Genomic DNA, 57671 nt, shown 5'->3' with positions numbered 1-57671 from the left:
GGGGCAGCATGGCCGAGGAGGTGGAGGAGACGCTGCGGCACCTGAGCGAGGACGACGCCCGCGCGATCGCGCGCTACCTCAAGAGCCTGCCGCCGCAGCGCGTCGCCGGCCGCTACGATCCGGCGCGCGCCGGCGGCCGCGGGCCGGCGGACGGGCGCTACGACGCCGCGACGAACACCGCCGGCCGCGCGGCCTACCACGGCTTCTGCATGGCCTGCCACGGGGAGGACGGCCGCGGCCAGCCGCCGCAGGTGCCGGCGCTGGCCGGCAACCCGTCGCTGCTGGGCCGCGAGCCGCAGTCGCTGGTGCGCATCGTGGTCGAGGGCGGGCGCGGCCCGGCCGTGGACGGCGCGCCCGCGCCGCTGGCGATGCCGGGCTTCGGCGGCACGCTGACCGACCTGCAGATCGCCCAGGCGCTGAGCTACGTGCGGCAGAGCTGGGGCAACGACGGCGCGCCGGTCACGGCGTCCGACGTGAGCCAGGTCCGCCAGCGCATCGGACGCTGAAAACCATCCATTTACCATCCATATGGATGGTGATAGGATGGCGAAATGACCTCGCGCATTTCCACGCCCCCTGCCGACGCGCCTCGGCCGGTCCGGACGGCCGACTCCGAGAAGATCACGATCAACCTCGGCTTCGTCGACCTCGGCCACATCGACCTGCTGGTCGCCGAGAGCTTCTATGCCAACCGGACGGACTTCATCCGCACGGCCATCCGCAACCAGCTCGCCGCGCATGCCGACGCGCTCAGGCAGGCCGTCGCGCGCAAGCTGCTGGTGCTCGGGCTCCAGCGTTTCTCGGCAGCCGATCTCGAGGCGGCGCGCGCGGCCGGAGAGAAGCTGCAGATCCGCGTGCTGGGCCTGGCGAGCATCGACTTCGACGTGACGCCGGAGCTCGCGCTGGCGGTCATCGACTCGATCACCGTCCTCGGATCGCTGCAGGCCAGCAGCGCGGTCAAGGCCGCGCTGGCCGGGCGCATCCGCTAACCCCCATGACGAAAGAACCCCCTGCAATGAACGAACTGTTCCAACGCCTGATGGGCGAGGCCACGCGGCTCACCCGCAACGGCCGGCTGCACGAGGCGACCGAAGCGATCCGGCGCGCCCTGCGCGGCCGTGAAACCGGCACGAAGCCTTCCGCCGCCCCGCCGCCGCCGCCCCCGCATGCCCATGAGGCCGAGGCCGATGCGCTGGTCCTCGACGGCCTGACCCGCATCGTCGTCGATAACGACACCGAAGAAACGTCGCCGGCCGCCTTCGCACCGAGCGACGAGCGCTGGATCGACGGCCGCTTCGCCCACCAGGGCCGCACGCTCGCCTACAAGCTCTACCTGCCGCCGGTGCCGGCCGGCGCCGTGCCCAGCCCCCGGCCGCTGGTCGTCATGCTGCACGGCTGCACCCAGGATGCGGCCGACTTCGCGGCCGGCACGCAGATGCACGCACTGGCCCGCGACCTCGGCGTGGTCGTGCTCTACCCCGAGCAGTCGCGGCCTGCGAACCCGCAGAAGTGCTGGAACTGGTTCAAGCCGCAGCACCAGCAGCGCGGCCGCGGCGAGCCGGCCGCCCTGGCGGCCCTGGCGCAGTCGGTCGCGATCGAGCACGGGGTGGACGGCGCACGCATCTTCGTGGCGGGCCTGTCGGCCGGCGGCGCGATGGCGCACATCCTCGGCCGCTGCTACCCCGACGTGTTCGCGGCGGTCGGCGTGCATTCCGGCCTGCCGAGCGGCTGCGCCAGCGACGTCCCGTCGGCGCTCGCCGCCATGCGGCGCGGCGCAGCCACGCCAGAGGCCAGCGCCGCGCCGCCGACCATCGTCTTCCACGGCGACGCCGACACCACGGTGCACGCGGCCAACGGCGCCGCGGTCATCGCAGCGGACGCCGGGCTGCAGCGGTCGTCGGCCCGCACGGTCGAGGGCCGCTCGGCCCGGGGGCAGCGCTACACCCGCACGGTCTATGGCGATGCGGACGGCCGCAGCGCGGCCGAATACTGGCAGCTGCACGGTGCCGGACACGCCTGGTCCGGCGGCAGCGCAGAGGGCAGCTACACGGACGCCGCAGGCGCCGACGCCAGCGCGGAGATGCTGCGGTTCTTTCTGGCGCATCTGCGCAGGGCGTGAGGCGTCCCATGGGGTACGCTGGAGATTTCTTGCATACTCCCGAGAGGGAGCATGCTGTAGCGCACGTAAATCAAGGGCTATGATGATATACCCCAGGGGTGTATCTTTCAGATGGGCGGCGGCGGATCGATCGGGCGGCGGGGAATCAGCGGCTCGCCGGGGGGCCGGCGCGTGCCGGCCGGCGCCGGCGTGTCGTCCTGGTGCGGCACCTCGGTCTCCGGCGTGAACGGCTGGGCCGCCGGCGGCGCGATGGGGGCTGGCGGATCGGCGGCGGCGGCAGGGTCCGGCGCCGCGGCGGCCGGCAGCGGCGGCGCCGGCTCGGCGGCCGGCCCGTCGCGCGGCAGCCATTCGTCGATGCGGCGCGCCGCCCAGTCCCGGCCGGCCAGGCCGAAGGCCAGCGCCAGCGCGAACACGAAGCCGGCCAGGATCACGATGAAGCTCTGGCGCACGATGTCGCCGCCGATCCTGACCTGGTCCAGCGCGATCAGCACCACGAAGACCAGGATGGCGTACTGCGCCACGCGCGAGAAGAAGCGCGCGTCGCGCAGGCCGGCGTTGCTGGAATAGGTGTAGACCGCGTCGCCGACGAAGCGCGCGAAGTAGGCGCCGAAGGCCAGGATCAGCAGCGCCACGAAGATGTTCGGCACGAACCACACCACCTTGCCCAGCAGGTCGGTGATGTAGTTCAGGCCCAGGCCGTTGAAGGCGATGATCAGCGCCGCCAGGATGACCACCCAGTACACCAGGGCGCCGACCACGCCCGTGGTGTCGGCCTGCACGCCGCCCTGGCGCAGGAAGCCGTCGAGCCCGGCGCGCCCGGTGAGCACCGGGAAGTTGACGGCGCGCAGGGCGCGCGTGACGGCGAAGCGCGCCACCTTGGCGACCAGCCAGCCCACCAGCACCACCAGCGCCGCCATCAGCAGCCGGGGGATGAAGGCGCCGGTCTGGTAGAGGATCGCGCGCAGCGGCTCCAGCCGGAATCCGAACTCGTTCATGCGGAAGGTCCTCCTTGCGGGGCGCCGCCGGCCGGCTGCGCGGGCACGGCGGCCAGGGCCAGCAGCCCCTGCAGCGGCACCTGCACCCAGTCGACGCGGTTGTTCAACTCGTAGCGCAGTTCGTACAGGGCCTTGTCGATCTCGAACAACGCGAGCAGCGACGCGTCGAAGTTGCCGCTGCCGGCGCGCGCCAGGGTGTCGGCATAGCCGCCCATGAAGGCGGTGCGCACCTGGGCCTCCCACTGTGCGGCGGTGATGTCCAGCCGCAGCAGTTCCTCGGCATTCTGCGCCACGCGGCGCAGCGCCGACCAGCGCGCGTAGTTGAAGGAGCGCAGCATGCCCGCCACGTCGCGCAGCGGCGAAGCCTTGGCGCGGCGCTCGTCGAACGGCCGCGCCGGCTCGCCCTCGAAGTCGATGATGACGAAGTCGTTGCGCGAGACCAGCACCTGGCCCAGGTGGTAGTCGCCGTGCAGCCGCGTCTTGCGCTGGCCGGCCGGCGCGTCCTCGCCGCCGAAGGCCTCGATGCGCGCGCGCAGCGCGCCGGCGCGCTCCAGCAGGCGCGCGGCGGTCTCGCGCCCGCCCTCGGCCAGCGCCCCGGTGCGCTCGCGCAGCAGGGCCACGGTGGCGTCCAGCGCGGCGAGCGACGTTGCGCGCAGCGCCTCGCGGTCGGCGGCGGCCAGCGGCTCGGGCGCGAAGGCCGGGTCGTCGGCCGGCGCCTGGTCGAAGGCGACGTGCATCTCGGCGGTGCGCTGGCCCAGCAGGCGCATCAGCGCGAGGAAGGCACCGTGGTCGGGCGCCTGCGTGTCCTCGACCGTGTGCTGGCGCTCGGACAGCACGCGCCCCAGGTAGTCCAGCGTGTATTCCCAGGCGTCGCCCTGGTTGAGCACGAAGGCCTGCAGCAGGCCCAGCGTCAGCACCTGCCCGTCGGCGCCGTGGTATTCGATGGCGCCGGCCACCGGCACGCAGTTGGCGAAGCGCACCGTCTCGGTCAGGAAGCGGCCGATCTCCAGCTCGGGATTGATGCCGCCCTGCACCTGCCGGTAGCACTTGAGGAAGAGCTGGTCGCCCAGCGTCACCGCGGTGTTGCTGCTGGCCGCGCTGGGGCGGCTGGCGTCGAGCGCGAGGATGTCGGCCGGATCGACGCGCGACAGGTCCGCCGAGCCGGTGAAGCGGATTTCTCCCTGCGCGGCCGGCAGCACCGTGCCCTGCGCCATCGCCACCGCCACGGCGCGGCAGAAGTCGGGGTCGAACAGCGCGTCGCCCAGTATGCCGACCTGGGCCTGCTGCCGCACCTTGGCGACCACGGCCGGCGCGAACAGCTGGAGGCGCTCGTCCTCGATGTCTTCCCACACGATGACGAGCGGCATAAAGTAGCGCGCCTGCAGCGTGTCGCCCGGCACGTCCAGCAGCGGCAGCACCCACTGCCGGTCGCCGCGGGCCCACACCGCCTGCTCGGCCAGCGCGGCTCGGCGGATGGGCTCGCCCTTGGCCGCGTACCAGCGCTGCGCCTGCAAATGCTCGGGCAGCACTTGCACCTCGAACTGCTCGCGCAGCCGCTCGGCCATGCCGATGCGCCAGGGCATCACCTTGTCGCGGAACAGGCTGTCCCAGCCGTCGAACAGCACCAGCGTGTGCAGGTCGCGCAGCGGCCGGCCCTCCTGGTGCCAGGCGGGCAGCGGCGCCTCGGCCGAGAGGCGGAACCAGAAGAAGCCGTACGAGGGCAGCGTGAGCAGGTAGGGCAGCTCGCCGATCGGAGGGAAGACGGAGCGGCCCAGCAGCTCCACCGGCACACGGCCCTTCCAGGCCGAGAGGTCCAGCTCCACCGGCTGCGCGGCGCGCGAGAGGTTGAAGACGGTGAGGATGACGTCGCCCTCGTACTCGCTGAGGTAGGCCAGGATCTTGCGGTTGCCGGGCTTGAGGAAGGTCTTTTTTCCGCGGCCGAAGGCGCTGCTGGTCTTGCGCACGGCCAGCATGCGGCGCGTCCAGTGCAGCAGCGAGCTGCTGTCGCGCGCCTGCGACTCGACGTTGACCGCCTCGTAGCCGTAGATGGCGTCCATGATCGGCTGGAGGTACAGCCGCTGCGGGTCGGCGCGCGAGAAGCCGGCGTTGCGGTCGGGGCTCCACTGCATCGGCGTGCGCACGCCGTTGCGGTCGCCGACGAACACGTTGCCGCCCATGCCGAGTTCGTCGCCGTAGTAGATGATGGGCGAGCCGGGCATGGACAGCAGCATGCCGTTCATGAGCTTGATGCGGTCCTTGTCGTTGTCCATCAGCGGCGCCAGGCGCCGGCGGATGCCCAGGTTGATGCGTGCGCGCAGGTCGGCCGCATAGGTGGTGTACATGTAGTCCCGCTCGCGGTGGGTCACCATCTCCAGCGTCAGCTCGTCGTGGTTGCGCAGGAAGATGGCCCACTGGCAGCCGTCGGGGATGTCGGGCGTCTGCTGGAGGATCTCGACGATCGGGTCGCGGTCCTCCTGCGCGATGGCCATGTACATGCGCGGCATCAGCGGGAAGTGGTAGCACATGTGGCATTCGTCGCCGTCGCCGAAGTACTCGCGCACGTCCTCGGGCCACATGTTGGCCTCGGCCAGCAGGAAGCGGTTCTCGTAGTTGGCGTCGATGGCGGCGCGCAGCCGCTTGATGACGGCATGCGTCTCGGGCAGGTTCTCGTTGCTGGTGCCGTCGCGCTCCACGAGGTAGGGGATCGCGTCGAGCCGGAAGCCGTCCACGCCCATGTCGAGCCAGAAGCGCATGATGTCGAACACCGCCTCCAGCACCGCCGGGTTGTCGAAGTTCAGGTCGGGCTGGTGGCTGAAGAAGCGGTGCCAGTAGTACTGCTGGGCCACCGGATCCCAGGCCCAGTTCGAGGTCTCGGTGTCGGTGAAGATGATGCGCGTGCCCTGGTAGATCTGGTCGGTGTCGCTCCAGACGTAGAAGTCGCGCTCGGGCGAGCCCTTGGGAGCGCTGCGGACGCGCTGGAACCAGGGGTGGTCGACGGAGGTGTGGTTGATGACCAGCTCGGTGATCACGCGCAGGCCGCGCGCGTGGGCGGCGTCGAGCATTTCGCGGAAGTCCGCGAGCGTGCCGTACTCGGCCTTGACGTCCTTGTACTCGGCGATGTCGTAGCCGTCGTCGCGCAGCGGCGAGGGGTAGAAGGGCATCAGCCAGATCGTGTTGACGCCCAGCTCCTTGACGTAGTCGAGCTTGGCCGTCACGCCCTTGAAGTCGCCGATGCCGTCGCCGTTGGTGTCGTAGAACGCCTTGACGTTGAGCTGGTAGATGACGGCATCGCGAAACCACTGCGGGTCCTGCGAGGTGTCGACCTCGGCGGTCTCCAGCGCCAGCTGCGGCACGGATGCGTTCATCGGCTGTGGTTCCTACTGGTAGTAGTCGAAGTCCCGCTCGCTGCGCGTGCGCCGCCGCACGTGCAGGACGTGGGCCGGCGCCTCGCGTGGGTCGAGCCGGATGTAGTGGTGGCCGCCGCGCCAGGTGAAGCGCGCGCCGCCGAGCAGGTCGTGCACCTGGAATTCCTGGTCGCCCGGCACGCCGACGAGTGCCGGGTCGAGCTGGAGCCAGCCCGTCTGGACGTTCCAGGGGTCGAGGTTGACCACGGTGACGACGGCGTCGCGCCCGTCGCTGCTCGTCTTCAGGTAGGCGATGAGCTGGTCGTTGTCGATTGCCAGAAAGCGCAGCGTGTCGTTGCGCTGCAAGGCTGCGTGCTCGCGCCGGATCGCATTGACGTGGGCGATGAAGCCGGCGAGGCTGTCGGGCCGGGCGCGGTCCCAGTGGCGGATCTGGTACTTCTCGGAGTCGAGGTATTCCTCGCTGCCGGGCTCGCGCGGCAGGTGCTCCTTGAGCTCGTAGGCCGGGCCGTAGATGCCGTAGCTCGCGCTCAGCGTGGCAGCCAGCACGAGCCGCAGCTTGAACACCGCGTCGTGGCCGCCTTGCAGCTGTTCGTGCAGGATGTCGGGCGTGTTGGGCCAGACGTTGGGGCGGAAGTAGTCCAGGCCCGGCGGGGTGGACAGCTCGGTGAAGTACGCGGTCAGCTCCTCCTTGGAGTTGCGCCAGGTGAAGTAGGTGTACGACTGCGAATAGCCCAGCTTGGCCAGCCGGTGCATCACCTTGGGCCGGGTGAGGGCCTCGGCCAGGAAGATCACCTCGGGGTGCTCGCGCTGGATCTCGGCGATCGCCCATTCCCAGAACGGGAACGCCTTGGTGTGCGGGTTGTCGACGCGGAAGACGGCCACGCCCTGCGCGATCCAGTGGTCGAACACGCCCTTGAGCGCGGCCCACAGGCCTTGCCAGTCCTCGCTCTCGAAGTTGAAGGGATAGATGTCCTGGTACTTCTTGGGCGGGTTCTCGGCGTACTGCACGGTGCCGTCGGGCCGCCACTTGAACCACTGCGGATGCTCGGCAACCCAGGGATGGTCGGGCGCGCACTGGAAGGCGATGTCCAGCGCGATCTCCAGGCCGTGGCCGCGCGCGGCCCGCACGAGCCGGCGGAAGTCCTCGGGCGTGCCCAGCGCCGGCAGGATGGCGTCGTGCCCGCCCTCGGCGGCGCCGATGGCCCAGGGGCTGCCGACGTCGTCCGGCGCGGCCGCGAGCGCGTTGTTCTTTCCCTTGCGCTGCTGCCGGCCGATCGGATGGACCGGCGGGAAGTACAGCACGTCGAAGCCCATCTGCGCGATCCCGGGCAGCAGCTTCTCGACGTCGGCGAACGTGCCATGGCGGCCGGGCACCGGCGAGGCCGAGCGCGGGAACAGCTCGTACCAGGTGCTGTAGCGCGCACGCTCGCGGTCGGCCACCAGCGGCAGGGCGGGCGAGGACACGGCATGCCTGCGGCCGGGCCAGCGGCGCGCGAGTTCCGCCTTCGCCTCGTCGAGCGCCAGCGCCTTGAGCACCGACGCATCGCCTGCGGGGTCGGCGGCGGCCTGCTCCAGCGCGGCGGCCCAGGCGCGCAGGGCCTTCGCGTCGGCCGCGGCCGTGGCGCGCTGCGCGGCGGCCGCGATCCCGGCAGCGCCCACGCGCGCGGCGATGCGGATGTCGGCCGGGTCGACGCGGCGCTCCAGCTCGTGGTGCCAGGATTCGAAGGCGTCCACCCACGCCAGCACGGCATAGCGGTAGCGGCCCGGCGCGGGCGGCGTGAAGTGCGCATGCCACTCGTCGTTCCACTTTAGCACCATCGGCACCTCGGCGAAGGCCGCATCGCCCTCGCGCTGCCACCGCAGCACCACGCGCAGCATGTCGTGGCCCTCGCAGAAGGCATGCGCCGCGACGTGGAAGGGCTCGCCGGCCACGGACTTGGCGGCGAAGCGGCCGTGGTCCACGCTGGGCAGCACGGCATCGACCACCGCGCGCTGGCGGCCGTCGGCCACGCCGATCGGCGCCGACAGGCGCGACGGTGCCGATGGGGGCGGCCGGGTCGACCGGGGCGGCTGGGCAGTCCGGGCCATCAGTGCGGTCCTTTCAGGTAGAGCGTGGCAAGCGGCGGCAGCGTCAGCACCAGCGACTGCGGCCGCCCCTGCGCGGGCACCGGCACCGTTTCCACAGCGCCGAGGTTGCCCCAGTTGGCGCCGCCGAACTGCGCCGCGTCGCTGTTGGCGATCTCCCGCCAGGTGCCGGGCAGCGGCACGCCGACGCGGTAGCCCTCGCGCGGCACCGGCGTGAAGTTGGAGACCACGAGCACCGGCGCCGCGCCCTCGGCCTTGCGCAGGAAGGCGTAGACGCTGCGGTCGCCGTCGTCGGCCTCGACCCATTCGAAGCCGGCGCCGCTGAAGTCCACGCGGTGCAGCGCAGGCTCGTCGCGCAGGCGGCGGTTGAGGTCGCGCACCCAGCGCTGCACGCCGCCGTGGCCCGGCAGGCCGGTGACCCACCATTCGAGCTCGCCCTCGTGCGTCCATTCGCGCCGCTGGCCAAACTCGCCGCCCATGAACAGCAGCTTCTTGCCCGGGTGCGCCCACATGTAGCCGAGCAGGGCCCGCAGGCTGGCGAACTGCTGCCAGTCGTCGCCCGGCATCTTGCCCAGCAGCGAGCCCTTGCCGTGCACCACCTCGTCGTGCGAGAGCGGCAGCACGAAGTTCTCGCTGAAGGCATAGACCAGCGAGAAGGTCAGGCGGTGGTGGTGCCACCTGCGGTGCACCGGCTGCTCGGCCAGGTAGGCGAGCGTGTCGTGCATCCAGCCCATGTTCCACTTCATGCCGAAGCCCAGGCCGCCGGTCTCGACGGGGCGCGAGACGCCGGGCCAGGCGGTGGATTCCTCGGCCACGGTGAAGGCGTCGGGATGCTCGCGGTAGACGGCGGTGTTGAGCTCGCGCAGGAAGTGCACCGCCTCCAGGTTCTCGCGCCCGCCGTGCACGTTGGGGATCCAGCCGCCGGGGCCGCGCGCATAGTCCAGGTAGAGCATGGAGGCCACCGCGTCGACGCGCAGGCCGTCGATGTGGAAGCGGTCGAGCCAGTACAGCGCCGAGGACAGCAGGAAGCTGCGCACCTCGTTGCGGCCGTAGTTGAAGATGGCCGAGTTCCACTCGGGATGGAAGCCCTGGCGCGGGTCGGCATGCTCGTAGAGGTGGGTGCCGTCGAAGCGCGCGAGCCCGTGCGCGTCGGTCGGGAAGTGGCTCGGCACCCAGTCGAGGATGACGCCGATGCCGCGCTGGTGCAGGTGGTCGACGAAGGCCATGAAGTCCTCCGGCGTGCCGTAGCGCGCGGTCGGCGCGAAGTAGCCGGTGGTCTGGTAGCCCCAGGAGCCGTAGAACGGGTGCTCGGTCACCGGCAGCAGCTCGACGTGGGTGAAGCCGAGGTCGCTCACGTAGTCGGCCAGCAGCGGCGCGAGTTCGCGCCAGTTCAGGAAGCGCCCGTCCTCGCCGCGCCGCCAGGAGCCGGCATGGACTTCGTAGGTGGCAATCGGCGCGTCCAGCGCGTTGCGCCGCGCGCGGCTGGCCATCCAGGCGGCGTCGTCCCAGTCGTGCGTGCCCGCCCAGATGCGCGAGGCGGTGGCCGGCGGCAGTTCGGCCTGGAAGGCGAACGGGTCGGCCTTCTCCAGCACCTCGCCGCCGGGCGTGAGGATGCGGTACTTGTAGGCCTGGCCCGGGCGGGCTGCGGCGGCCGTGCCTTCCCAGACGCCGCTGCCGTCGTCGCGCGGCGCCAGGGCGTCGGCGTCGCTCCAGTGGTTCCAGTCGCCTATCGCCCACACGCGCGCGGCGTTGGGCGCCCAGACGGCGAAGTGCACGCCTTGCGCGGCGGCCGGGTGCGCGCCCAGCTTCTCGTACAGGCGGGCGTGGGTGCCTTCGCGCAGGAAGTACAGGTCGGTGGGGGACAGGAGGGAGAAGGAGGACATGGCGGCGGGAAGGGTTCCTTCCAGCCGCTTATACGCAGGTGCCGTGGCAATGCAGGGAAGGCGCGGCCCTGACACGGCTGTAGGAGGCCGCCGCCTGCCTGGCGGAAGGCAGCCGGAGTCGAACCGACCAGGGAGCGGCTGGCGCCCCCTACCGGGTTTGAAGCCCGGGCGCACCACCGGGTGCGTGTGCCTTCCTGGAGAGAGAACAACCCCCCGAGCCGCTGCGCGGCTCCCCCCTTCTCTACTCGCTGCGCGAGGGAAGGGGGGCGACGCCAGCGCGGCGGGGTGGCCCTTGCGCGGCGTCCGCTGGCCTGGGTCCGCACCTGGACGTGGGCCGGGGGTGGTGCGATTCTACGGGGCGGCGCCGGTGGCTGGCCCCTCGTCGGTCCAGCGCGTGTGCGGGCGCACGAGGTGCGCGTCGCCCACGCGGCGCGTGTAGCCGACGCGGTCGAAGAATTCGAGGATCTGGATCGCGCGCTTGCGGCCGAGCTGCACCGCGTCGCGGAAGGCGCGGGCCTCGACCGTGCCATCGCCGGCGGCCGCGAGGTCGGCGACGGTCTGCGCCAGCGCAGCGATGCGCGCGGCCGGGTAGAACAGGTCCTTCACCACTTGGTGGAGCGCTCCGGCGCGGGCCTGCTTGCGCAGCAGCTCGCGCACCGCGTCCTCGCGGGCGCCGGTGGCCCGGGCGAGGTTGCGCACCCAGGGCGGGTCGTTGCCACCGGCCGCGAGCAGCGGGTGCAGGCGCGCGTACAGGGCCTGCTCGGCAGCGCCGAGCGTGACGCGGTGGTCCGGCAGGTGCAGCCAGGCGCCGGTGCGCGCGAGCGTTCCGTCGGCCACGAGCCGGTCGAGCCAGGCCTGCCAGCCCCTGGGTTGTACGGCGCCGGCCTCGGCGGGGAAGGCCATGCGCTGGAGGCGCGCGCTGCCGAGGCCGGGCTCGTCGGGCGCGCGGGCATGGTGGCGCTCCAGCGTCTGCACGATGCGTTCGCGCACGGCGGCCCAGGCGGCCGGCGCGAGCCAGAGCGTGTCGTCGCCGAGGTCGAACGCGGGCACGTCGCCGGCCCCTTTCCACTGCGCCGCGGGCCAGCGGCCGAGCAGGCGGGCCAGCGCGCTGCGCGTGAGGCCGGCCGGCGCGGCGGCGAGCAGGGCCTGCGCGTCGCCGGTGTCGACGAGCGTGTCCAGCGCGTCCAGCCAGCGCATGCGCTCGGCGCTGCGGCGGCGGCGTTCGGGCGCGAGCGGGTCCAGCACGGTGCCGCCGCCGAGGGTGCGCGTACCCTGCGCGTTGCGCAGGATCAGCCGGTCGCCGGCCACGACGAAGACGGGCGCCTCGCCCTCGACGACGATCTGGGCGCGCGCCTCGCCGCCCGGCGCGAGGTGGTCGCCCTGGAGCGGCACCACGTGGGCCTGGCGGTGGGCCGCGCCGAGGTGCAGGTGCACCGGTGTCCAGGCGCCGAGCGCGGGCGCGTCGGCGAGCAGGCGCAGGCGCGCGTCGATGCGGTGCGCGGGCTGGAGCACGCGCGCGTCGGCGATCCAGTCGCCGCGCGTGATGGCGTCCCGGTCGATGCCGGCGAGATTGAGCGCGACGCGCTCGCCGGCCGCGCCGCTGTCGGCCGGGCGGTTGCCCGCATGCAGGCTGCGCACGCGCACCGCACGGCCGCTGGCCGAATGCAGCGGCGCGTCGCCCACGGCCACGCGGCCGCCGAAGACGGTGCCGGTGACGACGGTGCCGTGGCCCGCGAGGGTGAACACCCGGTCCACCGCGAGGCGGAACAGGCCGTCGGCGCGGCGCTGGCGCCAGCGCCGTGCGGCGGCGAACAGGTGCTCGCGCAGGGCGTCCACGCCGCGGGCCGTGCCGTCGGGGGCGACGGCCGTTTCGAAGACCGGCGCGCCTTCGAGCGCGGTGCCGGCGAGCAGGGCGGCGACTTCGGCGCGCGCCGCGGCGATGCGCGCGGCGTCGGCCCGGTCGGCCTTGGTCAGCGCGACGGTCCCCGCGGCGATGCCGAACAGCAGCGCGATGGCGAGGTGCTCGCGCGTCTGCGGCATCACGCCGTCGTCGGCGGCGACGACCAGCAGCACGTGGTCGATGCCCGAGGCGCCCGCGGCCATCGTATGCACGAAGCGCTCATGGCCCGGCACGTCGATGATGCCGAGCACGCCGGCTTCCGCGCCGCCCTGGCCGTCTTCGGCGGGCAGGGGCGCGTAGGCGTAGCCGAGCTCGATGGAGATGCCGCGCGCCTTTGCTTCCTTGAGCCGGTCGGTGTCCACGCCGGTGAGCGCGCGCACCAGCGTGGTCTTGCCGTGGTCGATGTGGCCGGCGGTGCCGATGATCATGGGGTGCGGGCGGGCGCGCAGGCTCCCTCTCCCGCGCACGGGAGGGGGTTGTGGCGAGGGTATGGGCCCATGCTGCGCGAATTGAAGGCGCCATGGGGTGGTACAGGCCAGGGTATGCCCATCGTTCCTCCCTCTCGCCACAGGGGCCAGGGTGATCGGCCGCGTTCTGTGTTGCGCACGGTGGGTATCAGGCAGCGCGCAGGCGGTCCGCAAGACCGTGCAACTGCGCCACGAACGCCGCCTCGTCGTCGGCCGCGTCCAGGCAGCGCAGGTCCAGCCAGAACGCACTGTGCGCGATGCGGCCGATCACCGGCCGCGGCAGCGTGCGCAGAGCCTGCTCCAGCCGCTGCAACGGGGGTATACCTTCATAGCGCCCGGTTGTTGCGCACTTCAGGCCATAGCTGGGGAGGGTATCTACAGGCAGCGCACCGCTGCCGATCTGGCTGGCGAGCGGCTCGGCGCTCGCGGCCCAGCCGGGGCCGAGGGCGGCGCTCCAGGCGGGCAGCAGGCGCTCGGCCTGCGCGCGGATGTCGGACTGCGCCCGGGTGAAGAGGCGCAGCGTCGGCAGGCGCTCGGCCAGCCGGTCGGGCGCCTGGTAGAGCCGCAGCACCGGCTCCAATGCAGCGAGCGTGAGCTTTCCCACGCGCAGTGCGCGCTTGAGCGGGTTCTTCTTGATCCGGGCGACCAGCTCCCTGCGGCCTACGATCAGGCCGGCCTGCGGGCCGCCGAGCAGCTTGTCGCCGCTGAAGGTGACGATGTCGGCGCCGGCCGCGACGGTCTCGCGCATCGTGGCCTCGCGCGGCAGGCCCCAGCGGGCCAGGTCCACCAGCGTGCCCGAGCCCAGGTCCACCACCAGCGGCAGGTCGCGCGCGTGGGCCAGTGCCGCGGCCTCGGCTTCGCTCACCGACGTGGTGAAGCCGGTGACCGCGTAGTTGCTGGTGTGCACCTTCATCAGCGCGGCGGTGCGCTCGCCGATGGCGCCTTCGTAGTCGCGCGCATGGGTGCGGTTGGTGGTGCCGACTTCGACCAGCCGCGCGCCGGCGCGCGTCATCACGTCGGGGATGCGGAAGGCGCCGCCGATCTCGATCAGCTCGCCGCGCGAGACGATGACCTCCCGGCCGTCGCCCGCGAGCGTGCCCAGCACCAGCAGCACGGCCGCAGCGTTGTTGTTGACCACGGTCGCGGCCTCGGCGCCGGTCAGCTCGCGCAGGATGTCCTCGACGAGGTCGTCGCGGTCGCCGCGGCCGCCGGTGGCCAGGTCGTATTCGAGGTTGACCGGCGCGGTCAGCGCGCGCACGACGGCGGCCACGGCTTCGTCGGGCAGCACCGCGCGGCCCAGGTTGGTGTGCAGCACCGTGCCGGTCAGGTTGAAGACGCTGCGCAGGCGCGGCGCGAAGCGGGCGCCGATCTGCGCGGCGGCGTCGTCGGCGATGCGCCCGGGCGCGAGGCGCTCGGCGTCGAGCGTGCCGGCCAGGGCCTGCGGGCGCAGCGCGTCGATGGCCGCGCGCACGGCCTGCGTGGCGGCGGCGGCGCCATACTGGGCAATGAGGGACTGCGCTGCGGGCGTGGCCAGCACGCGGTCGACCGCAGGCGGGCGTTGCGCGCTCATGCGGTGCTGCCCGCCAGGGCCAGCAGCGGATTGCCGCTGGCGCGGGCGAATTCCGTGTCGCCCATCAGCAGGTCGAGCAGCAGCGTGGCCAGGTCGTCGGCCAGCGGCTCGCCGAGCGGGTCCTTCTCCTGGTTCACCAGCTTGCGGTAGGTGTGGCAGTGGCCGCAGGTCTCGGCCAGCACCGCGTCGCCCGCGCCTTCGACGCCCTGGTAGCGCACCGACTCGGTCGATTCGCAGTGGCTGCACTTGACGCGCACCATGTTCCATTCGGTCGCGCAGGCGCCGCAGTGCAGGTAGCGGTGGCCGCCGGCCGCGCCGCCGATGCGCAGCACGCTGGCCACGGGCGCGCTGCCGCAGACGGGGCAGACGGTGGCGGGGTCGGTGTAGGGAACGTCGGCCACGGCGAGGCGGCTGGCGCGGTCGGCCAGCACCACTTGCAGGGCGGCCATGACGAACGGACCGGCGGCCAGGTCGGCCGGCGGCAGTGATTCGGCCAGCGCCTGGCGCGCGAGGCGGTCGCGCTCGGCGGCCGGCGCGGCCCGCAGCGCGGCAGCCACGGCGGCCAGCGGCGCGGGCAGCTCGGGGGCGTCGGCCACGTCGTCGAGCAGCCGGTCGAGCACGCCGTGCCAGGCGGGGTCGAGGTGGTCGGCCGCGGGCAGCAGCGGCATCGCATGGGCCTGGGCGCGGGCGATCGTTTCGGGATCGGGCGCGGTGGTCTGCACGGCGGGCGCCGCGCGCTGCTGGGCCCGCACCAGCCGCGCAGCGAAGCGCAGGTAGTCGCCGATCGGGTTGCCCTCGGCCAGCTGGGCCAGGCGCGCGGCGCGGTCGGCGAACAGGCTCGCGGGCTCGGGCAGGCGTATGCGGGGGAAGTTGACGTGGTCGAGAGCTTCGATCTCGCCGGGCTGGAGGATGCGCTGCATGGGGATAGCTTAGCCGCTCGGGCGGCGATGGCGCGGCTGTTCCCGCGGGAGGGCGGCACACAGGAAAAAAAAGCGGGCCGCAGCCCGCCCCTGGTTCGCTGGTCACCCGTCAGTTCGCGCTGCCGTACTCGCTCAGCTTTCTGCTGAACCGCAAGGTCCACAGGCGCTGCGCGCGGTCGTTGACGTCGTTGGTCGTGAAGCGCAGGCCCGCGGCGCCCTTGGCGCACTTGCCGTCGTTCACGATCCTGCCGGCGGCGTCCACCGTGCACCTGGTCACGTCGGAGCCTTCGATCTCCTTGCCGCCGGCGTCGAGCACGGCGAGCGAGACGCCGAAGTCCGTGTCGTTGGTCAGCGCCAGCGTGTAGTCATCGACCAGCGCCAGGCCCTCGGCCTTCTCGGCATCCCAGCCGGCGGCGTTCAGGTTGAAGAGGCGCGTCTTCCGAAGCGGCACCACCCTGGAATAGTCCGCGCCGTTGACCGCCGAACCGGTCAGGCTGCTTTTCTCCAGGTCGGAGCCGAGCGCGGTGATGTCGGTGGCGCCGGCCGGCAACTCGATCAGCACCAGATCGTTGAACGCCTTGCCGTCCTGCCCCGTGCCCTGCTCGATGGCGATGAACTTTCCGCCGCCCAGCGCCACCAGGTCGCCGAGCTTGGCGTTGCCTGTCTTGCCCTGGCCGTACCCGCTGGCGTCGATGGGCAGCGCGAAGAGCCGGGTCTTCTCGGTGTCCGGGTCGAACTCGATCCAGCGCACGAAGCGCGCGTAGTCGCGCACGTTCTCCGGCCTGCCGGTGGCGCCGGGGACGGCGGTGGTGGTATAGCCGGCCTTGCCGTCGTCCAGCGGGCTTTGCAGGAAGCCGTGCAGCCTGCCGCTGGCCACGTCGCGCGCCAGGCCCTCCATGCCGCGGTTGGCGCGGCGCTTGGCGAGGACGGCCGGCAGGTCGGCCGCGCCGGTGCCGGGCCGGTACTTCTTCTGGATGATGCCGGTGGCCGGGTCGATCTTCAGGATGAAGGGTCCGTATTCGTCGGACACCCACAGCGCGTTGCGCGCGGCGTCGACCACCACGGATTCGGTGTCGAGGCCGAACTCGCTGTAGCCCCGCGCGGCGCCGGGATACCGGAAGGTGTCGTCGAGCAACTGCTCCCCCGTGTTGCCGGCGACGCCGCGCGGCGGCACGCGGCCGTTGGCGTTCTGCGCGGCGCTGAACCGGATCGGCAGGGTGGAGGCGAGCCGGGCGCCGTCCTTGCCGAGCGTGATCACGCCGATGGAGGGCGTGAAGCCGGGCGAGGGGAATACCGTGGAACTGGCGGCGCCGCCGGCGCCGGAGCCGTCGGTGACCGATGTCTTCGGGCCGGTGGTGGCGTTGGGGCCGCGGTCGGTGATGCCGTAGAACTCCAGCGTGCCGTCGGCGCGCCGGCCCTTGAAGGCCAGGCCCGAGCCGTAGGCCGGCAGAAAGCCCTTGGGGAAGTCGGCCCGGGTGGCCGCGTTGCTGCCTTCGTAGGGGAAGTAGAACCTGTCGTCGAACTGGACGTCCTGGCGCGTCACGCGGGCGCTGATGCTGCCGACACCGGTGGTCTGCGTGACCGTCGCGGTGTCGGCGGCCGGGGCCGGGCGGGTATCGGCGCAGGCGCTCAGCAAGGCGGCCGCGACGGCGGCGGTCGCCGCCGTCAGGGCGGAGAGGGAAACGGGGTGGCGCATGGTCGTTCAGAACGAATGGCTGATGCCCAGGTCCAGGCCGGTCGCTCCGGCATTGGCCGCGCCCGAGGGGCCGCCGATCAGTCCGATGTTGGCGTTTCTCTTGTTGCTGACATGCGCCAGCGCGGTGTACAGCGAGGTGCGCTTGGACAAATCGTAGACGTAGCCGACGGAGTACTTGTCGGCCTTGGCGCCGCTTCGGACGAGGCCGGCGGCGGTGCCATCGTTGCCGCTGAACTTGACGCTGCCGTACTTGACCCGGAAGTTGCCGGGGCCCACGGGCAGCGATCCGCTCAGGTAGAACCCGGCCGCCTTGCCGGAGGTCGCGCCGCCGACCGGCTTCCATTTCAGGCTGTTGTATCCGCCGTTGAGCAGAAAGCCGCCGAAGTCGTAGGAAGCGCCGAGCACGAGGTCTTCCAGATTGCTGGCAGCGGCGATGGCGGCGGGGTAGGGCGGCGCGGTCACGGCGGGGTTGCCCTGTGTCCTGCCATAGCCGACGCCCAGGTTCAACGGACCGTAGCGGTAGCCCAGGTTGCCGCCGGCGTACCTGCGGGCGTTGGCAGCGCCGGAGTCCGAGCGGTTCTCGTCGCCGAAGGAATACTGCAGCTGGCCGTAGACGCCGCCCAGGTCGCGCGGCAGGAAGTAGCCCACGGCGTTGCTGATGCGCGTGCGGTCCACGGTGCCGCTCTGGCCGGCGCCGGTGCCGGTGGTGGCGCCGCCATAGGCCAGGGCGCGGATGTCCTGAAACAGGTTGGCCTGCACGCCGGTGGTGGCATCGGGACCGCCGAAGGCGGTGAAGATGTTGTAGCTGGCGGTGTAGTCCCGGCCCAGGCGGATTTCGCCCCACGGGCTGACCAGGCCGACGGTGGAGCGGCGCTCGAAGCCCAGGGCGCCGCTGCTGCCGCCGGCGCCGGTGTCGGGGTTGCTGCCGCCTGCGAGCCAGAACTCGGCCCGGGTGCCGCCGCCGAGGTCCTCCGCACCGCGGAAACCGATGTTGCTGGTCTTGCCCTGGCTGGGATTCACGGCAGTGCGCCGCACGCTGCCGGTCTTGGCCGTGGTGACGCCGACATCGACGACACCGAAGAGGGTGACGGAGGACTGCGCCAGGGCCAGGCTGGAAGCCGCGAGCGCGCCGAGTGCGAGGAGAGTTTTCTGGGTTTTCATGGCTGGAAACGTGAACCGGAAGGGGTATGAAGAACGGCAGCGGACTTCCGTTGCCGCTGCTCCAGCCATTGTTGTTACCGTCTCTGCAACGTTCGTGACAGAGGCGTGTACTGGGCGTGGAAACAACGCCCGCGCCGGATCCCCCCGGCGGGGCGTTGGTTTCGCGGTGCGGTGATATGGGGCCCCGCAGGGCCCGGCGCGCGCGACGGGCCGGCGTTCAGGCCGCGTCGGCAGGCGCCTTGCGCTGGCGGCGGACGCGGGCTTCCTCGTCGGCCACGATCTCGCGGTACCAGGCCGGATGGTGGCGGCGCGCCCAGCCGTAGGTGACGAAGCCGCGCAGCATCGCGCCCATCGTGCCCTTGACCCAGATGGCCGCGTAGATGTGCACGATGATGGCGCAGATGATCACGAAGCCGAAGAACGCATGCGCCAGCGAGGCCAGGCGGATCACGCCGATCGGGAACCAGTGCGCGAAGTACGCGCGCCAGATCACGATGCCCGTGGTCAGCAGGCAGAGAAGGCATCCGACGAGCACGAAGAACAGCAGCTTCTGGCCGGCGTTGTAGCGCCCGACCGGCGGCAGCTTCTCCTCGCGGTTGTTGACCACGTCGTCGATCTGCCGCAGCCACTGCACGTCATTGCGGTCGATCAGGTTGTGGTGCCAGAAGCGCGCGGCCAGCACCGCGAACGCGATCACCATCGCCACGCCGATGAACGGATGCAGGACCCGCGTCCACGGCCCGCCGCCGAACAGCGCGGTGAGCCAGAACATCGCCGGATGGAACAGCGCCAGCCCCGACAGCGCCAGCAGGACGAAGGTGATGGCGACAAACCAGTGGTTGGAGCGCTCGTTGGGCGTGTAGCGCTCGATCACCGGGCGGCCGCGCTGGTCGAGGTGGTCCGACGCGGCGGCCTTGTCGGCGGCCGCCTGCGCGTGCACCGCGCGGGCCTCATGCGGAGTGGTCATGCGTCATCTCCTCCTCGGGGGTGGGCGGCAGGTCGGTCGGCAGGCCGGCCTCCTCGCGGCGGTCCAGCGCCTCGTCGGCGGCCTCGCGCTCCTCGTCCTCGGGCACCTCGTTGGGGCCCACGCGGGTGTAGTGGAAGAACCCGACCAGCGCCGTGAGCGCGATGCCCGCGAGCGCGAGCGGCTTGGTCACGCCTTTCCACAGGCTCACCATCGGGCTGATCCGCGGCTTGTCGGGCAGGCCGGCGTAGAGCGACGGCTTGTCGGCATGGTGCAGCACGTACATCACGTGCGTGCCGCCCACGCCCGCGGGGTCGTAGAGGCCGGCCTCGGCGAAGCCGCGCTCCTTCAAGTCCTCGATGCGCTCGGCGGCCTGGTCCTTCATGGCCTGCTTGGTGCCGAACATGATGGCGCCGGTCGGGCAGGTCTTGACGCAGGCGGGCTCCATGCCCACGCCCACGCGGTCGGAGCACAGCGTGCACTTGTAGGCCTTCTTGTCCTTCTCCGATATGCGCGGGATGTTGAAGGGGCAGCCGGTCACGCAGTAGCCGCAGCCGATGCAGTTCTCCTCATGGAAGTCGACGATGCCGTTGGTGTACTGCACGATCGCGCCAGGCGACGGGCAGGCCTTGAGGCAGCCCGGGTCCTCGCAGTGCATGCAGCCGTCCTTGCGGATCAGCCATTCGAGGTTGCCGCTGGCCTCGTTTTCGTACTCGGTGAAGCGCATGACCGTCCAGGAATTGGCGGTCAGGTCCATCGGGTTGTCGTAGACGCCGGCGTTGACGCCCACGTCGTCGCGCAGGTCGTTCCACTCCATGCACGCCGTCTGGCAGGCCTTGCAGCCGATGCATTTGGAGACGTCGATGAGCTTGGCCACCTCGCCCGAATGCGGCGAGCGCACGGCGGGCGAGGGCAGGGTGGTGGCGGAGCGCCGCTGGATGTCGAGTGACTGCAATGCCATCGCGTGCTCCTAGACCTTCTCGACCTTCACGAGGAAGGTCTTGAACTCGGGCGTGTTCGAGTTGCCGTCGCCCACGAACGGGGTCAGGTTGTTGGCGATGAAGCCCGGCTTGGTCACCCCCTTGAAGCCCCAGTGGATCGGAATGCCGACGTGGTGCACCGTGCGGCCCTCGATCTGCATCGGCTTGATGCGCTTGGTGACCACGGCCACCGCCTTCACGTAGCCGCGCTTGGAGCTCACCTTGACGCGGTCGCCCGCGCGGATGCCCAGGCTCTCGGCCAGCGCCTCGCCGATCTCCACGAACTGCTCGGGCTGCACGATGGCGTTGAGCAGCGCATGGCGCGTCCAGTAGTGGAAGTGCTCGGTGATGCGGTAGGTGGTGCCCACGTGGGGATAGTCCGCCGCCTTGCCGAAGGTCTCCCACACCGGCTTGAACACGCGGGCGACCGGCGAACTGGTCACCTTCGGGTTCTTCGGGTGCAGCGGGTTGTAGCCCAGTGGCGTGTCGAACGGCTCGTAGTGCTCGGGGAACGGGCCTTCGTTCAACGCATTGCGGGAGAAGAACCGGGCCACGCCCTCGGGGTTCATGATGAACGGGCCGGCACCGGCCTCGGGCGCCGAGGTGGCGACGAAGTCGGGCACGTCGGCGCCGCCCCAGCTCTTGCCGTTCCAGCTCACGAGCTGGCGGCGCTTGTCCCAGGGCTTGCCGCTCGGGTCGCACGAGGCGCGGTTGTAGAGCACGCGGCGGTTGGCCGGCCAGGCCCAGGCCCAGTTGACCGTGTTGCCGATGCCGGTCGGGTCGCTGTTGTCGCGCCGGGCCATCTGGTTGCCGGCCTGCGTCCACGAGCCGGCGAAGATCCAGCAGCCGCTGGCCGTGGTGCCGTCGTCGCGCAGTTCGCCGAAGCCCGCGACCTGCTCGCCGGCCTTGCGCAGCACCGTGCCCGGGTTGGCCGGATCGGGCAGGTCGGCCAGCGCCTTGCCGTTCATCTCCATCGCCAACTCGCGCGGCGTGGCCTCATGCTCGTTGGCATAGGGCCACGACAGCTTGAGCATCGGGTCGGGGAACGTGCCGCCTTCCTTCTGGTAGAGCGAGCGCATGCGCAGGAAGAGGGCCGACATGATCTCGACGTCGGTCTTGGCTTCGCCCGGCGGCTCGGCCGCCTTCCAGTGCCACTGGAGCACGCGCGCGGAACTGACGACTTCGCCCTCCTCCTCGGCGAAGCAGGTGGTCGGCAGACGGAACACTTCGGTCTGGATCGCCTTCTCGTCGACGTCGTTGAACTCGCCGTGGTTCTTCCAGAACTCCGACGTATCGGTCGCGAGCGGATCCATGACGACCAAAAACTTCAGCTTCGCGAGGCCGTTCCTCACCCGGTTCTTGTCGGAGAGCGCGGCCAGCGGATTGAAGCCCTGGGCGATGTAGCCGTTGACCTTGCCCTGGTTCATCAACTCGAAGATCTGGAGCATGTCGTACTCCTTGTCGAGCTTGGGCAGCAGGTCGTAGGCCCAGTCGTTCTCGGCCGTCGCGTTGGCGCCGAACCAGGACTTCATCAGGCTGACGTGGAACTTGGGATAGTTCTGCCAGTAGCTGGTCTGGCCGGCGCGCAGCGGCTTCTGGGTTCGCTTGTCGATGTACTTGCGGTAGTCCTGCTCGGTCTCGCGCGGCATCGTCAGGTAGCCCGGCAGGCTGCCCGAGAGCAGGCCCAGGTCGGTCAGGCCCTGGATGTTCGAATGCCCGCGCAGCGCGTTCATGCCGCCGCCCGGGATGCCGATGTTGCCGAGCAGCAGCTGCACCATGGCGCCGGTGCGCAGGATCTGCGCGCCGATCGAATGCTGCGTCCAGCCGAGTGCGTAGAGGATGGTCGCGGCGCGGCCGGCCTGCGCGGTGCTCGCGAGCTTCTCGGCCACGTGCAGGAATTTCTTCGCCGGCGTGCCGCAGACGCTCTCGACCACCTCGGGCGTGTAGCGCGAATAGTGCTTCTTGAGCAACTGGTAGACGCAGCGCGGGTGCTGCAGCGTCGGGTCGGTCACGACGAAGCCGTCGGGGCCGAGTTCGTAGTCCCACGTCGTCTTGTCGTAGGTGCGCTTTTCCTCGTCGTAGCCGGAGTACAAACCGTCCACGAACGTGAAATCCTCGCGCACGACGAAGGCGAAGTCGGTGTAGTTCCGGACATAGTCGTGGTGGATCTTGTCGTTGGTCAGCAGGTAGTTGATGACCCCACCCAGGAAGGCGATGTCCGAGCCCGAACGGATCGGTGCATAGAAGTCGGCGACCGACGCCGAGCGGTTGAACCGCGGGTCGACCACCATGAAGTACGCCTTGTTGTGCGCCTTCGCTTCCGTCACCCACTTGAATCCGCACGGGTGCGCCTCGGCGGCATTGCCGCCCATCACCAGAATCACATCCGCATTCTTGATGTCGACCCAATGGTTCGTCATCGCTCCACGGCCAAACGTCGGGGCAAGACCTGCCACCGTCGGGCCGTGTCAGACACGGGCTTGGTTGTCGAATGCGAGCAGGCCCCAGGAGCGGGCGACCTTGTGGGTGATGTAGCCGGCTTCGCTGCTGGAGGCCGAGGCGGCCAGCATGCCGGTGGTGGTCCAGCGGTTGACGGTCAGGCCGGCTTCGGTCTTCTCTACGAAGTTGGCGTCGCGGTCGTCCTTGAGCTTGCGGGCGATGCGCTCGAGCGCGTCCTCCCACGAGATCCGCTGCCATTCGCTTGAACCGGGCGCGCGGTACTCGGGATGGAGCAGGCGGTTCGGGCTGTTGATGAAGTCCAGCAGGCTCGCGCCCTTCGGGCAGAGCGTGCCGCGGTTGACCGGATGGTCCGGGTCGCCCTCGACGTGGATGACCGAGCGCTTGGCGTTCTTGGCGCCGTCGCCCAGCGAATACATGAGGATGCCGCAGCCGACCGAGCAGTAGGTGCAGGTCTGGCGGGTGACGGTCGTGGCGGCGAGCTTGTACTGGCGGACTTCCGCCAGCGCGGCCGTGGGCGAGCAGCCCATCAGCGCAAGGCTCGAACCTGCCAGCGTGATGCCAGTCACTTTCATGAACTGGCGTCTGGAGATTTGCACCATGGGGTACCTTTTCGTGAGGCAGGTGCTCTGCGGCACCTGGACGGATTCTAGGCCCCGCGCTCCACGCGGCTGTACGGGATTGCCACAAGTCCGATGGCTGCGCTCGCCTACATGCCGGGCTGGCGCCCGATCTCCTCGGCCAGCGCATCGAGCAGCGCCCGCACGCCCGGCATCAGGCCGCGACGCGATGCAAAGGCAGCATGCACCAGACTGCGGGGGAAGGAGTATGCTGACAGAACGCGCTCCAGTCGGCCGCTGGAGATATCGTCCTGGGCGGTGTATGCGGGTAGCACCCCGACGGCCAGGCCGGCCAGTGCGGTCGCGCGCAGGGTGGTGAAGTCGTCCACGGCCAGCCGCGGCTCATAGCCGTGGACGGCGGTTTTGCCGTCCGGGCCGATGAAGTTCCAGGCGTTGCGGCCGCGATCCCAGGCCGGGCCCATCGTCGGCAGCGCGTCCAGGTCGGCCAGCTGCTGCGGCCGGCCGCAGCGCTCCAGCAGGGCGGGGCTGGCCACGAGCACCGTCTCGCTCACGCCCAGCACCCGCACCGCGAGGCCCGAGTCCTCCAGGGGCTCGTTGCGCACGCGCAACGCGAGGTCGATGCCTTCTTCGATCACGTCCACGCGGCGGTTGGTCGCCTCCACGCGCAGCTTCACGCGCGGATGCGCGGCCAGGAAGCGCACGAGGACCGGGCCCACGCTCTGCTGCAGCAGCGCCGACGGGCAGGACAGGCGTACCAGCCCGCAGGGCTCGCTGCGGATGTGGTCCATCGCGTCATGCGCCGCCTGCGCCTCGGCCACCACGGCGCAGCAGTGCTGGTAGTAGCGCTGGCCCACTTCGGTGACCACCATGCGCCGGGTGCTGCGATGCAGCAGACGCACGCCCAGGCGCGATTCCAGTTCGGCCACGCGCCGGCTGATCAGCGAAGTCTGCACGCCCAGGGCCCGGGCTGCGGCGCCGAAGCCGCCATGCTCCACCACCTTGGCGAAGTACAGCATGTCGTTGAGGTCGTGGCGCATGAGGATATTCCTGTTTTTGGAACAATGAATTGCGTCGAAGCCGGTTTTTCTGATGATTATTGCGAAATACCATTCATCCACCCTTTCCACTGTCTTCCTTCCTTCACGAAAGCAAACAAATGGCCCAACTCCTGCACATCGACTCCAGCCCTCAGGGCGGCGCTTCCGTTTTCCGCCGGCTCTCGGCCGCCGCGGCCCAGGCGCTGGCCGGCCCCGGTGTGAGGACGGTCTACCGCGACTTGGCGGCCCACCCGATCCCCCACCTGGGCGGTGAATTGATCGCCGCGCTGCGCCCGGCGCCCGGCAGCACGCCGCCGGATACGCCCGCCGTACGCGCCGAACTGGCGCTGACCGAAGAGGTGCTGGGCGAATTCCTCGCGTCCGACGTCGTCGTGGTCGGCGCGCCGTTCTACAACTTCGGCATCCCGTCGCAGCTCAAGGCCTGGATCGACCGCCTGGCCCAGGCCGGACGCACCTTCCGCTACACGGCCGAAGGCCCGCAGGGCCTGGCCGGCGGCAAGCGCGTGGTGATCGTGTCCTCGCGCGGCGGCAAGTACGCCGGCACGCCGTACGAAGCGGCGCTCGACCACCAGGAGGCCTACCTCAAGGCCGTGTTCGGCTTCTTCGGCATCACGGACGTGGCGATCGTGCGCGCCGAAGGCATCACCCTGGGCCCGGACGCCCGCGCCGCAGCGATCGAGGCCGCGTTGGCCGACGTGCGGCGCCTGGCGGCCTGACCGCCGCGGGCCGCGCCCGTCAGGTGTGGCCGGCGCCGCGGCGGGCCTCGGCCGCGATCAGCGCATCGAGCGAGGCGAACGACTGCCGCGCCCGTTCCAGCAGCGCCGGACCCGCCGGGTCCGCCCGCCAAGCCTCCACGGCCAGGCGGAAGGCGCCTACCGCCACCATCGCCGCCGTCCGCAGCTCCGGCTCGCGCGACGGGTCGGGCCACAGCGCTGCCAGCGCCGCGTGCACCGTGCGCTCGCGCTCCACGAGCGCCGCGTGGTGCCGTGATTTCAAACCCTCGTTGGACTGCAACAGCTGCAGCACGGCCACCGCCTCGTCGTTGGTGCGCGTGGCCACCAGCGTGAGCAACGCGTCGCGCGCCGCAGCCAGCGGCGTGCGGCCCGCCGGCGTACAGGCGATCTCGTCGGCCACCCGCAGCCAGCTTTCCTCCGACCAGGCCGCGAGGATGTCCTGCTTGCTCTCGAAGTACGAAAAAAAGGTCCGCCGCGAGATGCCGGCCTCGGCGGCGACCTGGTCGAGCGTCGTGGCCTCGTAGCCGTGCGCCAGAAACAGCCGGATACCGGCCTGGGCGATCAGCCGCTTAGTTTCGCGCTTCTTGCGCTCCCGCAGGCCTGGCTCCGCCGCCACCGGCGGCGTGCCATCGTCTTCGCTTGCGTGATTTGCACTGAGTGCAATATTATCGGCAGCCATTTTTCCGAAGCGTTGTTCCATGTCCGCCAACGAGACCGATCCCTCTCGCCAACCCGATGCGAGCCGCGATGACCCTGACCGCACGGCGGACCCCGCAGACGCCAACCCCGCCGCGCCGCGCAAGGCATCGCCGCTGCTGAAGCGGCCCGGCGTCCGCATCGGCCTGATCGTAGCCGGCGCGGCCATTGTCGTGGGCGGCGGCCTCTATCTCTACCGCTACGAGACGAGCGGCAAGTACCTGGAATCGACCGACGATGCCTTCATCCAGGCCGATGCGGTCACCGTGGCGCCCAAGATCTCGGGCTATGTGGAAGAAGTCCTGGTGCAGGACAACCAGGACGTGCGCGCCGGCCAGCCGCTGGTGCGCATCGACGCGCGCGACTACGGCGCCCAGGCCGCCCAGGCGCAGGCGCAGATCGACGTGTCCCGGGCCAACGCCGATGCGATGCGCGCGCAGTTGCGCGAGCAGGAGGCGGCGATCGCCCAGGCCCGCGCGCAGCTGACGTCGGTGCAGGCCAATGCCGAATTCGCCGCGTCGGAGGTACAGCGCTACGCGCCGCTGGTGACGACGGGCGCGGAGCCGTCGGAGCAGCTCGCGGCCAAGCGCAACCAGGAGCGCCAGGCCGCGGGCCAGCTGGCGGCCCAGCGGGCCACGCTGGCCGGCGCCGAGCGGCGCGTGGCCTCGATGAACGCCCAGGTGCGCCAGGCCGAGGCGCAGGGCGAGTCGGCGCAGGCGCAGCTCGCGGCGGCCCAGGTCAACGTCGAGTCGGCCGTGGTGGCCGCCAGCGTCGACGGCCGCGTCGGCGACCGCACGGTGCGCGCGGGCCAGTTCGTGCAGCAGGGCACGCGGCTCATGCCGGTGGTGCCGCTGGCGAGCCTCTACGTGTCGGCCAACTTCAAGGAAACGCAGATCGGCCGCATGCGCCCGGGCCAGCCGGTGCGCATCAAGATCGACGCGCTACCCGACATACGGCTGTCGGGCCACGTCGAGAGCATCGCGCCGGGCACCGGCGCCCAGTTCTCGCTGCTGCCGCCGCAGAACGCCACCGGCAACTTCACCAAGATCGTGCAGCGCGTGCCGGTGCGCATCGCGCTCGACGCGGGGCCCGAGGCGCGCAAGGTGCTGGTGCCGGGGCTGTCGGCGGTCGTGCAGGTGGACACCATCTCGGCGCGGCAGGACAGCGAGCGCATCCGCGACAGCGAGCGGGTGCGGCAGAAGGACGGCAAGTGAGCGCCGCCGTGACGGCCGCGCCCGCACCCGCGCAGCCGGCGCCGCGCGCCGACGCCGCCGCCTGGCTGGCCGTGGCCGCCGGCACGCTCGGCGCGCTGATGGCCACGCTCGACATCTCCATCGTGAACTCGGCGCTGCCGCGCATCCAGGGCGAGATCGGCGCGACCGGCACCGAGGGCACCTGGATCGCCACCGGCTACCTCGTGGCCGAGATCATCATGATTCCGCTGGCCGGCTGGCTGGAGCGGCTGCTGGGCCTGCGCACCTTCCTGCTCATCGTCGCCGCGCTGTTCACGTTCTTCTCGGTGCAGTCTGCGGCGTGGCTTCCTCGCTGGGCATGATGATCGCGGGCCGCGTGGGGCAGGGGCTGACCGGCGGCGCGATGATCCCCACGGCGCAGACGATCATCGCCACGCGGCTGCCGCGCCGGCAGCAGCCGATCGGCACGGCGATGTTCGGCGCCACGGCCATCCTCGGCCCGGTGGTCGGCCCGTTCCTCGGCGGCTGGCTGACCGAGAACTTCAGCTGGCACTACGCGTTCTTCCTCAACATCCCCATCTGCCTGGCGCTCGTGGCGCTGCTGGTCATCGGCCTGCCCCACCAGAAGGCACGGCTGGACCTGCTGGGCCAGGCCGACTGGATCGGCATCCTGGGCCTGGCGGCCTTCCTCGGTGCGATCACGATCGCGCTGGAGGAGGGCCAGCGCGAGCAGTGGCTGTCCTCGCCCTTCATCGTCTGGCTGTTCGTCATCTCGGCCGTCGGACTGGTGCTGCTGCTGCTCGGCCAGTGGACGGCCGAGCGGCCGGTCATCCGGCTCGCGATCCTGCTGGACCGGCAGTTCGGCAGCGTCGTGGTCATGGGCGTCGTGGTCGGCATGGTGATCTACGGCACCTCGTACATGATTCCGCAGTTCCTGGCCGGCATCGCGGGCTACAACGCGCTGCAGTCGGGCACCATCGTGACGCTGGCAGGCGTTCCCTCGCTGATGCTCATGCCCTTCGTGCCGCTGCTCATCCGCGGCATTGACATCCGCGTGGCCGTCGCGTTCGGGCTCGGGCTGCTCGCGCTGAGCGCCCACATGGAGACCGGCCTGACCGCGCTGTCCTCGGGCGGCTCGTTCATCGATTCGCAGCTGCTGCGCGGCGTGGGCACCATCTTCGCAATGCTGTTCCTCAACCAGGCGGCCATCCAGTCGGTGTCGCGCGAATTCGCGAGCGACGCGGCGGGCCTCTTCAACGCGGCGCGCAACCTGGGCGGCTCGCTCGTGCTGGCGGCCATCTCGATCCTGCAGGACCAGCGCTACTGGTTCCATTCGCGCCGGCTCGAAGAAGCACTGGCGGCCAACGGCGATCGGGTGCAGGAATACCTGCACCAGAACGGCGCCTCCGCGCTGCACAGCCTGGCATCGATGATCCAGACCCAGGCGTTGACGATGACCTACGTCGATCTCTTCCGGGTGCTGAGCGTGGGCATCGTCTGCGTGATTCCCCTGGTCCTGTTCCTGCGCCCGCTGGCCCGCAACGCGCCGCTGGCCGCCCACTGAGCCCTCTTTTCCGCCGATGCCGCGTCTTCCTTCGATTTCTTCCTCCCTGGCGCTGGCCGTGCTCGCGGCGCTGGCCGGCTGCACCGCCGTCGGCCCCGACTATGCCGGCCCGCCGGCCGCGCCCGTCGGCGCCGCCTTCACGCGGGCGCAGCCGTCGAACGACGGCGCGCCGCTGGCCAGGTGGTGGACGTCGCTCGGCGACCGCACGCTCGACGGCCTGGTGGAGCGCACGCTGGCAGCCAACCCCGACATCGCCTCCGCCCAGGCGCGGCTGCGCCGGGCGCGCGCGGCGCTGTCGCTGGAGCAGTCCAACCGCCGTCCCACTGCGAGCGCCAGCGCCCTGACGGCGCGTGCGCGCATCCCGCCGATCGACCTCGCTGGGCAGTCCATCGAATCGCAGTGGATCAGCCTGCATGCGGTCAGCCTCAATGCGTCCTGGGAGGCGGACCTGTTCGGCCTGCATGCGCGCACCGTCGAGGCCTCGGCCGCGACGGCCGGCGCCGCCGAGGCGAACCTGGCGGACGCGCAGCTGAGCCTGACCGCCGAGGCCGCCCAGGCCTATGTGCGCCTGCGCGACGCACAGACGCGCCTGCGGCTGAGCCGCGAGGCGCAGCAGCGCCAGGAGCGCATGCTCGCACTCACGCGCCAGCGCTTTGCCGCCGGCACCGCGTCGCGGCTGGACGTGGTCCGGCTGGCCGGCCAGCTCGATGCCACCCGCGCCGAGCTTGCGCCGCTGCAGGCCGACATCGACGGCAGCCTCGACGCACTGGCGGTGCTGACCAGGCAGCCGCCCGGCGCGCTGGATGCCGAACTCTCGGGCGCCGCGGCGGTGCCGCTGCCGCCGGCCGAGGTGCCGGTCGGCGACCCCGCGAGCCTGCTGCGCCGCCGGCCCGACGTGCGCGCCGCCGAGCGCACGCTGGCCGCGCGCACCGCCCAGGTCGGCGTGGCCGAGGCGGCAAAGTTCCCGCAGCTCAAGTTCACCGGCATTCTGGGGCTCGGCGGCACCGAACTGTCCGATCTGGGCCGGCTCGGCAACTACAGCGCGGTGCTGCTGCCGCAGCTCAGCTGGAACTTCCTCGACTTCGGTCGCAACCGCGCACGGGTGTCGCAGGCCGGGGCCGACCGCGACGAGGCCGAGGCGCAGTACCGCGGCAAGGTGCTGGCCGCGCTGCAGGACGCCGAGGATGCGCTGTCGCGCTACGGGCGCCAGCGCGCCGCGGTGGCCGACTATGCGCGGGCCAAGGCGTCCGCCGACGAGGCCGCGACGCTCATGCGGCAGCGCCAGGGCGCGGGCACCGTCGGCACGATCGACCTGCTCGATGCCGAGCGCCAGCAGATCGCCGCCGAGCAGAACCTGGCCGCGGCGGTCGCGGCGCTGACCGGCGACTTCATCACCCTGCACAAGGCGCTGGGCCTGGGCTGGTCGGAGCCCTGAGAGCGTCCCAGAGGCACTCGATAGAATCCACGTCCCCGCAGGTGTCCCGGCCTGCGGGGATTTTGTTTTCCGGGGCCATGTAGAGGAACACCATGTACAAAAACCTCGCTGCCGCGCTCGCGGCCGCCTGCGCGTTTTTTTCGCTTTCCCCCGCCCATGCCGAGTCGCCGCCCGTGAAGGCGGCGTTCGTCTATGTCGCGCCGGTCACCGCAGCCGGCTGGGTGCGGCAGCACGAGAACGCGCGCCGTGCGGTGCAGGCCGCGCTGGGCAGGCAGGTGGAGACGACCTACGTCGAGAACGTGGCCGAGGGGCCGGACGCCGAGCGCGTGATCCGCGACCTCGCGCGGCAGGGCAACCGCATCGTCTTCACGCCGAGCTTCGGCTACATGGAGCCCACGCTCAAGGTGGCGCGCGACTTTCCCGACGTAAAGTTCGAGTCGGTCACTGGCTACAAGACCGCGCCCAATGTCGCCACGGTGAATGCGCGCTACTACGAAGGCCGCTACCGCGCCGGCATCGCCGCGGGCCGCATGACGAGGACGCACACAGCCGGCTACGTCGCCGGCTTTCCGATCCCCGAGGTGCTGCAGGGCATCAACGCGTTCGCGCTCGGCATGCGCTCGGTCGATCCGAAGGCGGTGGTCAAGGTGGTCTGGCTCGACGTCTGGTTCGACCCGCCGAAGGAGCGCGATGCGGCCATGGCGCTGTTCGACCAGGGCGCCGACGTGGTCGCCTTCCACACCGGCTCGACCGCGGTGATGGCCGCCGCCCAGGAACGCGGCAAGCTCGCCGTGGCCTACCACTCCGACATGCGCAGCGTCGCCCCCGATGCGCAGCTCGTCGCCGTCACCCACGAATGGGGCGACTACTACACCCGCCGCGTGCGCGCGGTGCGCGACGGCACCTGGACCAGCGGCAACCTCTGGGGCGGCGTGAAGGAGGGCATGGTGCGCGTCGGCGACTTCGGCCCGAAGGTGCCGCAGGCGGTGCGCGACGAGGTGCTGTCGCGTCAGCAGGACATCGCGGCCGGCCGGCTGCATCCGTGCCATGCGGCGGCCGCGGTGCGCGACAACACCGGCCGCACGGTCATCCCGGCCGGCGCCACGCTGACCGACGCGCAGATCCTGCGCATGGACTGGCTGGCCGAGGGTGTGCAGGGCCGGGCCAGATAGGCAGCGCTATGCGCTCGAGCGGAGGCGCGCGGGAACACCGCCGTGCGCTCGCGCTGCCGATGGCGCCAAGGCCGGCCTCTTGCGATTGTCAGCCGGCGTCGAGGCGGCGGCCGCCCCGGCGCAGCGGCAGGCATGCGGGGCGTGTCATCGGAGTGCGCTGCGACAATCCCCACTGCTTTGCAGGACGAAACACCGTGGCCCTCCGCACCCATCTCCTCGTCATCGACCCGCAGAACGACTTCATGGACATCGCCGGCGCCGCGCTGCCGGTCGCCGGCGCCCGGCCCGACATGGCGCGGCTGGCCGCGCTGATCGTCATCGCCGGCGAGGCCAGCAGCCACTGCGTGCGCGCCACGGCCGGGGACCTGGCCGACCACCTGCCATCCGGCCGCGTCGACAAACTCGTGCTGCTGGCCGACTGCATGAGCCCGGTGCCGGGCTTCGAGGCCGAGGCGCGGGCCTTCCTCGACCGGCTGGCGGCCCGTGGCGCCACGGTCTGCACCCAGGCCGACTGGCTGCGCAGCGCCGGCCTGGCCTGATTTCTGCAAGACAACCGCATGACCCTGAAAGCCTTCCGCGCGGCCCTGCTGCGCTTCGCCGACGACGGCGCCCCGCTGTACGACGAAGACGGCCTGCTGGTCACCGGAGCCGGCCCGCAGGGCTGGCGCTCCGTGCTGGCCAGCGGCCCGGCCGCGGGCCTGCTGCCGCAGTGGAACCACGTGCCGGCCGAGCATCTGCCGGGCCGCATCCTGGCGCCGGGCTTCGTGGACATGCATATCCACTATCCGCAGACCGACATCATCGGCGCGCCGGCCGAAGGGCTGCTGCCGTGGCTGGAGAAATACACCTTCCCGCACGAGTCGCGCTTGTCCGACCGCGCGGTGGCCGACGAGGTGGCCGGCTGCTTCCTCGACGAGCTGGCGCGCAACGGCGTGACCACGGCGCTGGCCTGCGCCACCTCGCATCCTGCGTCGGTCGATGCGCTGTTCACCGCGGCGCAGCAGCGCGGCCTGCGGCTCATGACCGGCAAGGTCCTGCAGGACCGCCATTCGCCCGACGGCGTGCGCGACGGGACCGAGCAGTCGCTGATCGACACCGAGGCGCTGATCGCCCGCTGGCACGGCGTGGGCCGGCTCGGCTATGCGATCACGCCGCGCTTCGCGCCCACCAGCACGCCCGCGCAGCTGCATGGCGCCGGCGAGATTGCGGCCCGCCATCCGGGCGTCTGGATCCAGTCCCACGTGGCCGAGAACCGCGGCGAGATCGCCTGGGTGCGCGAGCTGTTCCCGCAGGCGCGCAGCTACCTGTCGGTCTACGGAGACGCCGGCCTGCTGCGCGAGCGCGCGGTCTATGCCCACTGCATCCACCTCGACGACGCCGACCGCGCGCTGATGCGCGACACCGGCACCGTCGCCGCGGTCAGCCCGACCAGCAACCTGTTCCTCGGCAGCGGCTTCTTCGACTACGAGGCCGCGGACCGCATCGGCTTTCGCTACGGACTGGCCAGCGACGTGGGCGGCGGCACCAGCTTCAGCCCGTTCCTCACCATGCGCGCGGCCTACTGGGTGGGCCGCGAGGGCGCGACCAAGCCGGGCCTGTCGCTCGCGCCCGGCGCGCTCTGGTGGCAGCACACGGCCGGCGCGGGCCGGGCGCTGGGCCTGGGCGGCACGGCCGGCAACCTCCAGCCGGGCAGCGATGCGGACTTCATCGTGCTCGATCCGCAGGCCACGCCGCTGCTGGCGCGGCGCACGGCGCAGGCTGACAGCCTCGACGAACTGCTGTTCGCCTTCATCGTGCTGGCCGACGACCGGGCGGTGGCGCGAACGGTCATCGCCTGAATGCCTCCCATCTGCGTCCGTACAATCCCGGCTCCCGAGGAACACCGCAATGACCATCAAGAGCGACAACTGGATCCGGCGCATGGCCAAGCAGCACGGGATGATCGAGCCGTTCGAGCCCGGCCAGGTCCGCGAGGCCGAGGGCCGCAAGATCATCAGCTATGGCACCAGCAGCTACGGCTACGACATCCGCTGCGCGCCCGAGTTCAAGGTGTTCACCAACATCCACAGCACCGTGGTGGACCCGAAGAACTTCGACGAAAAGAGCTTCGTCGACTTCCACGGCGACAGCTGCATCATCCCGCCCAACAGTTTCGCGCTGGCGCGCACCGTCGAGTACTTTCGCATTCCGCGCAACGTGCTCACGATCTGCCTCGGCAAGAGCACCTATGCGCGCTGCGGCATCATCGTCAACGTGACCCCGTTCGAGCCCGAGTGGGAAGGCTATGTGACGCTCGAATTCAGCAACACCACGCCGCTGCCCGCGCGCATCTATGCCGGCGAGGGCTGTGCCCAGGTGCTGTTCTTCGAGAGCGACGAGCCCTGCGAGGTCAGCTACAAGGACCGCGGCGGCAAGTACCAGGGCCAGCACGGCGTGACCCTGCCGCGCGCCTGAGGCGCTTTCGGAGCCGGCGCTGTCGGTGTTGTCCTACAAACACAAACGAAGTCCCCCGAACATCCGCACTTCCTACGCTTCGTAGCATTTGTTGCAGATACAGCCGGGAGCTTTTTGCATGTCTTTCAAACAACTCGCCAAGTTTTTCGACGGGTCCTTCGCCATCGTCGTCGGAGCCGTCCTCGCCGTGCTGCTGGTGCAACAGCTCTTCGCTCTCGGCTGGGGCACGCAGTCCCGCGCCGCCGCCATCGCGCCGGAGCAGGCCCAGGCCCGCCACGTGCCGCCCTGCCTCGATACCGCCCGCATCGCGGCGCAGGCCGACTGTCTGGCCGAGGCCGCCCGCTCCGGCCCCATCCTGCGCTGAAACCGTCCCGGCCCCGGTCCCGCGCCTTGCCCGCAGCGCGTAGGATGCGGAGCGTGCAGGCAGCCAAGGATGGCGAGGTGACGCAATGAAATGGGAAGGCAACCGTGAATCCGACAACGTCGAGGACCGGCGCGACGAAGGCTATGGCGGAGGAGGCGGCGGCGGATTCGGCGTCGGCGGCCGCTCCATCGGCATCGGCGCCATCGTGGTGGCGCTGCTGGGAGGCTGGGTCCTCGGCGTCAATCCGCTGACGAGCCTGGGCCTGCTGAGCGGCGGGCAGCCCGCCCAGGTGCAGCAGCAGGCGCCGGCCCACCGGCCGCCGGCCGACGACCCCATGGCCAAGTTCGTCTCCACCGTGCTGGCCGATACCGAGGACGTGTGGACCGACATCTTCCGCCAGGGCGGCGCCACCTACCGCGACCCCAAGCTCGTGCTGTTCCACGGCACCACCCAGACCTCCTGTGGTCAGGGCCAGGCGGCCATGGGGCCGTTCTACTGCCCGGGCGACCAGAAGGTCTACATCGACCTCGACTTCTACCAGACGCTGCGGGACCGCCTCGGCGCGCCCGGTGAATTCGCCCAGGCGTACGTGATCGCCCACGAGGTCGGCCACCACGTGCAGAACCTGATGGGCATCAGCCAGAAGATGGACGAGATGCGCAGCCGCGTCAGCCAGCGCGAATACAACGCCCTGAGCGTGCGGCTCGAACTGCAGGCCGACTGCTTCGCCGGCGTCTGGGCCAACCATGCGCAGGCCGCCCGCCACATCCTGGAGCAGGGCGACGTGGAGTCGGCCATGAACGCCGCCGCCAAGATCGGCGACGATGCGCTCCAGCGTTCGGCCGGCCGCGCCGTCGTGCCCGACAGCTTCACCCACGGCACCAGCGCGCAGCGGCAGCGCTGGTTCTCCACCGGCCTGCAGACCGGCAGTGTGAAGGCCTGCGACACCTTCTCTGCCAAGGGAGTATAGGTCTGAAGCGGGCGGCTGACGCCCGCTTGAAAGGATATGCAGGAGGAGTATGCTCCGCTGCTATGTCCGGCGGCCCTTGGATGCCATCCGCGCCGTCGCATGGCCGCGGGGCGTGATCGCGGTGATGCGGGCCGGGACGTTCGGCGCGGCATGCAGAGCCTCGCGCTGCGACGGCGGCAACTGCGCGACGACGAGGCCTGCCGCGACATAGGTGCGCACCAAGTCCACGTCGCTTTGCTCCAGCGCCAGTGGAAGCTGCATGCGGCACGCGTGGATCAGCAGGTCGTACTGGGCGGAGATGCGGTAGGGGGCGTATCGCAGATGCATGGCGGCAGGACGCGCTGGCGCTCGTCGGTCAATGTTCGAAGAACGAATCGCACTGCTCGACGGTCCGGGTCGCGCGCCTGCCGTGCCACCAGGCGGACAACTGCGGTTCGAAGCGGTGGCGGGCCAGGCAGAAGAGCAGCGCGCCGCCCGCGGCGCCGAGGGTGGCCATGGCCCAGAGCGATCCCGCGGCGAGACCGGGGTGCGACACGTCGATGCGCAGCCGCCAGCACAGGATGCTCGCGGTCGCCGGGGCCGCCAGCGCGCCGACGATGGCTTCGCAGTAGACCTGCTGGCCGGGCCGGGCCCGGGCCACCCAGCCGGCGACGGCGCCTGTTGCGGCACCGGATACCGACCACAGGAAGAAATACAACACGCTGTCTCCCTCACCGCCGGAAAGCGGTTGTCGAGCGGCGTGATTGCAATTCGCGTGCCGGACCGTGGCGCCGCCCGGTCAGCCGGCCGCCGGCGGCTCGGCCAGCACCGGCTGCGGGGCCGTCTCCTCGTATTCCTTGAGCCGGTTGTAGAGCGTCTTGAGGCTGATGCCGAGCGCAGCGGCCGTCCGCTCCTTGTGGTTGCGGAAGTGCGCGAGCGTGGCCAGGATGAGCTGGCGTTCCGCCTGCGCGAGCGGGATGCCGATCGGCAGCGTCACCACGGCCGCATCGCTGTCGGACACCGGCGGGGCGCCAGGGATGTCGCGTGGAAGCCAGCGGTCGTCGATCGTGCGGTGATCGGCCATCACATGGGCGCGCTGGACGGCGTTGCGCAGTTCGCGCACGTTGCCGGGCCAGCGGTAGCTCTCCAGCGCGCGCAGGGCCGCCGCGGAAAATTCCCGCGGTTCGCCCTCCTGCCGGTTGATGGCATCGAGGAAATGCCGGGCCAGCAAGACCACGTCCTCGCGGCGCTCGCGCAGCGCGGGTACGTCGATCGGGAACACGTTGAGCCGGTACCACAGGTCCTCGCGCAGCGTGCCGTCGGCCACGGCCCGCCGCGCGGGTCGCGGTTGGTGGCGGCGATGACGCGCACGTCCGCCTCCTGCACCTCGCTGGAGCCCACGCGCATGTAGCTGCGCGTCTCCAGCACGCGCAGCAGCTTGACCTGCAGCTCCGGCGGCATCTCGGTGACTTCGTCGAGGAACAGGGTGCCGCCGCCGGCCCGCTCGAAAAAGCCCTGGTGCTGGCGCCCCGCGCCGGTGAAGCTGCCTTTCTCGTGGCCGAAGATCTCGCTTTCGATCAGCTGGGGCGAGATGGCGCCGCAGTTGACCGCAAGGAACGGCCCGGTGCGCCTGCGGCTGAGTTCATGCAGCGTGCGCGCCACCAGTTCCTTGCCGGTGCCGCTTTCGCCGGTGATCAGCACCGTCAATGCCGTGGAGGCCACGCGGGCGATCTGCCGGTAGACCGTCTGCATCGCGGGCGACCGGCCGAGCAGGTGGCCGAAGCGGCCGCTGCGCTGCCATTCGCCGTCCAGCTGGGCGATCTCGGCCTGCAGCACATCGGGCCGCGCCACGCGCGACAGCACGCCCCTGAGCTGTGCCGGCGACACCGGCTTGACCAGGTAGTCGGCCGCGCCCAGCCGCAGCGCTTCGAGCGAGGTGTCGAGCGTCGCGTGGCCGGTGATGAGCACGATGTCGCAGGCCGGCGCCCCCTGCGCCTCGCGCAGCAGCGAGAGCCCGCTGCCGTCGGGCAGCTGCAGGTCGAGCAGGACCAGATCCGGCGTGCGCTGCGCCATCTGCGCACGGGCTTCGCGCAGGCTGCCGGCCAGCGCGGCCGAGAAGCCCTCGGCCCGGATCCAGGCGGCCATCATGGCGCCCGCGTCTTCGTTGTCCTCGACGATCAGCACATGGCCCACAACCCCTCCTGTTGACTTGGCGCCGGATTATTTCATGCTCATTTTTGACGGCATGATTCAATTGAATCCGTTCGCAACCGATGCCGGCCGCACCGTCCGCGCAGGCCGGATCGGAAAATTTTGCGGTAAATCCGGCGGATGGCGGCATCCGCTACCGCCGACCGCGCCGTCACTGCGGCCGCCGGCGGAAGATCAGCTTCTTCAGTTCATCCACGTCGAGCGGCTTGACCAGATGCGCGTCGAATCCGGCTTCGCGCGCCATGCGGCGATCATTCTCCTGGCCCCAGCCGGTCGCGGCGATCAACAGCAACTCCGCACCCAGGGGGTGCGCGCGGATGGCCCGAGCCACCTCGAAGCCGCTCATGTCGGGCAGACCGAGGTCAAGCACCACGGCGTCGAAGCGCTGCTGCTCCAGCAGCTGCAGGGCTTGGCTGCCGGTGTCGGCCGTGGCGACTCCGCAGCCGGTCAGCAGCCGGGCCACGGACCAGGTCACGTCGGCGTTGTCGTCCACGATCAGCACCTGCGGCATGCCCGCTTCCGGCCGCGGTGCGGCGCCCTGCATCGCTTCGTCCATCGCGGCCAGCGGCAGCTCGACCGTGAACCGGCTGCCGCGGCCGGGGCCGTCGCTTTCGCCGTGGATCTCGCCGTGGTGCAGGTGGACGATGTTGCGGGCGAGCGCAAGCCCGATGCCCAGCCCGTGCGACCCGCGGTCGGTGGCGTGCGAACTCTGCGAGAACATCTCGAACATCGACTCGACCGTGGCCGGTTCCATGCCGATGCCGTTGTCCTCGACCACGATGACGACGCGGGGCGGCCGCAGCTCGGCGTGCAGCACGATGCGGCCGCCGGCCGGCGTATAGCGCGCGGCATTGCTGAGCAGGTTCGACAGCACCTGCGCCAGCCGCACCGGATCGGCATCCAGCAGCACGGGGCGTTCCGGCAGCCGGACCTCCAGCACATGGCCGCCGTTGTCCACCAGCGCCTGCGCGGTCTCGAGCGCCGATTCGACGACGGTCGACAGCGGCAGGATGCGCGTCTGCAGCGCGAGCTTGCCGAGCCGCAGGCGCGACACGTCGAGCAGGTCGTCGAGCAGCACCTTCATGATCTGCGCCTGGCGCTGCACGATCCGGGCGGCCCGGTCCTGGTCCTCGGGCGACAGGCGCCCGGTGCTCACCGCCATCGACGCGCTGCTGATCGAGGCCAGCGGGTTGCGCAGCTCGTGCGACAGCACGGCCAGGAAGCGGTCCTTGGCCTCGTCGGCGGACAGCAGCGCGGCGCGGGCGTTCTCGTTTTCCTGCAGGGCGCTGAGCAGTTCGGTGCGGCTTTGCTCCAGGGCCTGCTGCGACGCGCGCTGCGCGCTCTGGTCGCGCAGGATCTTGACGAAGCCCACGGTGGCGCCCCGGCCGTCCTGCATGGCCATCGTCGCGCCGCTGGCCCAGAAGCGGCTGCCGTCCTTGCGCTGGTGCAGCCGCTCGTCGTTGGCACCGTCGCCGTCCAGCGCGGCGCGGGCCTCCTGCTCCGGCGCGTTCGCAGCCCGGTCCTCCGGAGTGAAGATCATGTCGGCCAGCTGGCCCAGCGCCTCGCTTTCGCTGTAGCCCAGCAGCCGCTCGGCGCCGCTGTTCCAGCTCGTGACGCGGCGGTCGAGGTCGGTGGAGAAGATCGCGTATTCGACGGCGTTCTTGATGATGAGCCGCAGCCAGTCGGTGCTCTCGCGCAGAGCCGCCTCGGCATGCTGGCGCTCGCTGATGTCGGTGCACACGACGATGGCCGCGGCCGGCTGGCCGGCGGCGTCGGCCAGGAGGCTCGCGCTGTTGTGCAGCCAGACGATGCTGCCGTCCTTGCGCAGGCAGCGCTTCTCGATCTGGAACTGCTCGCCGTGGTCCACCAGGCGCTGCATCTTCTCGGCGCTCTCCGGCCGGTCCTGCGGATGGACCAGGTCCAGCAGCGGCGTGCCGATGAGTTCATCGCCGGCATAGCCCAGCAGCTGCGCCTAGTGCTGGTTGACGAACCTGATCGTGCCGTCGAGCTCGACCTGCACCACGCCGACCGCGGCATTGTTGACGATGGCGCTGAAGCGGTCCTCGGACTGCCGCAGCGCCTCGGCGCCCTTCACCCGTTCCGAGATGTCGACGAAGGTGAGCACCACGCCGGCGATGCGGTCGTCGAGCGTGCGGTAGGGCAGCAGTCGCACGAGGTAGGAATGGCTGCCGGGCTCACCTACCTGGCGCTCGACCGGGGCCAGCCGCTCCAGCACCCGGCGCGCGTCGTCCACCAGCTCGGGGTACCGGAGCTGCGTGTGCAGGTGCGCCAGCGGGCGGCCGACGTCGGTCGCGATGAGGTTGAAGAGCGCCACGGCCGAGGGCGAGTACCGGGTGATGCGCAGGTCGCGGTCGAGGAACACAGTGGCGATGGCGGTCGCGTCCATCAGGTTCTGCATGTCGCTGTTGGCATGACCGAGTTCGTCGACCTTGCTCTTGAGCTCATGGTTGACGGTGGTCAGCTCCTCGTTGATCGACTGCAGCTCTTCGCGGCTGGTCTCCAGTTCCTCGGTGGCCGAGCGCAGCTCCTCGTTCATGGCCTGCAGCTCCTCGTTGCTGGCCTTGAGTTCCTCGGTGGACGCCTCGTACTGCTCGACCGTGTCGCGCAGGTGGGACTTCAGGTGCTCGACCTGGCGGTCGAGCTGGTCGGCCACCGGATCGCTGCCCTGGCGGACCCAGACCGGCGGCTCGGCATCGGCCGTCCCGGCCGTCTCGGCCGTCTCGGCCGTGCCCAGCGTGTTGATGAGGATGAGCAGCAGGCCGGGCGCCATGTCGCCGACCGCGCGCACCTCGATGTCCAGGCGCACCGTCTCGCCGCCGATCTGCAGTCTCCCGGACCGCACCGACGCGGGTTCGCCCGACATGTTGGCCTTGAAGAGCGCCGCGCGCAGTTCGATGCGCAGCGACGGGTGGATCAGCCGCAGCACGTTGCGCGTCGGCTCGCCGCCCGACAGCGCGAGGAAGCGGCCGGCCGTCGGCGACATGTGGACGATCTCGTGCTCGGCGTCCACCAGGATCGACGGCGGTGCCAGGTGCTCCACGAGCTTCAGGTGCAGTTCGGCCCAGGTCATCGTGCGTCCACCCACCTCCAGCGCCGAGCGCGTCGTCTCAGAGCCGCGCCGCGCGATGGCGGCGCCGGACACCACCGGCCCCGAGCGGGCCTGCATCTGCGCTTCGAGCGCCAGCGCCATCGTGTGGGAGCCCGTGGGCACCGGCAGGCTGACGCGCGGCACCTGCCGCTGGCCGAACAGCCGGTGCTTCTTGTCGATGACCGAGAAGTGCTGGCTGCCGTCCTCCACCGACTCCGAGGAGCCCAGGAACATAATGCCGCCGGGCAGCAGCGCGAAGTGGAAGGTGTCGAGCACCCGGGCCGGCGCCTCGCGGTTCAGGTAGATCAGCAGGTTGCGGCAGGACACCAGGTCCAGCCGCGAGAACGGCGAGTCGCGCAGCACGTCGTGCGCCGCGAACAGCACCGTCTCGCGCAGCTCGCGGCGCACGCGGAACCCCCGGTGCTCCTTGACGAAGAAGCGCCTCAGCCGCTCCTCGTTGACGTCGCCCTCGATGGAGTTGGGGTAGACGCCCTCGCGCGCGATGCGGATGGCGTTGTCGTCGAGGTCGGTGGCGAAGACCTGCAGCGCCGGCGGCGCGTCCAGCGTGCGGGCGTGCTCCGCCAGCAGCATCGCGAGCGAGTACGCCTCTTCGCCGGTCGCGCATCCCGCGACCCAGACGCGCACCGTGTCGGCGCCGGACTTGCCGTCGAACAGCCGCGGCAGCTGCGCCTCCAGCGCGGCGAAGCAGTCGCTGTCGCGGAAGAAGTTGGTCACGCTGATGAGCAGGTCCTGCAGCAGCGCGCCGGCTTCGCCCGGCCGGGTGCGCAGGCAGTCCAGGTAGTCCGCCACCTCGGAGATGCTGTTGACCTGCATGCGCCGGCCGATGCGGCGCACGATGGTCGCGCGCTTGTAGCCCGTGAAGTCCCGGCCGGTGCGGCTGCGCAGGAAGGCCAGCACGTCGCGCAGCGCGGCCTCGTCGTTGACGGCGGCGCCTGCGCGCCCGCGCGGCGGCGCGCCCTCCGGTGGCAGACGGACCGATCGGGCCATGCTGTGGTACTGCAGGATCCGCGCCGGCATCTGGACCACCGGCAGGGTCCAGTCCACCATGCCGGTGGCGATGGCCGCGCGCGGCATGGAGCTGACCAGGGCCTCCTCCGGGTCCTGCGCGATCGTGAGGCCGCCGCGCTCCTTGATGCGCTTGATGCCGATGGCGCCGTCGCCGTCGGCCCCGGACAGCACGATGGCCGAGGCATGGGGGCCATGGGTATCGGCCAGCGTGCGGAAGAAGATGTCGACCGCCACGTGGCGGTGCCGCTCCAGCGGCAGGTCGCCGAGCTGCAGCGTTCCGTCGAAGGTGCGCAGCGTCTTGCGCGGCGGAATGACGTAGATGGTGTCCGGTTCGATCTTCATCGCTTCGCGCACCTGCACCACCCGCATCTGCGTGCAGCGCTGCAGCAGTTCGTCGAGCAGGCTTTCGTGCTCGGGCGACAGGTGCATCACGACGACGAAGGCCAGCCCGGACTGGGCCGGCATCTTCTCGAAGAAGGACCGCAGCGCCTCGATGCCGCCGGCCGATCCGTCCAGCCCGACCACGGGAAGCATCTGGTAGCCGCGCGTGGGCACCGCGTCGTCGATCTGGTCGCCGAGGTATTCCTCGCTGTGGTCGGGGGTGATCTCGTCCATTCCTGTTCCTCGTAGACCCTGCATGCGACCGCGCCGCGGCCGGGACATGAAAAAAACCGCTGCGGCAGCAGACGAGGATAACCCCGGCCAACCGCCGTGCCGGCGCACTTCGCCGCGCTTGCGGCCGATGGTGGCTCGGCAGCGCGGCCACGGATGAGCCGGCGGCGGGCGCCCCGGTGGCGCGGCCGTGGCGGCCGGAACGGCCTGCCGCCAACAACTGCTCACATCCGTGCGGGCCGGCGCACGAAGAATGCCGCATGCCTTCCGCACCCCCGGGCGCGCCTGGCGGCGGCGCGCCGCCGCCCGATTCCTCCCCCGGCATCACCGCCCGGCTCGACCGCCTGCCGTGGTCGCGCTGGCACTGGCGCGTGGTCATTGCGCTGGGCATCGCCTGGGTGCTCGACGGACTGGAGGTCACGCTGGTCGGCTCGGTCGGCTCGGTGCTGGAGCGGCCGGACACCCTGGCGCTCGGCGCGGCGCAGGTGGGCGCGGCCGGCTCGCTCTACATCGGCGGCGCGGTGGCCGGCGCGCTGCTGTTCGGCCGGCTGGCCGACCGGCTCGGGCGCAAGCGGCTCTTCCTGCTGACGCTGGCGGTCTACGGCGCGGCCACGCTGGCCACGGCCTTCGCGCCGGGCTTCGGCTTCTTCGCCTGCTGCCGCTTCCTGACCGGGCTGGGCATCGGCGGCGAATATGCGGCGATCAATTCGGCCATCGACGAACTGGTGCCCGCGCGGGTGCGCGGCCGCGTCAACCTGGCGATCAACGGCAGCTTCTGGCTTGGCGCGGCGCTCGGGGCCGGCCTTGCGCTGGTGCTGCTGGACCCGGCCGTGCTCGGGCCGGTGGCGGGCTGGCGGGCCGGCTTCGCGCTCGGCGCGCTGCTGGCGGCCGCCATCCTGCTGGTGCGCCGCGACGTGCCCGAGAGCCCGCGCTGGCTTGCCGCCCACGGCCGGGCCGACGAGGCCGGGCGCATCCTGGACGCCATCGAGGCCCGCGTGGCCGCCGAGCGCGGCCCGCTGCCGCCGCCGGCCGCCGCGGCGGCCCATGCCGCGCCGCGCGGCACGCCGACCTTCGGCCAGGTGGCCGACGTGCTGCTGCACCGGCTGCGGCGGCGCAGCGTGGTGGCGCTGGCCCTGATGGTCTCGCAGGCGTTCTTCTACAACGCGATCTTCTTCACCTACGCGCTGGTGCTCACGCGCTTCTATGGCGTGCCGGAGGGCAGGGTGGCGCTCTACATCTTCCCGTTCGCGCTCGGCAACGTGCTCGGGCCGCTGCTGCTCGGGCCGCTGTTCGACAGCTGGGGCCGCCGGCGCATGATCGGGCTGACCTACGTGCTCTCGGGCGCGGCGCTGGCGGCGACCGGCCTGGCCTTCGTGGAAGGCTGGCTCGACGCGCGCGGCCAGGCGCTGGCCTGGTCGGCCGTGTTCTTCCTGGCGTCGGCCGCGGCCAGCTCGGCCTACCTGACGGTCAGCGAGGTGTTCCCGCTGGAGATGCGCGCGCTGGCGATCTCGCTGTTCTATGCCGTGGGCACGGGCGCCGGCGGCTTCGCAGCGCCCTGGCTGTTTGGCCTGCTGATCGACAGCGGCAGCCGCATGGCCGTGGCCGCCGGCTACGGCGTGGGCGCCGTCATGGTCGTGGCCGCGGGACTGCTGGCCTGGCGCCATGCGGTCGATGCGGAGCGCCGGCCGCTCGAAGACATCGCCGGGCCGGTCTGACCGCATTCCTGTGGCAAAAAAAACACGATCGTTCGTTATTTGCGTGGGGGGAAACCCGTGATCCGTCGCGCCGCACCCCCGGGGCCGCGTGCGGCCGCGTAGATTCACCCTCACCGACTCATTCACCACTGCATCAAGGAGACAACATGAGCAAAGCCGGGTTCTGGACGACTACCGCCCTCTTCACCGCCACCGCGCTGCTCGGCGGCGCCGCCCAAGCGCAGCAGGCCGGCGATCTGGTGCTCGGCGCCGGCTGGCTGCACTTCGCGCCGCAGGATTCGAGCGAGCCGCTGCAGGTGACCACCGCCGCGGGCACCCAGACCAAGGAAGGCTCGGGCGCCAAGGTCAGCAATGCCAACACGCTGGGTCTCAACGCCGTCTACTACTTCGACAGCAACTGGGGCGTCGAAGGCGTGCTCGGCGTGCCGCCGAAGTTCAAGCTCGACGGCACCGGCACGCTGGCCGCCGTCGGCCGCATCGGCGAGGCCAAGCAGTGGAGCCCGACGGTGCTGCTGCGCTACACCTTCCTCGACGGCAACGACAAGTTCCGCCCGTTCGTCGGCGTGGGCGGCACCTATGTCTGGTATTCCGGTGTCAACCTGACCTCGGGCATCAACACGGCGCTGGGGCTGTCGTCGTCCGCGTTCACCACGACGGCCAAGCTCAGCAAGTCGTGGGCGCCGGTGGTCAACGCGGGTGCCACCTACCAGTTCGACCGCAACTGGGGCCTGTCGTTCTCGGTGTCCTATATCCCGCTGGACACCAAGGCCACGCTGACCACCCGCGCCAATGCGACCGGCACCACCGTGGCCACCAGCCGCACCAAGCTCACGCTGGACCCGATCGTGAGCTACCTTGCGCTGACCTACAAGTTCTGAAAGGCTGCCGGCCGAAGCCGGCCGGCGCCTGTCATGCAATCGCGGGCCCTGCGGCCCGCTTCTTTTTTCGCGGTTGCAGCGGCCGCGCTCAGCCGTGGCGGTCCGGCTGCCGGGCTGCGATCTGCGCCGGCGGATCGCTGTCGGCCGCTTCGCCGTCGAGTGCGCGGCGCCCCCGGCCGGTGATGGCCAGCACCCGGGCGAAGAGCCTGTCGCCCTGCGCGCCGGTGGCCGGCAGCATGGCCGCCACGTGGCCGGCCGCCCGCAGGACCCGCAGCTTGTCGATGTCCTGCGCCGTCCGCACCGTGAGCGGCAGCCGGGCGTGGGAAAGGTCGCGCAACAGTTCGAGCGTCATGCGCAGGAGAACAGGAAGGGGAAGACATGTGCCATCGGGGCCAGCTGGCGCCGGAGGCGGCCGTCTCAAGCCCGGGATCACAACCTGCAACAACGACGGCATTCCGATGACGCGCCGGCGGGCGGGCGTCCTGGTACACCGGGGCTGCGGCAGGCGTTCCATCAGGACGCGTTCACGGTCGCGAAAACACGTCCTAAAACGCAAGGCCGAAGCTCCACGTCGAGGACCCCACTCCATGCCCTTCTCCGCTGCGCTTTCGCCCAGTCCGGCCGGAACGCTCGTCGTCTACCTGCCGCGCCACGACACGCCGCCGCACGAGACCGGGGTGCATCGCGCCCTGACCGAACGGCTGGCTGCCCTGGCCGGCCAGATCTTCGATGGCGACCACGATGCCGCGCGCCATGGGGGCCGGCCGGTCTACGTCGTGCCGGCCTTCACCATCGAGAGCGCGGCCGAGGCCGAGCGGCCCGGCATCCGGGACGAGGGCGACCTGTTCGGCGGCGTCGTTCCGCAGGCGTTCGTCGGCTCCAAGCTCATCACCCATGGCCTGGTGCGGCCGGACGCCGCCGCGCCGCCGCACTGGCAGCCGGACTTCGCAATGCAGGTGCGGCCGTCGGTGCTGGCCGGCTACTCGACCTTCAGCCGCGAGGACGCGCGCACGGCCGGACGCGAACTGCTGCGCGCGGGCCCGGTCCGCCTCAAGCCGGCCTGCGGCCGCGGCGGGCGCGGGCAGACCGTGGTGCGCGACGGCGCGGCGCTCGATGCGGCGCTGGCCGCCATCGGCGACGACGACTTCCGCGACGAGGGGCTGGTGGTGGAAGAGGACCTGGCCGACGCCGAGACCTTCAGCGTCGGCCAGATCCGTACGCCGCGCCTCACGCTGAGCTACCACGGCACGCAGCGGCTCACGCCTGACAACGACGGCCGGCTGGTCTACGGCGGCTCGGACCTGACGGTGGTGCGGGGCGGCTTCGATGCCCTGATCGCCTCCGGCGCGCTGGCGCCCGAGCTGCGCACGGCGGTGGACCAGGCCCGCCGCTACGACGCCGCCGCGGGCGCATGCTTTGCCGGCTTCTATGCGTCGCGCCGCAACTACGACGTGGTCGCCGGCACCGACGCGCAGGGCCGGCGGCGCAGCGGCGTGCTGGAGCAGTCGTGGCGCATCGGCGGGGCCAGCGGGGCCGAGGTCGCCGCGCTCGCGGCCTTCGTCGAGGGCGGCGCCACGGGCGTGGTGCGCGCGTCCTGCGTCGAACGCTTCGGCCGCGGCGGCGCGCCGCCGCCGGCCGGCGCCACGCTGCTCTACCAGGGCGACGATCCCGAGGTCGGCTTCGTCACCAAGTACGCCTATCTCCGATGACCGCCGGCACGTCCGGCGCAACCGACACGCATCTATGGGAACACAGAGCGAAAGCATCGAACTCAGCGTCGACGACGAGACGATCGCAGGCACCTTCCTGCGCCCGCGGGCCAAGGTGCCGGGCGTGCTGTTCGTGCACGGCTGGGGCAGCAGCCAGGAGAGCGACCTGGTGCGCGCCCAGGGCATCGCGGGGCTCGGCTGCGTCTGCCTGACCTTCGACCTGCGCGGCCACGAGAAGACCCGCGAGGAGCGCCAGACCGTCTCGCGCGCCGAGAATCTGCGCGACTTGGTCGCCGCCTACGACCGGCTGCTGGCCCATCCGTGGATCGACACCTCGGCCGTGGCCGTGGTCGGCAGCAGCTACGGCGGCTACCTGGCGGCCATCCTGACCACGCTGCGGCCGGTGCGCTGGCTGGCGCTGCACGTGCCCGCGCTCTACCGCGACGAGGAATGGGAGACGCCGAAGGTGCAGCTCGACCGCGGCGTCATCGACCGCTACCGCCGCTCGGTCGTGCGGCCCACCGAGAACCGCGCGCTGGCCGCCTGCAAGGCCTTCCGCGGCGATGCGCTGATCGTCGAGGCCGAGCACGACGACTTCATCCCGCACCAGACCATCATGAACTACCGCAACGCCTTCGAATCGGCCCATTCGCTGACTCACCGCATCCTCGACGGCGGCGACCATGCGCTGACCGGCGAGGCCAGCCAGGCCGCGTACAACGCGATCCTGCAGGCCTGGGTGACCGAGATGATCATCGGCGAGCGCACCGGCGGGCCGGCCCACAAAGTGGGATAGCGGGGAGTATAGGCCCACAGCGGGCGGATTGCGCGCGCTACGAGGTATCAGTAGGGGGAGTATCAGCCTACATCAGCAGATGCTCGCCCGCGTTGTCGCCGCCGAGGATCACGTAGTTGACCTTGCGGATGTCGAGCAGCTTCCTGCCGCCGGCGTAGCTGATGGAGCTTTGCACGTCCTGCTCCATCTCGACGAGCGTGTCGGCCAGCCGGCCCTTGACCGGCTCCAGGATGCGCTTGCCCTCGACGTGGCGGTACTCGCCCTTGTTGAAGTCGCTGGCGCTGCCGTAGTACTCCTGGAAGCGCTGGCCGTCGACCTCGACCGTCTGGCCCGGCGACTCCTCGTGGCCGGCGAACAGCGAGCCGATCATCACCATCGTCGCGCCGAAGCGGATGCTCTTGGCGATGTCGCCGTGGTCGCGGATGCCGCCGTCGGCGATGATGGGTTTGGTCGCCACGCGCGCGCACCACTTGAGCGCCGACAACTGCCAGCCGCCGGTGCCGAATCCGGTCTTGAGCTTGGTGATGCAGACCTTGCCCGGGCCGATGCCGACCTTGGTCGCGTCGGCGCCCCAGTTCTCCAGGTCGATCACCGCCTCGGGCGTGCCCACGTTGCCGGCGATCACGAACGAGGCCGGCAGCTTCCGCTTGAGGAAGCCGATCATGTCGCGCACCGTGTCGGCATGGCCGTGGGCGATGTCGATCGTGATGTACTCGGGCACCAGCCCTTCGGCCGCGAGCCGCTCGACCGTGTCGTAGTCGGGCTGCTTGACGCCCAGCGAGATCGAGGCGAACGCGCCCTGCGCATGCATGTCGCGCACGAAGGCCACGTTGTCGAGGTCGAAGCGGTGCATCACGTAGAAGTAGCCGTTCTTCGCCAGCCAGGCGCAGATCTTCGCGTCCACCACCGTCTTCATGTTGGCCGGCACCACCGGCAGCCGGAAGCGGCGGCCGCCGAACTCCACGCCGGCGTCGCATTCGGAGCGGCTCTGCACGCGGCACTTGCGCGGCAGCAGCAGGATGTTGTCGTAGTCGAAGATTTTCATGGTGGTCTTGTCCGAAAAGTCATGCGAGCGGCGCGTTGGTGCAGTGCGCGGCTCAATGGCTGCTGCGGCAACGGTTGCCGCGGGCGAGCGCTTGACCTGGAGACCCGGCCGGCCGCGAGGCCCGCGAAACGAAAGCGGGGGCGGCCAAAAAAAACCGGGCGCCAATATTTGGGCCCGGTGCTTGATTCTACGCGGCACGCCGCCGCCCGGCCAGCCGGCCCTGCGACCGGCGGCACCGATCCTGCACTGGGCTGGCGGCGTTGCCGACCGGTGCTACACTGCGCAGTTCCGGTCGAGACGTTGCCTTCGGCCGGTTGCCTGGCCAGGTAAGCCGAATCTCACGGCGGCGCGTCGAACAAGAGCCCTCACGACGAGAAAAACACAGAGTGCTCCTGCATGTGAATGTGCCGTAACCTGGGTCGCGTCAGAGCCCAGGGCCAATTCCCCGCCCACGAAGCCCGCTTGCCGCGGGCTTCGTCGCTTGTGCGTGCGGGGCGGCGGCCGGCGCTACGGCACAGTGCGCACGGCGGCTGCGCCGAGCGCCAGCCAGCCCAGGATGAAGCTCATGCCGCCCCAGGGCACGAAGCGGCGCAGGCCGGCGAAGCCCGTGAAGGTCTGCAGGTAGATCAGCCCGCTGAACAGCAGGATGCCGGCCAGGAACAGCAATCCGGCCGCCAGCAGCCAGCGCCCGCCGGGGCGCATGGCCGCCCACAGACCAACGCCGAGGAGGGCCAGCGCATGCAGCAGTTGGTACTGCGTGGCCGACTGCAGCGACAGCCGCGCGGCCTCGCGGGCCTCGGGTGAGGCGATGAAGCCGAGGCCGTGCGCCGCATAGGCGCCGCAGCCCACGCCGCTGGCACCGGCCAGCGCGGCAAGAACGATCCACGGATACGACGAAGCGGGCATGACAACCACCTTTCGGAAATAACAAACACGGACAGGCGGACGGACGGTCAGCCCGGCGGTTCGGGGCGGCGCCACAGCCAGACCTGCACGCCTGCCATGCAGGCGATGGCCGCTGCCACCGCCCAACGGTGCGGCACTGTCCAGACCAGCAGCGCCGCGCAGGCCAGCATGGATGCGCTGGCGGCCCACTTGGCGCGCCGGCTGACGCGGCCACCGTCGCGCCAGTAGCGCAGCGAGGGCCCGAACAGCCGGCTGTCCAGCAGCCAGCGGTGAAAGCGCGGCGAACTGCGCGCGGCGGCCCAGGCCGCCAGCAGCACGAACTCGGTGCTCGGCAGCCCCGGTGTGGCCAGCCCCAGCGCGGCCAGGCCCAGGCTCGCCACGGCCAGCGCCAGCAGCAGCGCGCGCACCAGCGGCGAGCGCGCGGTGGCCATGGTCGCGGGAGCGAGTGAAGGCAATTCGCCAAGTTCTTGCACTGCCGTTCTCCTCAGGACGCCGATGGCTGCGGCTGCGCCTCGCGCAGCCGCTCGGCGCGCTCGGCATAGGGCCGGGCCTGGCCCTCGCGCTGCTGGCTGCGGTAGAGCGTGGCCAGATTGTCCAGCAGCGGCAGCAGCCGCGGCGACTGCGGGCTGGCCGCCCGCTCGGTCAGCGCCAGCGCGCGAAGAAAGCGCGTCTCGGCCTGCGCCAGGCGCCGGCGGCGGTAGTCCTGCCCCGCCAGGAAGTTCAGCCCCTGGGCCTGGCCCAGCAGCGCCTCGGCCGCTTCGCCGTGGGCCTCGTAGATCGCCAGCGCGCGGCCGTACAGCGCCTGGGCCTGCGCGTCGTCGCCGCGCGCGTCGTCTCCAGGCTGCCCGCGTCGCGCGCCTGCACGATGGCCAGCGAGCGCTGCAGCAGCCGGCCGGCCCCGTCGTACTCCCGGTGCTGCAGGTGCCAGAGCCCCAGTTCGTTGAGGTGGCCAGCCAGCGCCTCCGCCTGCGCCGCACTCTGCGGCTCGCTGCGCTCCAGCATTGCCGCCGCGCGCTCGTGCAGCGGCGCGGCGCCGTCGTGGTCACCCACCTGCCCCCACACATCGGCCAACGCCGAGAGCGTGCGCAGCAGCGCCGCCGGGTCGCCCGGCGCCGCCTGCTCGCGCAACGCGAGCGCCTGTTCGAGCGATGCGCACGCGGCGGCCAGCGCACCCTGGCGCTGCTGCAGCTGCGCCTACCGCTCCAGCGCCTCGGCCCGCAGCGCCGCAGACAGGCAGGCCCGGTCGCCCAGCAGGCGCTGGTTGTAGCGCGCGGCGAGGGCCTGGGCGCGCACCGGTGCGTCCGCCGGCGGGCGCTCGACGATCTCCAGGCTGCGCCGCCAGGCTGTCAGGGCCTCGTCGCCGCGGCCCGCCGCGTCGAGCGCGCTGCCGAGGTTGAGCGCTAGCGCTGCCGCACCGACCTCGCCGTCGGGCACCTGCTCGCCGGCTGCCAGTGCCTTGCGCAGCAGACCGGCGGCCTCGTCGGCATGGCCCTGGCGCTGGCCCACCAGCGCCAGCAGGTTGAGGCTGGCGGCCACGAAGGATCGCGTGTCCTCCTGCCGGCACAGGCCTGGGCGAGCGCCTCGCGCGCCGCCCGCTCGGCGGACTCCAGGTCCCCCGTCTTATGGGCGCTTTGCGCTCGGTCGTAGGCTGCCTGTCAGGACTGCACCACGGCGCCGCCGGTGTCCGCGCCCGCGCCCGCGCCTGCCGCGGCAGGCGCGGGTAGCCCTGGGGCCAACAGGTGCGCGAGCCGGCGGCCGGCAGGCCGGGGCGGCGGAAAGAATGGCTGACGTATCCCTTTTCCGTTCATTCGTCCGCCACCGGCAGATACTGCTGCGCATAGGCCAACGCGGCGGCAAACGCAGCCTGCGCGCCCGCATCCACGCGGCTCTCTTCGGCCGCGGACAGCCGCACTTCGTCCAGCTGGGCGATGAAGTCGCGCCAGTGGGCCGCGCGGCCGTCGGCATGCGGCGCCAGGTGCCGGGCGCCGAAGCCCGCGTCCAGCCCCAGCCCGGCGGCGGCCTTGAGCAGGAACGCCGCGCCGATGTTCGAGCCCTCCACCGTATAGAGCCATCCCAGCGCGGTGGCCATGTTCGTCGCCGGCGCGCCGGCGGCGGGTGCGAAGGCGGGCGCTGGCAGCGCCGTGCCCTCCGTCTGCGCACCCAGGTCGGCCAGATCCTGCTCGACCAGGGCGAGCCGGCTGCGCTCGCGCAGGCCGGGCAGCAGCACATTGAGCACCGGGTCGGCATAGAGCGCCTCCACGTCGCGGTGCAACCGGTGCTGCGTGCGCAGGAAGGCTGCGTAGCGCGCGCGGTCGGCGAACGGCTGGCAGGCCGTGATGCGCCGGTCGAGCCGGTCGTGGATCTAGTGGGTGGCGGCCTTCAGCCGCTGGCGGCGGCTGGCGTGTTCAAGGGTGGAAGCCGGTGTTGTCATGGTCGATCGACAGGGTGGGGGTGAAGAAAGAAAGAAAAAACGGGCATGCGCCCGGGGAGAGCGAAAGGGAAATGGGCCGGGGATTCCGATGAGGTGAAGAAAAGAAAGAAGGGGGGAGCGACGCATGGCGCAGTCTCAGAAAACCTTGCTGACCCCCAGCACCAGCCGGTTCTTCTCGTAATCGTAGGCATGCGGAATGCTGCTGCGGTTGTCGCGGTATTCGTAGGTCATGGTCGGCGTCAGCCCGTGCCACGCATAACCGGGCAGGGAAACGTTCAGGTAGATGCTGCCTTTGTGGTCGCGCTGGCGCCGGCCGAAAACCGCGTTGGCGATCTTCGCCTGCCGCCCGCGCCAGCCGTAGGCTGCATTCACCGTCACCTGGCCCGAGAAATTCTTGAAAATACCGAGGCGGGCTGCTTTCTCGCGGTAATGAAAAATCTGCTGCCGCGCTTCGCTCTCGCGCCAGATCAGGCTGCCATAACCGAGCAGGCCGGGGGCCAGCGCATAATTGCCGAACAGCGAAACGGCACGGAAATCGCCCTGGATATTCTCGGAGAAAATCGGTGAGAAGCGCCGGGCCTTGTATTCGTAGGTAGCCTCCACCTGCGCGCGTTCGTTCAACTGGCGCAGATAACCCGCGCGCGCGCCAAAGGCGTGATACACCTTGCGCCCGCCCTCGTCGTCGAATTCGAACAAGGGCAGGAACTGGAACTGGTTGCGCGCCTAAGAGAACTGGTAGCCGAAATAGGTCGTCGAGACGATATTGTCGTAATCGTCCTCGCGGCGGTAATGGTTGCCGTAGTTGATGCTGCGCAACAGAAGCCCGTGGTTGCCTGCGAGCGGCCAGAGCTTGTTGAGGATGGCCTCGAAATAGACGCCGGTGTCGGCCTTCTTCTCGCCCGGGTTGTTCTGCAGGCAGGTGCCGTAGAAAACCAGCGCGCACGGGTCCACCACGGTGGAGGCGCTGTTCACGTTGTCCTCGCGCACGGCCGAGAGCGTCAGCGAGAACTGCGGCCGCGCGCGCCGGTCGATCGCCCCGCGGTATTCGTCGATGTGGCGCTCCACCGCCGGCGGCAGCGGCCGGCCGCGCAGGCGGGCGAAAACCTCGCGCGCGTCGCGCAGGCGGTTGTCGGCATACAGTACGCGCGCCAGGTCCAACTCGCCGCGCACGAATGCCGGATTGGACTGTAAGACCGCGCGGTATTTCTCGATCGCCGCGTCGTGCTGGCCATCGGCTGCGAGCCGGCTCGCCTCCACGAAGTCGAACAGCGCCGGGTCATGGCCCGGCACCTGGGCATACTGGCGCAGCAGCCGGTCGGCGCCGAACCAGTCGCGGTGGTTCACCGCGTTCAGTACCGCCCCGAGCAACTGCTGCACGCGCGCCTGCGGCGTCTGCGTGAGCGCGGCGAGGGCGGGGTCGTGCAGCGTGCGCTGGGCATCCTCGTCGAGCGGCGCGGGCGCGGCGGGCCGGCGCTGCTGCTGCTCGACACCCTGCCAGAGCCGGTCGGCCGTGTCCTGCTGCGCCGAGGCAGCGCAGGCGGTGGAAAGGCTGAGGAGCCACGCGGCCAGCCGGCGCACGCGGGAGGGTAAGAGCAGGAGAGGGGTCATGGAAAAGGGAAATGCGCCGGTCCATAAGACAGAACCTGCCCGGAGGCAGGTTCTGGGGGGGACATCATGGGATTTCAGCCTTTGCGGTCTTTCAGAAGAGGCGAAAGAAACGCCAGGTCAGTTCTTGATGCCGCCGAAGGAGGCGACGTAGGCGGTGGCGCTGGTGGCATCGCTCGCAGCCACGCCGGCCACGGCGCTGGTGGTGCCGCTGCCGTAGAAGTGACCGCTGCTCGTGCCGGAGCCGGTGGCGGCGCCGGACAGCGTGGAGTCGCCGCTGAAGGTGCCGGCCGTCGAGTTGATGGTGTTGGCAGCAATGTTCAGGTTGTAGCTGCTGCCGGACAGGTCGCCGGACAGCGAGGTCGCCGTGGTACCCGAGACCGCCAGGTTCAGCGTGCCGGTCAGGATGATCGGCGTCGTGCTGGTGTAGCCCGACGGCACCAGAAAGCCTGCCGTCGCATAGCTGGTCGCGCTGTTGGGTACGACGCAGCCGGTTTGGTCGCCAACCTCAAAGGCGGCGTCCCTCCGCGCCGTCGAGCTGGTCGGATCGTTGGTGGCGATGCCGAAGTACACCTGCTGGCTGATCGTCGGCACCTTGAACCAGTTGAAGTTGGTGGAGACGGTGCCTCCCTCCTCGGGATCTTCATGGGTGTAACCCAGCAGTTGATACCGCTGGAATGCCACCCCGCCGGACGTCGTGGAACTGTCCTTGTAGCTGTAGGGGTTGATGCTCTGCAGGCTGATGATGAAACCATCACCGGCCCCAGAACTGGTTTCGACGAAGCCCACTCCTGGGGCGCCGTTCGGCCCGTGGAAGTGGGTATCGGCGAAAGTCGAGCCGCCGACCTGGACGATATTGTTATTCGTCGAAGTGCCGACCGAATCATAAGCATGGGCAGCACCGAATACCGCGAACAGTGCTGCAGCGATCAAAGTCTTTTTCATACCAACATACTCCAGAGGAAATGTGTGCAAGCACACGGGTGGTTGAAACGTCCCCCATTGGCCGGCAGGCCGCCGAGAGGACGGGCGAATATTGGAGGAAACCCGCACGGCTGGCCATTGCCCGGAATTGGCCCTGCCGGGACAGATGTTTTATCGGCGAAAATAAAAAACAAAGTCGTCTCCTCCTGCCTGAAAAGCAGGATTTATGGGCCGATTGGCATGGTGCTGGACCGTTTCAATGGCTTTTTCTTTTGTTCTTATTTCGGGAAATTGTATTCTCCTTGCAAACTGTTTCAATAATGGTTCGCCAGCTCATTCTTCGTGATTCGATATGCGCATTCCTTCGGTGCCCACGCGACCCGCTTCGTCCGAAGCGGGTCGCGAAGATGGGAGGTGTCAATTCGGGCCGAAGTAGAAGGTGTAGCCGTCCCGCTCCGCCACACGGAAGGACCAGGTGAACTGGTAGGCCGCCAGCAGTGCTGCCTGGCGCGTCAGTTCGGTCGTGTAGGCGTCGCTGCTGGCGCCGGATGAAGCCAGGATCGCGGACAACTGCGCTGCGAGCACGGCTTCGTCGGGGATGCTGGGCCGCTGGAGGGAGAACGTTACCTTCTCGCCCTTGCGGATGACCTGGCCGTTGGCCAGCCCGCTGAAGCTGGGCGCGTAGCCGCTGACCGCCGAGGTGGCCTGCAGGCCCGTGATGGTGTAGTCCTGGTCGAACGCCGTCAGGCGATACCAAACGTTGAAGGAACTGTACAAGTTGCCCGAACTACTCAGCACAGTGAGAAGGCCCTTCGTCGCAAAGGGGAAGAAGCCCTGCGAATAGGTTGTTGGCGCTGCGGCTCCGATACCGATGCCGCTTTCGATCAACAGGGAGGGGAAATTCGCCTGCTCCACGAAACTGATGCTGGCACGCTTGGCCGCGGAACTGGCCACGCCGTCGCTGAGGATCACTTCGACCTCGTATTCACCGGCCACCTTGACGGAGCCGAGGCTGCTGGTATTGGTCGTGCCTCCGCTTCCGTCAACGCCGTAAGAGCCGGAAACCGCCGAGAGTGCGCTGCCCGCCGGCTGCCTGGTTGGCGTGGCGAGGTAGTACAGGGGTGTGTCTTGGTCCGGATCGAACATCGTCAGGTAGGCCGCCAGCGCGGAATCGGAAAGCAGAATGCGAGGCTGGTCGGCCGCGGGCTCGCTGTCCAGCCGGGCGCTTCCATAAAGCGACAGCTTCGCCACCACCGGAGGGTTGTTCTTCTCCTTGGCGAACACGCTGGCACTGGACGTGGCCGTGGCCACGGTGCTGACCGCACCGGCGGAGTCGCGTAGCTGCAATTGCACGGTGTAGATGCCGGACTGGTCGGCCACGATGCTGGCCTTGCTGCTGGCGGTGCCGGCGTTCTGCAGCACGGCGGTGCTGCCGTCGGGCCGGTCGGTCAAGGTCCAGAGGTATTCGAGCTTGTCGCCGTTGGCGTCGGTGCTGCCGCTGCCGTCGAAGGTGATGGTGTCGCCCTTGAGCACCTTGGCGCTGTCCACCGTAACCTTGGCGGACAGGGCCTTGTTGGCGCCCGTCTTGACGATGACGGTGTAGTTGGCGGTGGTGCTGTCGACGGTGCCGTCGTTGGCGACGAGCTGTATGCCGTAGGTGGCGGCGGTGGTGCGCGGGTCGAGCGCCGAGAGGATCAGGCTGCTGCCGGTGGCGGTGTTCTTGATGTCTGGCGTGGCGGTGTTCCACCAGGTCCATTTGTAGGTCAGCGTGTCGCCGTCGGCGTCGTAGGAGCGGCTGGCGGAGACGCCGCAATAGGCGCCGATCTCACATTCGGTGGCGTTGACTTCGGCGAACGTGACGGCACCGACCTGGGCCACGGGTTCGATGTTGGTGGCACCTTCGGGCTTGGTGACCTTGACGGTGACGCGCTGCGTGGCGGCGACGCTGCCGTCGTAGACGGTGACGTCGAAGTAGTAGGTGCCGGCGGCGTCGGGCACGAACGTGGCCTTGGCGCTGGTGGCGCTGCCGATGGTCGCGTTGGAGGCTTGGGGCTTGGGGTTGCCGATGTTGGCAATGTAGGTCGGGATGCTCCAGCGGTAGTGCAGCTGGTCGCCGTCCGGGTCGCTGCTGCCGCTGCCGTCGAGCACGATGGTCTCGCCGCGCACGGCGGTGGCGGGCACGTTCAGCGAGATGACGGGGCTGCTGTTGGCGGTGCTGACGGTGACGGTGGCTTCGGCCGCCGCGCTGGTCTGGTCGCCGTGGCTCACGACGAGGGTGGCGCGGTAGATGCCGACCTTCTCGGCCAGGAAGGTGGCCTTGGCGCTGGTGGCGCCACTGAGCGCGACGGTGCCGCCGGTGGGCTGCTCGGTGAGCTTCCACTGGTAGCTGAGCGCGCTGGCGTCCACGCCGGTGGGCGGCACGCTCTGGCTGCCGTCGAGCGTGACGGTGGCGCCCACGAGCACGCCCTGGGTCTGCGGCGTGACGACGGCCACGGGCACGAGGGTGGTGCCGGTAACGGTGACGCGCGCGGCGGTGCTGCTGGCCACGGCGTCCTTGACGACGAGGGCGGCGACGTATTCGCCGGGCTGGTCGATGACGAAGGTGGGCTTGGCGTCGGCGGCGTTGGAGAGGGCGGCGGCGCTGCCGTCGGGCCGGCTGGCCAGGCTCCACTCGTAGCTGAGGGTGCCGCCGTTGGGCGTGCTGCTGCCGCTGCCGTCGAGCGTGACCGTGGTGCCTGCAGGGCCGCTCGTAGGGCTGGCGCTGGCCACGGCGGTCGGCGGGGTGGCGGTTGATTCGCCGCCGCCTCCACCCCCGCCGCCGCAGGCGGCAAGCAGCAGGGCGGTGGCGCTGGCCAGCCCTGCCATGAGGTTGCGTAGAGAGGGTTTCATGATGCTCGGGCTCCTATTGCGGATGTGCCTGGGGCGGGGAAGAAAAGGGATGGGTAGGAGGTTGCGACAGGGAATACAGAAATCTGTACGATGTCAGGCGAGGCCATCTGCCGATGGCTCAACAGGTGGTTTGTCATGAAGACGACGCTGAATCTGAATGACGCTTTGCTGGCGCAGGCCAAGGTGCTGGCTGCGCAGCGCGGTACCAGCCTGACCCGGCTGATCGAGGAGGGCTTGCAGTTGCGCCTGAATGCCGCAGCCGGCAGGCGCAAGGCTGCGGCGGTGAAACTGCCGGTGTTTTACGGGCGCAGCGGTCTGGCCGCCGGCTTGACCGGGCTGGACAACAAGGCGCTGCGCGAAGCGGCCGGCGATGACGACGCCTGACGTCAACGTACTGGTGGCTGCCTCGCGCGGCGACCACCCGCACCATGCGCCGGCGCGCGCTTGGCTGGAGCAGGCGGTAGAGCAGGCGGGGCAGGGGGCGCCGTTGCGCCTGCAACCCTTGGTGGTGGCCAGCTTTCTGCGGCTGGGGGTCAATCCGCGCATCTTTCCCGAGCCGACGCCGATGGTGGATGCGCTGCGGTTCGTCGATACGGTGCTGGACGCCGAAGGCGTGGAACTGGCTGTGCTGGGCGCGGAATGGCCGGTGCTGCGCAGCCTCTGCGCCCAGCTTGCGCTGCGTGCTGCAGACGTGCCGGATGTCTGGCTGGCGGCAGCGGTGTTGCAGCAAGGTGAGTGATCTTGCCCCCGTTTCACGGACACCCCTATAAGCGATTAACTATCGCAATAGGAGGTGGACGATGACCAAGAGCAAGGCAGGCAGAAAGGGGCAGGAGTTCAGCCTGGAGTTCAGGCAGCAGGCACTGTTGCGAGCGGCCACAGAAGGGGTAACCACGGTGGCTCGTGATCTGGGGTTGCAGCCTGCCCAGCTGTACAGTTGGCGCGCCCAGGCGCGGCGGCACGACCAGGACGATCAGGCACAACGCTTGGAGTTGGCCGAACATGCACGGCTCAAACGTGAAGTGGCGCGGCTGGAGGAGGAGAACGCTT

Annotated in this window: 47 protein-coding genes, 1 tRNA gene and 3 pseudogenes (1 of these 51 running past the window's edge); 20 read left to right on the top strand and 31 right to left on the bottom strand. The window is 70.5% G+C overall.

The features are described from left to right. The 3 genes in view from GAK38_RS09845 to GAK38_RS09835 are tightly spaced (at most 45 nt apart) and all read left to right on the top strand, a layout consistent with a single transcriptional unit that may run on beyond the window. Positions 1-506: the 3' portion of a cytochrome c oxidase assembly protein gene (locus GAK38_RS09845; protein WP_325343639.1), read on the top strand. It extends 1552 nt beyond the left edge of the window; the window shows 506 of its 2058 coding nt (coding positions 1553-2058); the start codon falls outside the window, past its left edge; its stop codon occupies positions 504-506. A gap of 45 nt (positions 507-551) precedes the next feature. Next, positions 552-989, top strand: a complete 438-nt coding sequence (locus tag GAK38_RS09840; RefSeq protein ID WP_325343637.1) for a CopG family transcriptional regulator — start codon at positions 552-554, stop codon at positions 987-989. Between the two features lie 26 nt (positions 990-1015). Next, entirely contained in the window at positions 1016-2119 is a 1104-nt protein-coding gene (locus tag GAK38_RS09835; protein WP_325343636.1) for an extracellular catalytic domain type 1 short-chain-length polyhydroxyalkanoate depolymerase, read from the top strand. Between the two features lie 107 nt (positions 2120-2226). Here the strand turns inward: GAK38_RS09835 and GAK38_RS09830 are convergent, their stop codons facing one another. The 14 genes from GAK38_RS09830 to GAK38_RS09765 all read right to left on the bottom strand — a co-directional run bounded on the left by GAK38_RS09830 (position 2227) and on the right by GAK38_RS09765 (position 24180). Next, positions 2227-3114 carry a mechanosensitive ion channel family protein gene (locus GAK38_RS09830; protein WP_443089186.1) on the bottom strand — a complete coding sequence of 296 codons (888 nt, stop codon included), beginning with the start codon at positions 3112-3114 and terminating at the stop codon, positions 2227-2229. After that, a complete protein-coding gene (gene treS / locus GAK38_RS09825) occupies positions 3111-6479 on the bottom strand; it encodes a maltose alpha-D-glucosyltransferase (RefSeq protein ID WP_325343634.1) in 3369 nt (1122 codons plus the stop codon). The genes GAK38_RS09830 and treS overlap by 4 nt, the downstream gene beginning before the upstream one ends. A gap of 12 nt (positions 6480-6491) precedes the next feature. Next, positions 6492-8567, bottom strand: coding sequence for an alpha-1,4-glucan--maltose-1-phosphate maltosyltransferase (locus GAK38_RS09820; RefSeq protein ID WP_325343632.1), 2076 nt, complete (start codon positions 8565-8567; stop codon positions 6492-6494). Continuing rightward, on the bottom strand, positions 8567-10447 hold the full coding sequence (gene glgB, locus GAK38_RS09815) for a 1,4-alpha-glucan branching protein GlgB (protein ID WP_325343630.1): 1881 nt from the start codon (positions 10445-10447) through the stop codon (positions 8567-8569). Before glgB ends, GAK38_RS09820 begins: the two co-directional genes overlap by 1 nt. A gap of 99 nt (positions 10448-10546) precedes the next feature. Then, positions 10547-10642: transfer RNA gene (locus tag GAK38_RS09810), tRNA-Sec, on the bottom strand. Between the two features lie 156 nt (positions 10643-10798). Further along, positions 10799-12775, bottom strand: coding sequence for a selenocysteine-specific translation elongation factor (selB, locus tag GAK38_RS09805; RefSeq protein ID WP_325343628.1), 1977 nt, complete (start codon positions 12773-12775; stop codon positions 10799-10801). Positions 12776-12962: 187 nt separating this feature from the next. Then, positions 12963-14384: an L-seryl-tRNA(Sec) selenium transferase gene (gene selA / locus GAK38_RS09800; protein ID WP_325343627.1), complete on the bottom strand. Its 1422-nt coding sequence runs from the start codon at positions 14382-14384 to the stop codon at positions 12963-12965. Beyond that, positions 14381-15304: a formate dehydrogenase accessory protein FdhE gene (fdhE, locus tag GAK38_RS09795; protein ID WP_325343626.1), complete on the bottom strand. Its 924-nt coding sequence runs from the start codon at positions 15302-15304 to the stop codon at positions 14381-14383. Before fdhE ends, selA begins: the two co-directional genes overlap by 4 nt. A gap of 109 nt (positions 15305-15413) precedes the next feature. Then, positions 15414-17000: an esterase-like activity of phytase family protein gene (locus GAK38_RS09790; RefSeq protein ID WP_325343624.1), complete on the bottom strand. Its 1587-nt coding sequence runs from the start codon at positions 16998-17000 to the stop codon at positions 15414-15416. Positions 17001-17006: 6 nt separating this feature from the next. Continuing rightward, complete coding sequence (locus GAK38_RS09785) at positions 17007-18161, bottom strand: porin (RefSeq protein ID WP_325343622.1); 1155 nt, start codon at positions 18159-18161, stop codon at positions 17007-17009. A gap of 217 nt (positions 18162-18378) precedes the next feature. Beyond that, positions 18379-19128: a formate dehydrogenase subunit gamma gene (locus tag GAK38_RS09780; RefSeq protein ID WP_325343620.1), complete on the bottom strand. Its 750-nt coding sequence runs from the start codon at positions 19126-19128 to the stop codon at positions 18379-18381. After that, positions 19112-20086: a formate dehydrogenase subunit beta gene (gene fdxH, locus GAK38_RS09775; protein WP_325343618.1), complete on the bottom strand. Its 975-nt coding sequence runs from the start codon at positions 20084-20086 to the stop codon at positions 19112-19114. Before fdxH ends, GAK38_RS09780 begins: the two co-directional genes overlap by 17 nt. 9 nt (positions 20087-20095) lie before the next feature. Next, entirely contained in the window at positions 20096-23164 is a 3069-nt protein-coding gene (gene fdnG, locus GAK38_RS09770; RefSeq protein ID WP_325343616.1) for a formate dehydrogenase-N subunit alpha, read from the bottom strand. 107 nt (positions 23165-23271) lie between these two features. Then, positions 23272-24180 carry a LysR substrate-binding domain-containing protein gene (locus tag GAK38_RS09765; RefSeq protein WP_325343614.1) on the bottom strand — a complete coding sequence of 303 codons (909 nt, stop codon included), beginning with the start codon at positions 24178-24180 and terminating at the stop codon, positions 23272-23274. 119 nt (positions 24181-24299) lie between these two features. On the opposite strand from GAK38_RS09765, the gene GAK38_RS09760 reads away from it, so the two are divergent. Further along, positions 24300-24917, top strand: a complete 618-nt coding sequence (locus tag GAK38_RS09760; RefSeq protein WP_325343612.1) for an FMN-dependent NADH-azoreductase — start codon at positions 24300-24302, stop codon at positions 24915-24917. Between the two features lie 19 nt (positions 24918-24936). Here GAK38_RS09760 and GAK38_RS09755 read toward each other — a convergent pair whose 3' ends face one another. After that, positions 24937-25551 (bottom strand): TetR/AcrR family transcriptional regulator, encoded by a 615-nt coding sequence (locus tag GAK38_RS09755; protein ID WP_325343610.1) that lies wholly within the window; start codon positions 25549-25551, stop codon positions 24937-24939. An 82-nt stretch (positions 25552-25633) separates the two neighbouring features. Between GAK38_RS09755 and GAK38_RS09750 the strand changes: the two genes are divergently transcribed. From GAK38_RS09750 to ypfJ, 9 genes and pseudogenes are all read left to right on the top strand, one after another. Continuing rightward, positions 25634-26845 carry an HlyD family secretion protein gene (locus GAK38_RS09750; RefSeq protein ID WP_325343608.1) on the top strand — a complete coding sequence of 404 codons (1212 nt, stop codon included), beginning with the start codon at positions 25634-25636 and terminating at the stop codon, positions 26843-26845. Positions 26846-26853: 8 nt separating this feature from the next. Further along, positions 26854-28388, top strand: a pseudogene (locus tag GAK38_RS09745) (MDR family MFS transporter). 16 nt (positions 28389-28404) lie between these two features. Continuing rightward, complete coding sequence (locus GAK38_RS09740) at positions 28405-29823, top strand: efflux transporter outer membrane subunit (RefSeq protein WP_325343607.1); 1419 nt, start codon at positions 28405-28407, stop codon at positions 29821-29823. 92 nt (positions 29824-29915) lie between these two features. Continuing rightward, positions 29916-30995, top strand: a complete 1080-nt coding sequence (locus GAK38_RS09735) for a BMP family ABC transporter substrate-binding protein (RefSeq protein WP_325343605.1) — start codon at positions 29916-29918, stop codon at positions 30993-30995. Between the two features lie 194 nt (positions 30996-31189). After that, positions 31190-31534: a hypothetical protein gene (locus tag GAK38_RS09730; RefSeq protein WP_325343603.1), complete on the top strand. Its 345-nt coding sequence runs from the start codon at positions 31190-31192 to the stop codon at positions 31532-31534. Positions 31535-31552: 18 nt separating this feature from the next. Beyond that, positions 31553-32833 (top strand): guanine deaminase, encoded by a 1281-nt coding sequence (gene guaD, locus GAK38_RS09725; RefSeq protein ID WP_325343601.1) that lies wholly within the window; start codon positions 31553-31555, stop codon positions 32831-32833. 49 nt (positions 32834-32882) lie between these two features. Next, positions 32883-33449: a dCTP deaminase gene (dcd, locus tag GAK38_RS09720; RefSeq protein ID WP_325343599.1), complete on the top strand. Its 567-nt coding sequence runs from the start codon at positions 32883-32885 to the stop codon at positions 33447-33449. A 118-nt stretch (positions 33450-33567) separates the two neighbouring features. Next, a complete protein-coding gene (locus GAK38_RS09715) occupies positions 33568-33813 on the top strand; it encodes a hypothetical protein (protein WP_325343598.1) in 246 nt (81 codons plus the stop codon). Positions 33814-33898: 85 nt separating this feature from the next. After that, a complete protein-coding gene (gene ypfJ / locus GAK38_RS09710) occupies positions 33899-34783 on the top strand; it encodes a KPN_02809 family neutral zinc metallopeptidase (protein ID WP_325343596.1) in 885 nt (294 codons plus the stop codon). Between the two features lie 60 nt (positions 34784-34843). Here ypfJ and GAK38_RS09705 read toward each other — a convergent pair whose 3' ends face one another. The 5 genes and pseudogenes from GAK38_RS09705 to GAK38_RS09685 form a co-directional block, all read right to left on the bottom strand. Next, the gene (locus GAK38_RS09705; protein ID WP_325343593.1) at positions 34844-35110 is read right to left on the bottom strand and encodes a hypothetical protein; all 267 of its coding nucleotides are present in this window, start codon (positions 35108-35110) and stop codon (positions 34844-34846) included. A gap of 28 nt (positions 35111-35138) precedes the next feature. Then, positions 35139-35483, bottom strand: coding sequence for a hypothetical protein (locus GAK38_RS09700; protein WP_325343591.1), 345 nt, complete (start codon positions 35481-35483; stop codon positions 35139-35141). A gap of 78 nt (positions 35484-35561) precedes the next feature. Beyond that, a pseudogene (locus tag GAK38_RS09695) lies at positions 35562-36955 on the bottom strand (sigma-54-dependent transcriptional regulator). 169 nt (positions 36956-37124) lie between these two features. Beyond that, positions 37125-38936 (bottom strand): PAS domain S-box protein, encoded by a 1812-nt coding sequence (locus GAK38_RS09690; protein WP_325343660.1) that lies wholly within the window; start codon positions 38934-38936, stop codon positions 37125-37127. A 9-nt stretch (positions 38937-38945) separates the two neighbouring features. After that, on the bottom strand, positions 38946-41726 hold the full coding sequence (locus GAK38_RS09685) for a chemotaxis protein CheB (RefSeq protein ID WP_325343589.1): 2781 nt from the start codon (positions 41724-41726) through the stop codon (positions 38946-38948). Between the two features lie 257 nt (positions 41727-41983). Here GAK38_RS09685 and GAK38_RS09680 point away from each other — a divergent pair, with 257 nt between their 5' ends. Continuing rightward, positions 41984-43438: an MFS transporter gene (locus tag GAK38_RS09680; protein ID WP_325343587.1), complete on the top strand. Its 1455-nt coding sequence runs from the start codon at positions 41984-41986 to the stop codon at positions 43436-43438. Between the two features lie 146 nt (positions 43439-43584). After that, the gene (locus GAK38_RS09675) at positions 43585-44316 is read left to right on the top strand and encodes an OmpW/AlkL family protein (protein WP_325343585.1); all 732 of its coding nucleotides are present in this window, start codon (positions 43585-43587) and stop codon (positions 44314-44316) included. An 88-nt stretch (positions 44317-44404) separates the two neighbouring features. Here GAK38_RS09675 and GAK38_RS09670 read toward each other — a convergent pair whose 3' ends face one another. Beyond that, a complete protein-coding gene (locus tag GAK38_RS09670; protein WP_325343583.1) occupies positions 44405-44668 on the bottom strand; it encodes a hypothetical protein in 264 nt (87 codons plus the stop codon). Between the two features lie 235 nt (positions 44669-44903). Between GAK38_RS09670 and GAK38_RS09665 the strand changes: the two genes are divergently transcribed. Together GAK38_RS09665 and GAK38_RS09660 are read left to right on the top strand one after the other, a co-directional pair. Next, on the top strand, positions 44904-46025 hold the full coding sequence (locus tag GAK38_RS09665; protein ID WP_325343581.1) for a DUF3182 family protein: 1122 nt from the start codon (positions 44904-44906) through the stop codon (positions 46023-46025). Positions 46026-46059: 34 nt separating this feature from the next. Continuing rightward, positions 46060-46821: an alpha/beta hydrolase family protein gene (locus GAK38_RS09660; RefSeq protein WP_325343579.1), complete on the top strand. Its 762-nt coding sequence runs from the start codon at positions 46060-46062 to the stop codon at positions 46819-46821. Positions 46822-46888: 67 nt separating this feature from the next. On the opposite strand, the gene GAK38_RS09655 is transcribed toward GAK38_RS09660, so the two are convergent. From GAK38_RS09655 to GAK38_RS09615, 10 genes and pseudogenes are all read right to left on the bottom strand, one after another. After that, positions 46889-47866 (bottom strand): GMP reductase, encoded by a 978-nt coding sequence (locus GAK38_RS09655; protein ID WP_325343576.1) that lies wholly within the window; start codon positions 47864-47866, stop codon positions 46889-46891. Between the two features lie 507 nt (positions 47867-48373). Further along, positions 48374-48772 carry a DUF423 domain-containing protein gene (locus GAK38_RS09650; RefSeq protein WP_325343574.1) on the bottom strand — a complete coding sequence of 133 codons (399 nt, stop codon included), beginning with the start codon at positions 48770-48772 and terminating at the stop codon, positions 48374-48376. 47 nt (positions 48773-48819) lie between these two features. Continuing rightward, a complete protein-coding gene (locus GAK38_RS09645; RefSeq protein ID WP_325343572.1) occupies positions 48820-49203 on the bottom strand; it encodes a YbaN family protein in 384 nt (127 codons plus the stop codon). A gap of 53 nt (positions 49204-49256) precedes the next feature. Continuing rightward, complete coding sequence (locus GAK38_RS23915) at positions 49257-49457, bottom strand: tetratricopeptide repeat protein (protein WP_443089187.1); 201 nt, start codon at positions 49455-49457, stop codon at positions 49257-49259. A gap of 35 nt (positions 49458-49492) precedes the next feature. Further along, complete coding sequence (locus tag GAK38_RS09640; RefSeq protein ID WP_325343570.1) at positions 49493-49900, bottom strand: tetratricopeptide repeat protein; 408 nt, start codon at positions 49898-49900, stop codon at positions 49493-49495. 66 nt (positions 49901-49966) lie between these two features. Next, positions 49967-50308, bottom strand: coding sequence for a tetratricopeptide repeat protein (locus GAK38_RS09635; protein ID WP_325343568.1), 342 nt, complete (start codon positions 50306-50308; stop codon positions 49967-49969). A 268-nt stretch (positions 50309-50576) separates the two neighbouring features. Then, the gene (locus GAK38_RS09630) at positions 50577-51134 is read right to left on the bottom strand and encodes a biliverdin-producing heme oxygenase (protein WP_325343658.1); all 558 of its coding nucleotides are present in this window, start codon (positions 51132-51134) and stop codon (positions 50577-50579) included. 204 nt (positions 51135-51338) lie between these two features. Then, positions 51339-52811: pseudogene (locus GAK38_RS09625) on the bottom strand (surface lipoprotein assembly modifier). A gap of 117 nt (positions 52812-52928) precedes the next feature. Continuing rightward, positions 52929-53753, bottom strand: a complete 825-nt coding sequence (locus GAK38_RS09620) for a hypothetical protein (RefSeq protein ID WP_325343566.1) — start codon at positions 53751-53753, stop codon at positions 52929-52931. Between the two features lie 396 nt (positions 53754-54149). Continuing rightward, positions 54150-56621, bottom strand: coding sequence for a PKD domain-containing protein (locus GAK38_RS09615; protein WP_325343564.1), 2472 nt, complete (start codon positions 56619-56621; stop codon positions 54150-54152). Positions 56622-56756: 135 nt separating this feature from the next. Between GAK38_RS09615 and GAK38_RS09610 the strand changes: the two genes are divergently transcribed. The 3 genes from GAK38_RS09610 to GAK38_RS09600 form a co-directional block, all read left to right on the top strand. Further along, positions 56757-57005 carry a DUF6364 family protein gene (locus tag GAK38_RS09610; protein ID WP_325343562.1) on the top strand — a complete coding sequence of 83 codons (249 nt, stop codon included), beginning with the start codon at positions 56757-56759 and terminating at the stop codon, positions 57003-57005. After that, on the top strand, positions 56992-57360 hold the full coding sequence (locus GAK38_RS09605) for a TA system VapC family ribonuclease toxin (protein WP_325343560.1): 369 nt from the start codon (positions 56992-56994) through the stop codon (positions 57358-57360). The genes GAK38_RS09610 and GAK38_RS09605 overlap by 14 nt, the downstream gene beginning before the upstream one ends. Positions 57361-57421: 61 nt before the next feature. Further along, the coding region (locus tag GAK38_RS09600) for a transposase (RefSeq protein WP_291780548.1) at positions 57422-57671 on the top strand (250 nt) is incomplete at its 3' end.

It is taken from the genome of Xylophilus sp. (assembly GCA_009914555.1).
GTDB lineage: Bacteria > Pseudomonadota > Gammaproteobacteria > Burkholderiales > Burkholderiaceae_C > WNDY01.
This window is presented reverse-complemented; position numbering and strand designations above follow the sequence as displayed.

Bases quoted from the DNA above. Each gene is read 5' to 3' on its own strand.
- GAK38_RS09840 (WP_325343637.1), top strand. From the start codon at position 552: ATGACCTCGCGCATTTCCACGCCCCCTGCCGACGCGCCTCGGCCGGTC.
- GAK38_RS09835 (WP_325343636.1), top strand. From the start codon at position 1,016: ATGAACGAACTGTTCCAACGCCTGATGGGCGAGGCCACGCGGCTCACC.
- GAK38_RS09830 (WP_443089186.1), bottom strand. From the start codon at position 3,114: ATGAACGAGTTCGGATTCCGGCTGGAGCCGCTGCGCGCGATCCTCTAC.
- treS (WP_325343634.1), bottom strand. From the start codon at position 6,479: ATGAACGCATCCGTGCCGCAGCTGGCGCTGGAGACCGCCGAGGTCGAC.
- GAK38_RS09820 (WP_325343632.1), bottom strand. From the start codon at position 8,567: ATGGCCCGGACTGCCCAGCCGCCCCGGTCGACCCGGCCGCCCCCATCG.
- glgB (WP_325343630.1), bottom strand. From the start codon at position 10,447: ATGTCCTCCTTCTCCCTCCTGTCCCCCACCGACCTGTACTTCCTGCGC.
- selB (WP_325343628.1), bottom strand. From the start codon at position 12,775: ATGATCATCGGCACCGCCGGCCACATCGACCACGGCAAGACCACGCTG.
- selA (WP_325343627.1), bottom strand. From the start codon at position 14,384: ATGAGCGCGCAACGCCCGCCTGCGGTCGACCGCGTGCTGGCCACGCCC.
- fdhE (WP_325343626.1), bottom strand. From the start codon at position 15,304: ATGCAGCGCATCCTCCAGCCCGGCGAGATCGAAGCTCTCGACCACGTC.
- GAK38_RS09790 (WP_325343624.1), bottom strand. From the start codon at position 17,000: ATGCGCCACCCCGTTTCCCTCTCCGCCCTGACGGCGGCGACCGCCGCC.
- GAK38_RS09785 (WP_325343622.1), bottom strand. From the start codon at position 18,161: ATGAAAACCCAGAAAACTCTCCTCGCACTCGGCGCGCTCGCGGCTTCC.
- GAK38_RS09780 (WP_325343620.1), bottom strand. From the start codon at position 19,128: ATGACCACTCCGCATGAGGCCCGCGCGGTGCACGCGCAGGCGGCCGCC.
- fdxH (WP_325343618.1), bottom strand. From the start codon at position 20,086: ATGGCATTGCAGTCACTCGACATCCAGCGGCGCTCCGCCACCACCCTG.
- GAK38_RS09765 (WP_325343614.1), bottom strand. From the start codon at position 24,180: ATGCGCCACGACCTCAACGACATGCTGTACTTCGCCAAGGTGGTGGAG.
- GAK38_RS09760 (WP_325343612.1), top strand. From the start codon at position 24,300: ATGGCCCAACTCCTGCACATCGACTCCAGCCCTCAGGGCGGCGCTTCC.
- GAK38_RS09750 (WP_325343608.1), top strand. From the start codon at position 25,634: ATGTCCGCCAACGAGACCGATCCCTCTCGCCAACCCGATGCGAGCCGC.
- GAK38_RS09740 (WP_325343607.1), top strand. From the start codon at position 28,405: ATGCCGCGTCTTCCTTCGATTTCTTCCTCCCTGGCGCTGGCCGTGCTC.
- GAK38_RS09735 (WP_325343605.1), top strand. From the start codon at position 29,916: ATGTACAAAAACCTCGCTGCCGCGCTCGCGGCCGCCTGCGCGTTTTTT.
- guaD (WP_325343601.1), top strand. From the start codon at position 31,553: ATGACCCTGAAAGCCTTCCGCGCGGCCCTGCTGCGCTTCGCCGACGAC.
- dcd (WP_325343599.1), top strand. From the start codon at position 32,883: ATGACCATCAAGAGCGACAACTGGATCCGGCGCATGGCCAAGCAGCAC.
- GAK38_RS09715 (WP_325343598.1), top strand. From the start codon at position 33,568: ATGTCTTTCAAACAACTCGCCAAGTTTTTCGACGGGTCCTTCGCCATC.
- ypfJ (WP_325343596.1), top strand. From the start codon at position 33,899: ATGAAATGGGAAGGCAACCGTGAATCCGACAACGTCGAGGACCGGCGC.
- GAK38_RS09705 (WP_325343593.1), bottom strand. From the start codon at position 35,110: ATGCATCTGCGATACGCCCCCTACCGCATCTCCGCCCAGTACGACCTG.
- GAK38_RS09685 (WP_325343589.1), bottom strand. From the start codon at position 41,726: ATGGACGAGATCACCCCCGACCACAGCGAGGAATACCTCGGCGACCAG.
- GAK38_RS09680 (WP_325343587.1), top strand. From the start codon at position 41,984: ATGCCTTCCGCACCCCCGGGCGCGCCTGGCGGCGGCGCGCCGCCGCCC.
- GAK38_RS09675 (WP_325343585.1), top strand. From the start codon at position 43,585: ATGAGCAAAGCCGGGTTCTGGACGACTACCGCCCTCTTCACCGCCACC.
- GAK38_RS09670 (WP_325343583.1), bottom strand. From the start codon at position 44,668: ATGACGCTCGAACTGTTGCGCGACCTTTCCCACGCCCGGCTGCCGCTC.
- GAK38_RS09665 (WP_325343581.1), top strand. From the start codon at position 44,904: ATGCCCTTCTCCGCTGCGCTTTCGCCCAGTCCGGCCGGAACGCTCGTC.
- GAK38_RS09660 (WP_325343579.1), top strand. From the start codon at position 46,060: ATGGGAACACAGAGCGAAAGCATCGAACTCAGCGTCGACGACGAGACG.
- GAK38_RS09655 (WP_325343576.1), bottom strand. From the start codon at position 47,866: ATGAAAATCTTCGACTACGACAACATCCTGCTGCTGCCGCGCAAGTGC.
- GAK38_RS09650 (WP_325343574.1), bottom strand. From the start codon at position 48,772: ATGCCCGCTTCGTCGTATCCGTGGATCGTTCTTGCCGCGCTGGCCGGT.
- GAK38_RS09645 (WP_325343572.1), bottom strand. From the start codon at position 49,203: ATGGCCACCGCGCGCTCGCCGCTGGTGCGCGCGCTGCTGCTGGCGCTG.
- GAK38_RS09620 (WP_325343566.1), bottom strand. From the start codon at position 53,753: ATGAAAAAGACTTTGATCGCTGCAGCACTGTTCGCGGTATTCGGTGCT.
- GAK38_RS09615 (WP_325343564.1), bottom strand. From the start codon at position 56,621: ATGAAACCCTCTCTACGCAACCTCATGGCAGGGCTGGCCAGCGCCACC.
- GAK38_RS09610 (WP_325343562.1), top strand. From the start codon at position 56,757: ATGAAGACGACGCTGAATCTGAATGACGCTTTGCTGGCGCAGGCCAAG.
- GAK38_RS09605 (WP_325343560.1), top strand. From the start codon at position 56,992: ATGACGACGCCTGACGTCAACGTACTGGTGGCTGCCTCGCGCGGCGAC.